Source organism: Leifsonia shinshuensis (assembly GCF_022606355.1).
Classification (GTDB): Bacteria; Actinomycetota; Actinomycetes; order Actinomycetales; family Microbacteriaceae; genus Leifsonia; species Leifsonia shinshuensis_B.
Map to the genome: position 1 here is coordinate 1 of NZ_JAHHZQ010000007.1, position 49,599 is coordinate 49,599.

At 66.8% G+C, this 49,599-nt stretch carries 64 protein-coding genes and 1 pseudogene; 36 read left to right on the forward strand and 29 right to left on the reverse strand.

What is annotated here, in order from left to right:
- The 8 genes and pseudogenes from KNO15_RS22420 to KNO15_RS23450 form a co-directional block, all read right to left on the reverse strand.
- A pseudogene (locus KNO15_RS22420) lies at nucleotides 1–279 on the reverse strand (DUF4913 domain-containing protein); the annotation flags it as partial.
- Entirely contained in the window at nucleotides 276–2,072 is a 1,797-nt protein-coding gene (locus KNO15_RS22425) for a type IV secretory system conjugative DNA transfer family protein (RefSeq protein ID WP_241706175.1), read from the reverse strand. The pseudogene KNO15_RS22420 and the gene KNO15_RS22425, both read right to left, overlap by 4 nt.
- Nucleotides 2,069–3,643: an ATP/GTP-binding protein gene (locus tag KNO15_RS22430; RefSeq protein WP_021762744.1), complete on the reverse strand. Its 1,575-nt coding sequence runs from the start codon at nucleotides 3,641–3,643 to the stop codon at nucleotides 2,069–2,071. The genes KNO15_RS22425 and KNO15_RS22430 overlap by 4 nt, the downstream gene beginning before the upstream one ends.
- A complete protein-coding gene (locus KNO15_RS22435) occupies nucleotides 3,643–5,151 on the reverse strand; it encodes an SCO6880 family protein (protein ID WP_374113197.1) in 1,509 nt (502 codons plus the stop codon). The genes KNO15_RS22430 and KNO15_RS22435 overlap by 1 nt, the downstream gene beginning before the upstream one ends.
- Nucleotides 5,141–6,775 (reverse strand): hypothetical protein, encoded by a 1,635-nt coding sequence (locus tag KNO15_RS22440; RefSeq protein ID WP_185279202.1) that lies wholly within the window; start codon nucleotides 6,773–6,775, stop codon nucleotides 5,141–5,143. Before KNO15_RS22440 ends, KNO15_RS22435 begins: the two co-directional genes overlap by 11 nt.
- A 3-nt stretch (nucleotides 6,776–6,778) precedes the next feature.
- Nucleotides 6,779–7,525 carry a hypothetical protein gene (locus tag KNO15_RS22445; protein ID WP_021756267.1) on the reverse strand — a complete coding sequence of 249 codons (747 nt, stop codon included), beginning with the start codon at nucleotides 7,523–7,525 and terminating at the stop codon, nucleotides 6,779–6,781.
- A gap of 7 nt (nucleotides 7,526–7,532) precedes the next feature.
- Entirely contained in the window at nucleotides 7,533–7,841 is a 309-nt protein-coding gene (locus KNO15_RS22450; RefSeq protein ID WP_021756266.1) for a hypothetical protein, read from the reverse strand.
- On the reverse strand, nucleotides 7,838–8,569 hold the full coding sequence (locus KNO15_RS23450) for a DUF6668 family protein (protein WP_307794843.1): 732 nt from the start codon (nucleotides 8,567–8,569) through the stop codon (nucleotides 7,838–7,840). The genes KNO15_RS22450 and KNO15_RS23450 overlap by 4 nt, the downstream gene beginning before the upstream one ends.
- A 42-nt stretch (nucleotides 8,570–8,611) precedes the next feature.
- Here KNO15_RS23450 and KNO15_RS22460 point away from each other — a divergent pair, with 42 nt between their 5' ends.
- From KNO15_RS22460 to KNO15_RS22540, 17 genes are all read left to right on the forward strand, one after another.
- A complete protein-coding gene (locus KNO15_RS22460; RefSeq protein ID WP_021756264.1) occupies nucleotides 8,612–8,887 on the forward strand; it encodes a helix-turn-helix domain-containing protein in 276 nt (91 codons plus the stop codon).
- Nucleotides 8,887–9,441 (forward strand): hypothetical protein, encoded by a 555-nt coding sequence (locus KNO15_RS22465; protein WP_021756263.1) that lies wholly within the window; start codon nucleotides 8,887–8,889, stop codon nucleotides 9,439–9,441. The genes KNO15_RS22460 and KNO15_RS22465 overlap by 1 nt, the downstream gene beginning before the upstream one ends.
- 2 nt (nucleotides 9,442–9,443) lie before the next feature.
- Complete coding sequence (locus KNO15_RS22470) at nucleotides 9,444–10,502, forward strand: M23 family metallopeptidase (protein WP_021756262.1); 1,059 nt, start codon at nucleotides 9,444–9,446, stop codon at nucleotides 10,500–10,502.
- A 20-nt stretch (nucleotides 10,503–10,522) separates the two neighbouring features.
- A complete protein-coding gene (locus KNO15_RS22475) occupies nucleotides 10,523–11,854 on the forward strand; it encodes a MinD/ParA family ATP-binding protein (protein WP_021756261.1) in 1,332 nt (443 codons plus the stop codon).
- A complete protein-coding gene (locus tag KNO15_RS22480; RefSeq protein ID WP_021756260.1) occupies nucleotides 11,851–12,765 on the forward strand; it encodes an FHA domain-containing protein in 915 nt (304 codons plus the stop codon). Before KNO15_RS22475 ends, KNO15_RS22480 begins: the two co-directional genes overlap by 4 nt.
- Nucleotides 12,766–12,824: 59 nt before the next feature.
- The gene (locus tag KNO15_RS22485) at nucleotides 12,825–13,058 is read left to right on the forward strand and encodes a hypothetical protein (protein WP_183428951.1); all 234 of its coding nucleotides are present in this window, start codon (nucleotides 12,825–12,827) and stop codon (nucleotides 13,056–13,058) included.
- Nucleotides 13,059–13,293: 235 nt separating this feature from the next.
- Nucleotides 13,294–15,192, forward strand: coding sequence for a hypothetical protein (locus tag KNO15_RS22490; protein ID WP_021756259.1), 1,899 nt, complete (start codon nucleotides 13,294–13,296; stop codon nucleotides 15,190–15,192).
- A 366-nt stretch (nucleotides 15,193–15,558) separates the two neighbouring features.
- Entirely contained in the window at nucleotides 15,559–16,443 is an 885-nt protein-coding gene (locus KNO15_RS22495; RefSeq protein ID WP_021756258.1) for an ArdC-like ssDNA-binding domain-containing protein, read from the forward strand.
- Nucleotides 16,444–16,472: 29 nt separating this feature from the next.
- Nucleotides 16,473–17,090: a DUF6349 family protein gene (locus tag KNO15_RS22500; protein WP_021756257.1), complete on the forward strand. Its 618-nt coding sequence runs from the start codon at nucleotides 16,473–16,475 to the stop codon at nucleotides 17,088–17,090.
- A gap of 25 nt (nucleotides 17,091–17,115) precedes the next feature.
- Complete coding sequence (locus KNO15_RS22505; RefSeq protein ID WP_021756256.1) at nucleotides 17,116–17,325, forward strand: hypothetical protein; 210 nt, start codon at nucleotides 17,116–17,118, stop codon at nucleotides 17,323–17,325.
- A 319-nt stretch (nucleotides 17,326–17,644) separates the two neighbouring features.
- Entirely contained in the window at nucleotides 17,645–17,926 is a 282-nt protein-coding gene (locus KNO15_RS22510) for a hypothetical protein (RefSeq protein ID WP_021756255.1), read from the forward strand.
- Nucleotides 17,927–18,081: 155 nt separating this feature from the next.
- Nucleotides 18,082–18,318, forward strand: coding sequence for a hypothetical protein (locus KNO15_RS22515; protein ID WP_021756254.1), 237 nt, complete (start codon nucleotides 18,082–18,084; stop codon nucleotides 18,316–18,318).
- A 65-nt stretch (nucleotides 18,319–18,383) separates the two neighbouring features.
- Nucleotides 18,384–18,770 carry a single-stranded DNA-binding protein gene (locus KNO15_RS22520; protein ID WP_021756253.1) on the forward strand — a complete coding sequence of 129 codons (387 nt, stop codon included), beginning with the start codon at nucleotides 18,384–18,386 and terminating at the stop codon, nucleotides 18,768–18,770.
- Nucleotides 18,771–18,889: 119 nt separating this feature from the next.
- Entirely contained in the window at nucleotides 18,890–19,687 is a 798-nt protein-coding gene (locus KNO15_RS22525; RefSeq protein WP_039920825.1) for a ParA family protein, read from the forward strand.
- Nucleotides 19,684–20,109, forward strand: coding sequence for a ParB family protein (locus KNO15_RS22530; protein WP_021756251.1), 426 nt, complete (start codon nucleotides 19,684–19,686; stop codon nucleotides 20,107–20,109). Before KNO15_RS22525 ends, KNO15_RS22530 begins: the two co-directional genes overlap by 4 nt.
- A gap of 35 nt (nucleotides 20,110–20,144) precedes the next feature.
- Nucleotides 20,145–20,903 (forward strand): hypothetical protein, encoded by a 759-nt coding sequence (locus KNO15_RS22535; protein ID WP_021756250.1) that lies wholly within the window; start codon nucleotides 20,145–20,147, stop codon nucleotides 20,901–20,903.
- Nucleotides 20,900–21,424, forward strand: coding sequence for a hypothetical protein (locus KNO15_RS22540; RefSeq protein ID WP_021756249.1), 525 nt, complete (start codon nucleotides 20,900–20,902; stop codon nucleotides 21,422–21,424). Before KNO15_RS22535 ends, KNO15_RS22540 begins: the two co-directional genes overlap by 4 nt.
- A 10-nt stretch (nucleotides 21,425–21,434) precedes the next feature.
- Here KNO15_RS22540 and KNO15_RS22545 read toward each other — a convergent pair whose 3' ends face one another.
- On the reverse strand, nucleotides 21,435–21,761 hold the full coding sequence (locus tag KNO15_RS22545) for a hypothetical protein (protein ID WP_147295977.1): 327 nt from the start codon (nucleotides 21,759–21,761) through the stop codon (nucleotides 21,435–21,437).
- A 44-nt stretch (nucleotides 21,762–21,805) separates the two neighbouring features.
- Between KNO15_RS22545 and KNO15_RS22550 the strand changes: the two genes are divergently transcribed.
- Nucleotides 21,806–22,144 (forward strand): hypothetical protein, encoded by a 339-nt coding sequence (locus tag KNO15_RS22550; RefSeq protein ID WP_208042382.1) that lies wholly within the window; start codon nucleotides 21,806–21,808, stop codon nucleotides 22,142–22,144.
- A 3-nt stretch (nucleotides 22,145–22,147) separates the two neighbouring features.
- On the opposite strand, the gene KNO15_RS22555 is transcribed toward KNO15_RS22550, so the two are convergent.
- Genes KNO15_RS22555 through KNO15_RS22565 form a run of 3 tightly spaced genes read right to left on the reverse strand, consistent with a single transcriptional unit; the run spans nucleotide 22,148 to nucleotide 23,203 of the window.
- A complete protein-coding gene (locus tag KNO15_RS22555) occupies nucleotides 22,148–22,420 on the reverse strand; it encodes a hypothetical protein (RefSeq protein WP_039920823.1) in 273 nt (90 codons plus the stop codon).
- A gap of 55 nt (nucleotides 22,421–22,475) precedes the next feature.
- Nucleotides 22,476–22,772 carry a hypothetical protein gene (locus KNO15_RS22560; protein ID WP_039920821.1) on the reverse strand — a complete coding sequence of 99 codons (297 nt, stop codon included), beginning with the start codon at nucleotides 22,770–22,772 and terminating at the stop codon, nucleotides 22,476–22,478.
- A gap of 35 nt (nucleotides 22,773–22,807) precedes the next feature.
- Nucleotides 22,808–23,203 carry a hypothetical protein gene (locus tag KNO15_RS22565; protein ID WP_021756244.1) on the reverse strand — a complete coding sequence of 132 codons (396 nt, stop codon included), beginning with the start codon at nucleotides 23,201–23,203 and terminating at the stop codon, nucleotides 22,808–22,810.
- A 244-nt stretch (nucleotides 23,204–23,447) separates the two neighbouring features.
- Here KNO15_RS22565 and KNO15_RS23020 point away from each other — a divergent pair, with 244 nt between their 5' ends.
- The 5 genes from KNO15_RS23020 (at nucleotide 23,448) to KNO15_RS22590 (ending at nucleotide 28,141) form a co-directional block, all read left to right on the forward strand.
- Nucleotides 23,448–23,804 carry a peptidase inhibitor family I36 protein gene (locus KNO15_RS23020; protein ID WP_021756243.1) on the forward strand — a complete coding sequence of 119 codons (357 nt, stop codon included), beginning with the start codon at nucleotides 23,448–23,450 and terminating at the stop codon, nucleotides 23,802–23,804.
- Nucleotides 23,804–24,640, forward strand: coding sequence for a hypothetical protein (locus tag KNO15_RS22575; protein WP_147295978.1), 837 nt, complete (start codon nucleotides 23,804–23,806; stop codon nucleotides 24,638–24,640). Before KNO15_RS23020 ends, KNO15_RS22575 begins: the two co-directional genes overlap by 1 nt.
- Nucleotides 24,641–24,818: 178 nt before the next feature.
- Complete coding sequence (locus KNO15_RS22580) at nucleotides 24,819–25,727, forward strand: hypothetical protein (RefSeq protein ID WP_147295979.1); 909 nt, start codon at nucleotides 24,819–24,821, stop codon at nucleotides 25,725–25,727.
- The gene (locus KNO15_RS22585) at nucleotides 25,724–27,655 is read left to right on the forward strand and encodes an ABC transporter ATP-binding protein/permease (RefSeq protein ID WP_115698370.1); all 1,932 of its coding nucleotides are present in this window, start codon (nucleotides 25,724–25,726) and stop codon (nucleotides 27,653–27,655) included. Before KNO15_RS22580 ends, KNO15_RS22585 begins: the two co-directional genes overlap by 4 nt.
- A 48-nt stretch (nucleotides 27,656–27,703) precedes the next feature.
- Nucleotides 27,704–28,141 (forward strand): SHOCT domain-containing protein, encoded by a 438-nt coding sequence (locus KNO15_RS22590; RefSeq protein WP_081703946.1) that lies wholly within the window; start codon nucleotides 27,704–27,706, stop codon nucleotides 28,139–28,141.
- Between the two features lie 310 nt (nucleotides 28,142–28,451).
- On the opposite strand, the gene KNO15_RS22595 is transcribed toward KNO15_RS22590, so the two are convergent.
- The 9 genes from KNO15_RS22595 to KNO15_RS22635 form a co-directional block, all read right to left on the reverse strand.
- Nucleotides 28,452–29,114, reverse strand: a complete 663-nt coding sequence (locus tag KNO15_RS22595; RefSeq protein ID WP_021762832.1) for a cation transporter — start codon at nucleotides 29,112–29,114, stop codon at nucleotides 28,452–28,454.
- The gene (locus KNO15_RS22600; RefSeq protein WP_021762831.1) at nucleotides 29,111–29,455 is read right to left on the reverse strand and encodes an ArsR/SmtB family transcription factor; all 345 of its coding nucleotides are present in this window, start codon (nucleotides 29,453–29,455) and stop codon (nucleotides 29,111–29,113) included. Before KNO15_RS22600 ends, KNO15_RS22595 begins: the two co-directional genes overlap by 4 nt.
- Before the next feature lie 65 nt (nucleotides 29,456–29,520).
- The gene (gene ccsB / locus KNO15_RS22605; RefSeq protein WP_115698371.1) at nucleotides 29,521–30,516 is read right to left on the reverse strand and encodes a c-type cytochrome biogenesis protein CcsB; all 996 of its coding nucleotides are present in this window, start codon (nucleotides 30,514–30,516) and stop codon (nucleotides 29,521–29,523) included.
- On the reverse strand, nucleotides 30,513–31,088 hold the full coding sequence (locus tag KNO15_RS22610; protein WP_021762774.1) for a signal peptidase II: 576 nt from the start codon (nucleotides 31,086–31,088) through the stop codon (nucleotides 30,513–30,515). The genes ccsB and KNO15_RS22610 overlap by 4 nt, the downstream gene beginning before the upstream one ends.
- Nucleotides 31,082–31,507: a hypothetical protein gene (locus tag KNO15_RS22615; protein WP_021762773.1), complete on the reverse strand. Its 426-nt coding sequence runs from the start codon at nucleotides 31,505–31,507 to the stop codon at nucleotides 31,082–31,084. The genes KNO15_RS22610 and KNO15_RS22615 overlap by 7 nt, the downstream gene beginning before the upstream one ends.
- A 13-nt stretch (nucleotides 31,508–31,520) precedes the next feature.
- Nucleotides 31,521–31,763 carry a hypothetical protein gene (locus KNO15_RS22620; protein ID WP_155829005.1) on the reverse strand — a complete coding sequence of 81 codons (243 nt, stop codon included), beginning with the start codon at nucleotides 31,761–31,763 and terminating at the stop codon, nucleotides 31,521–31,523.
- Nucleotides 31,760–32,455, reverse strand: coding sequence for a DsbA family protein (locus KNO15_RS22625; RefSeq protein ID WP_021762771.1), 696 nt, complete (start codon nucleotides 32,453–32,455; stop codon nucleotides 31,760–31,762). Before KNO15_RS22625 ends, KNO15_RS22620 begins: the two co-directional genes overlap by 4 nt.
- Nucleotides 32,452–33,033: a M23 family metallopeptidase gene (locus KNO15_RS23230; protein WP_051336951.1), complete on the reverse strand. Its 582-nt coding sequence runs from the start codon at nucleotides 33,031–33,033 to the stop codon at nucleotides 32,452–32,454. The genes KNO15_RS22625 and KNO15_RS23230 overlap by 4 nt, the downstream gene beginning before the upstream one ends.
- A gap of 336 nt (nucleotides 33,034–33,369) precedes the next feature.
- On the reverse strand, nucleotides 33,370–33,783 hold the full coding sequence (locus tag KNO15_RS22635) for a hypothetical protein (RefSeq protein ID WP_021762769.1): 414 nt from the start codon (nucleotides 33,781–33,783) through the stop codon (nucleotides 33,370–33,372).
- A gap of 157 nt (nucleotides 33,784–33,940) precedes the next feature.
- Here KNO15_RS22635 and KNO15_RS22640 point away from each other — a divergent pair, with 157 nt between their 5' ends.
- On the forward strand, nucleotides 33,941–34,252 hold the full coding sequence (locus KNO15_RS22640) for a TFIIB-type zinc ribbon-containing protein (protein ID WP_081703940.1): 312 nt from the start codon (nucleotides 33,941–33,943) through the stop codon (nucleotides 34,250–34,252).
- Here the strand turns inward: KNO15_RS22640 and KNO15_RS22645 are convergent.
- Entirely contained in the window at nucleotides 34,249–34,563 is a 315-nt protein-coding gene (locus KNO15_RS22645) for an ArsR/SmtB family transcription factor (protein ID WP_021762766.1), read from the reverse strand. The two genes, KNO15_RS22640 and KNO15_RS22645, sit on opposite strands and share 4 nt — an antisense overlap.
- A gap of 121 nt (nucleotides 34,564–34,684) precedes the next feature.
- Between KNO15_RS22645 and KNO15_RS22650 the strand changes: the two genes are divergently transcribed.
- Complete coding sequence (locus KNO15_RS22650) at nucleotides 34,685–35,620, forward strand: cation diffusion facilitator family transporter (protein ID WP_021762765.1); 936 nt, start codon at nucleotides 34,685–34,687, stop codon at nucleotides 35,618–35,620.
- A gap of 14 nt (nucleotides 35,621–35,634) precedes the next feature.
- On the forward strand, nucleotides 35,635–36,270 hold the full coding sequence (locus KNO15_RS22655) for a copper resistance CopC family protein (protein WP_021762764.1): 636 nt from the start codon (nucleotides 35,635–35,637) through the stop codon (nucleotides 36,268–36,270).
- A gap of 5 nt (nucleotides 36,271–36,275) precedes the next feature.
- Here KNO15_RS22655 and KNO15_RS22660 read toward each other — a convergent pair whose 3' ends face one another.
- The 3 genes from KNO15_RS22660 to KNO15_RS22675 form a co-directional block, all read right to left on the reverse strand.
- Nucleotides 36,276–37,214, reverse strand: coding sequence for a cytochrome c oxidase assembly protein (locus tag KNO15_RS22660; RefSeq protein WP_115698372.1), 939 nt, complete (start codon nucleotides 37,212–37,214; stop codon nucleotides 36,276–36,278).
- A 1-nt stretch (nucleotide 37,215) separates the two neighbouring features.
- On the reverse strand, nucleotides 37,216–39,126 hold the full coding sequence (locus tag KNO15_RS22665) for a cytochrome c oxidase assembly protein (RefSeq protein WP_081703939.1): 1,911 nt from the start codon (nucleotides 39,124–39,126) through the stop codon (nucleotides 37,216–37,218).
- Nucleotides 39,127–39,400: 274 nt separating this feature from the next.
- Nucleotides 39,401–39,748 (reverse strand): hypothetical protein, encoded by a 348-nt coding sequence (locus KNO15_RS22675; protein ID WP_185279203.1) that lies wholly within the window; start codon nucleotides 39,746–39,748, stop codon nucleotides 39,401–39,403.
- A gap of 133 nt (nucleotides 39,749–39,881) precedes the next feature.
- On the opposite strand from KNO15_RS22675, the gene KNO15_RS22680 reads away from it, so the two are divergent.
- Nucleotides 39,882–40,430, forward strand: coding sequence for a hypothetical protein (locus KNO15_RS22680; RefSeq protein WP_039922000.1), 549 nt, complete (start codon nucleotides 39,882–39,884; stop codon nucleotides 40,428–40,430).
- 74 nt (nucleotides 40,431–40,504) lie between these two features.
- On the opposite strand, the gene KNO15_RS22685 is transcribed toward KNO15_RS22680, so the two are convergent.
- Nucleotides 40,505–41,077 (reverse strand): cation transporter, encoded by a 573-nt coding sequence (locus tag KNO15_RS22685; protein WP_307794845.1) that lies wholly within the window; start codon nucleotides 41,075–41,077, stop codon nucleotides 40,505–40,507.
- 232 nt (nucleotides 41,078–41,309) lie between these two features.
- Between KNO15_RS22685 and KNO15_RS22690 the strand changes: the two genes are divergently transcribed.
- The 5 genes from KNO15_RS22690 to KNO15_RS22710 all read left to right on the forward strand — a co-directional run bounded on the left by KNO15_RS22690 (nucleotide 41,310) and on the right by KNO15_RS22710 (nucleotide 44,056).
- Nucleotides 41,310–41,879: a recombinase family protein gene (locus tag KNO15_RS22690; RefSeq protein WP_021762757.1), complete on the forward strand. Its 570-nt coding sequence runs from the start codon at nucleotides 41,310–41,312 to the stop codon at nucleotides 41,877–41,879.
- A gap of 206 nt (nucleotides 41,880–42,085) precedes the next feature.
- Complete coding sequence (locus KNO15_RS22695; RefSeq protein WP_039921998.1) at nucleotides 42,086–42,280, forward strand: hypothetical protein; 195 nt, start codon at nucleotides 42,086–42,088, stop codon at nucleotides 42,278–42,280.
- Nucleotides 42,281–42,318: 38 nt separating this feature from the next.
- Nucleotides 42,319–43,056, forward strand: a complete 738-nt coding sequence (locus KNO15_RS22700; RefSeq protein WP_241706176.1) for a Fic/DOC family protein — start codon at nucleotides 42,319–42,321, stop codon at nucleotides 43,054–43,056.
- Nucleotides 43,053–43,634, forward strand: coding sequence for a recombinase family protein (locus KNO15_RS22705; RefSeq protein WP_021762754.1), 582 nt, complete (start codon nucleotides 43,053–43,055; stop codon nucleotides 43,632–43,634). Before KNO15_RS22700 ends, KNO15_RS22705 begins: the two co-directional genes overlap by 4 nt.
- Before the next feature lie 14 nt (nucleotides 43,635–43,648).
- The gene (locus KNO15_RS22710) at nucleotides 43,649–44,056 is read left to right on the forward strand and encodes a hypothetical protein (RefSeq protein WP_021762753.1); all 408 of its coding nucleotides are present in this window, start codon (nucleotides 43,649–43,651) and stop codon (nucleotides 44,054–44,056) included.
- Nucleotides 44,057–44,082: 26 nt separating this feature from the next.
- On the opposite strand, the gene KNO15_RS22715 is transcribed toward KNO15_RS22710, so the two are convergent.
- Both KNO15_RS22715 and KNO15_RS22720 read right to left on the reverse strand, forming a co-directional pair.
- Nucleotides 44,083–44,286 carry a helix-turn-helix transcriptional regulator gene (locus tag KNO15_RS22715; protein ID WP_115698368.1) on the reverse strand — a complete coding sequence of 68 codons (204 nt, stop codon included), beginning with the start codon at nucleotides 44,284–44,286 and terminating at the stop codon, nucleotides 44,083–44,085.
- 330 nt (nucleotides 44,287–44,616) lie between these two features.
- Complete coding sequence (locus KNO15_RS22720; RefSeq protein WP_021762751.1) at nucleotides 44,617–44,988, reverse strand: hypothetical protein; 372 nt, start codon at nucleotides 44,986–44,988, stop codon at nucleotides 44,617–44,619.
- Nucleotides 44,989–45,249: 261 nt separating this feature from the next.
- Between KNO15_RS22720 and KNO15_RS22725 the strand changes: the two genes are divergently transcribed.
- Genes KNO15_RS22725 through KNO15_RS22740 form a run of 4 tightly spaced genes read left to right on the forward strand, consistent with a single transcriptional unit; the run spans nucleotide 45,250 to nucleotide 49,066 of the window.
- Nucleotides 45,250–45,669: a MobC family plasmid mobilization relaxosome protein gene (locus tag KNO15_RS22725; protein WP_021762750.1), complete on the forward strand. Its 420-nt coding sequence runs from the start codon at nucleotides 45,250–45,252 to the stop codon at nucleotides 45,667–45,669.
- Nucleotides 45,669–47,390: a relaxase/mobilization nuclease domain-containing protein gene (locus KNO15_RS22730; RefSeq protein WP_021762749.1), complete on the forward strand. Its 1,722-nt coding sequence runs from the start codon at nucleotides 45,669–45,671 to the stop codon at nucleotides 47,388–47,390. Before KNO15_RS22725 ends, KNO15_RS22730 begins: the two co-directional genes overlap by 1 nt.
- Complete coding sequence (locus KNO15_RS22735; protein WP_021762748.1) at nucleotides 47,387–48,202, forward strand: hypothetical protein; 816 nt, start codon at nucleotides 47,387–47,389, stop codon at nucleotides 48,200–48,202. The genes KNO15_RS22730 and KNO15_RS22735 overlap by 4 nt, the downstream gene beginning before the upstream one ends.
- 15 nt (nucleotides 48,203–48,217) lie before the next feature.
- Nucleotides 48,218–49,066: a hypothetical protein gene (locus KNO15_RS22740; protein ID WP_021762747.1), complete on the forward strand. Its 849-nt coding sequence runs from the start codon at nucleotides 48,218–48,220 to the stop codon at nucleotides 49,064–49,066.
- Between the two features lie 119 nt (nucleotides 49,067–49,185).
- On the opposite strand, the gene KNO15_RS22745 is transcribed toward KNO15_RS22740, so the two are convergent.
- Nucleotides 49,186–49,599 (reverse strand): DUF4913 domain-containing protein (locus KNO15_RS22745; protein WP_241706177.1); only part of this gene is annotated, 414 nt, incomplete at its 5' end.

The window sequence follows — 49,599 nt, forward strand, 5'->3', positions numbered from 1 at the left end:
GGAATTTTCGAGCTGTGCGGCGATCGCCGCGGCGGCCGCCGTCTCAGCCCGAGCACGAAGCGCGTCCAGCACATCGTCGGTCAGGGCGTCCTTGACGGCATCGGCGGCGACGGCCGACACTTCCTTGCGCACCAACGACTTGACCGCGGCATCAACCAGCTCGTCGGCCAGGCCGCCCACGTCGATCCCGAACGCCCGGCCACCGGCCGGAGCTGCCGCAGTCGTCGACGAACTGCCGGCGTCCTGCGGCTCGTAGTCGTCCTCGCCCCAGTCGCTCACGATCGCGCCTCACTCCCGATGGTCGCCTCAACGGCGGCGACCTCGTGCTGCGCCTCGCTGATCGTGTGCTGCGCCTGCGGGTCGTGCGCGGCGATCGACGCCCGCACATCGGCCGCGTGCGGGCCGGTCATCCACGGCTGAGTGCGGATCAGCGTCGGCCGAGAACCCGAGGAAAGCACCACGGCGCGCCCCTTGGGCAACGCGGCCAGGTCCGCGACGTCCAGGATGCGCTCACGGTGGAGCTGCTGCGACACCGTGCGCTGCCCGCGCCCGCTCGACGTCGACGAGGAGAGCCGGTCGTAGTCACCGATCACCCGCGAGAGGTCTTCGAGGAAGCCGGCCTCCGAGACGCCACCGCCGTATACCTTCACGTTGGAGGCCGACCACAGCTTGCGCATCCCGGACTCGCCCCACACTTCCACACCCTGCGACCAGCTCTGCAAGATCGTCATCAGGACGATGCCGCGCGAACCGTAGTGCGAATAGAGGTTCGGCAGGTCGCGCCAGCGGCAGACGTTCGCCGCCTCGTCCAGGACGCCCAGAAGCGGCGTGCTGAGGCGCCCGCCAGCCGACCGAGCGGCCAGCTCCTCCGCCGCTTCCACCACGGCGACCGTGAGCGCGGTCACCAGCGGGCCGGCGGTGCCCTGGCCCTCCTTGGAGAGGCTGTAGAGCGTGCCGCCCTCGCGCACGAACGCCTCCGGGCTGAACTGCGGCCGCCGATCGCTTGCGTTCCCGCCCAACGGGGTCACCCAGCGGGCGACCTGACGGTTCGTCAGGCACGATGCCATCTGCTGGGCGGTGCCGTAGACGCCGCCGCGCTGCTTCTCCGGCGCGTCGATGACGCCGGCCACCTGGTCGGCGGTCAGCGGGAAGCCGTGCTGTCGAAGGATCTCCACCGCCGTGTCATCGGCGGGCCGGGTCAACCACGTGTACACGTCCGTGATCGGGCGGCCGTCCAGCGCTGCGGCGAGGAGAAGGCCGGCCAGGAGGTCTTTGCCGGCCGGATCGAAGTAGGAATCTGTCTTGGCGTCCGCGTCGCGGGAGCCGGAGGCGAAGTGCTGGGCCATCTTGGCGGCGCGTACCTCGTCGGTGACGTAGCTCAGCGGGTTCCACCACCAGGTGGGCTCCTCCAAAGCGATGCCCTGCGGGTCGAACACCCACACCTGCCCGGCCTTCTCCCGCACGTCGCGGGTGGCGTCTACGACGTCGCGCTTGTTCGAGGTGACGAGCACCCCGCCGGGAGCGGCCAGGATCGCCGGCACGGCGCGGCTGGTCGTCTTACCGGTGCGCGGCCCCCAGATGTCAATGTGCATGTCCTCCCAGGAGCCGTAGAGCGGCTGCCCTGACGCGACAGTGCGCCCGATGGGAACACCGGGCGCGTCGGGCACGCCGAGGCGCTGAGCCTTCTCCAGAGCGCTCTTGCGGCTGAGGTCCGCGACGTCGCGGCCGCGGCCCAGGTACGCGGCCGATCGGTCGACGCGGGTCCGCCCCTTCCGGTAGCGGGCGATCGCCACAATGATCAGCACGGCGAGGACGAGCACGATCGCCGCGACCACGGCGATGATCCACGTGCCCGACGCCGGCCACGGCACCTTGCCCATGAGGACCTCGAACGTCAGCGTGAAGGGGTCACTACTGAGAGTGATCCCCGTGTGGTCGAGCTGGTGGCCGAGCCGAACCGCGAGGTTCACCCCGACCACACCGACCATGACGATCACGATGCCGGCGGCGAGCAGAATCGACTCCGCCGACAGGCCGCCCGGGTCGCGGCGGCGGTTGTTCGGCGTGCTCACGACACCGCCTCCTCCGGCTCGACGGCGTGCAGGCGCCGGCCGACACGGGATTGCGCGTGCCACCGCTTGTTCGTGTCGTTGGTCGAGCGCTCCGTCTCGGTCAGCTTGACCGTGATCGGGATGCCGGGGCGGCCACCCACCTTGATCAAGAACTTGCCGCGGCCGGGAGGCTCCGTTTCCTTGCCGGTCGTGGCGTCCCACGACGGCGGCGCAGACCAGCCGGTGAGGAGACTCTGCTCCGCCAGCGAGAACGGCACGGCGGTGGTCAGCAGCGGCATCTCCGAGTGCGGAAGGCCGCCGACCACGACCATGCCGGCACGCTCGACGAACCCGCGCGCCTTCATCCGGTCCTCCTCCGTGGGGAGAGCGTCGAGGTCGCGCATCGTGTGGGTGATCATCGCCTGCCCGACACCGAACTGGCGGTTCAGACGGGTGAGCGAGTCGACCCGATCCACCATGCCGCTACCGGAGCGGAGCGCCTGCCACAGCTCGTCCATGATCACGAAGTAGTGGCGCTGCGGCTCTAGGCCGGCCTCAGCTAGAGCGTTCGCCACGTTCACCGTGGCGAACCCGTTCGACCAGCAGGCAAGCAGGGTCGCGGCGCGCAGGTCGACGTCGGTCTCTTTTAGCCCGGAAATGTCGTAGACCACCGGACGGTCACGGCGCATCGGATTCGTGGTCGGCCGAGAGAACGTCTCCCCGAGGCGGCCGCCGCGGGCGAGGCTGATCAGCGATGCTTCCAGCCCGCGGGTCGTGCGCTGGTACTCGGCAAAGTCGCCACGGTCGACGGCGACCTCGCGCAGCTCGGCCGGGCCTTCCTGGACAATCGCTAGCAGGTCGGCGAGCACCGGCACCTGGTCGACGAAGCGACGATCCAGGATGCGGAGCGCCTGGTCGACGATCGACTCCTCGACGTCGGACGGCGGCTGCTTGCGCAGGATCGTCAGCAGGGCAGAGACGATCGTGAGGCGTCGGCCGTGGGCATCCGCCTCAACCTCCTCCGCCTCCTTCTCATACCCGGCCTCACGCAGCCGCAGCGCGGCTTCTGTCGACTCGCCAGGGTCTAGAACGTTCAGGTGCCCGCGGCCGCGGCCCAGGCGGATCACCTGTCCGCCGAGGGCCTCGATCAGGTCAACATAGTCCGGCTTCAAGTCTCCGAGGATGAACGGGATGGAGCCGAAGCCGGCCAAGCCGGCGGCCATCCGTCGAACCGTCGTCGACTTCCCCAGGCCCGGCAAGCCGAGCACGAACACGCTCGGGTTGCTGATCAGCTTCGCGCGCTGGAACCACGAAATCGGGTCCGCGCAGACCGTCGCACCCGTGTAGAGGTGCCGCCCCAGCGGCACGCCCACGAGCGGTGCGCCCGTACCCACCGAGAACGGCCACAGCCCGCACACCTGAACGGTGGTGCCGCGGTACTCGACGGGTGCCTGCACGTATCCGGCAGTACCGCGGCCGCGACCGATCCAGCCGCGCCCACTGGGGCGCAGCGGGCGCGGCTCGGTCGTCGTCTGCGCCTTCTGAGCGGGGCTCTTGGTGCTCTTGCGCTTCTTGTTCGTCGCCATCGTCATCACACCCGCTCCCGGAGCGTGGAGGGAACCTGAACGTGCTTGGTCGGGATCAGCCCCAACGGCAGCGCCATCGCGAAAGCCGAGTCCTGCGACCCGTACACACGGCGCACGCGCAGGCGCGCGCCGGCCGACAGGTTGTCGATCGCGGCGGCCGCCTCCGGCTCCCTGGCCGGGTCGAGCACCGTCGCGGTGACCAAGATGGCGAAGTTCACCAGTCCGGCGCCGGATGCCTCCTCCTGCGCGGTCGCGGCCGCGGCGCGCACCGCGAGGGTGTCACGCGCCTGCGGCTTTCGCGTCGCGCTGGCACGGAACTGCGCGGCCGTCAGGTCGGACTCCACGAGTCCGGCCGCACGGGCCGGATCGATCGGCTTGTAGAGGATCGTCACCCGCTTGCGAGCGATATCCCGATGCGGGGCCAGCAGCCGGGCGAGAACACCCGACTGCACCGTTCCCCGCGGAGCCTGAGTCATCGCCCAGGTGACCGACGTCGCAGAATCGTGGCGGTAGTCCGACCACGACGCCTGATGCGCGGTCGGCCCGACGTCCGGCCACGACAGCTCGGGCGTCTCACCTTGGGCGTGCGCTTCGTCGATGAGCTGTGCGGCCGCCGGGTCGTAGGCGATCCGGATCGTCTCGCACAACTCCTGCGCCGCGAGGGGGCGAGCGGCACCCGCCCCGGTGGCCTGCAAGTTGCCGGTCAGGCCAGGCAGGCGTGCCGCGAGCTCGCGCGCCATCTCGTCCGGCTTGCGAGGCTGTGCACCCTTCCGCGGGATCGCGTTGAAGGTCAGGGTCACGAACGCCTTCACCGTCGACGAGCCGGCGGGGTAGGTGTCGATGACTTCCCGCAGCATCGCCTGGGCGAACTCGGGAGCGTCCGGGTCGAGATTCAGCTCGACCTCGCGGCGCAGGCGGGTGCCGGACTCCGGGGCCGTCTCGATTACGACCGAAGCGCCCTCGATACCCGGCTCGTCGGCCAGGTGGGACAGCCAGTGACCCCAGTCGGCAACCCAGGTGTCGACCTGCAACGGATCGACCAGCGACGCGCCGTCAGGCTCGGTCCCGATCACCACGGCGTAGGTCTTGCTGACGGGCGTGTAGACGAGCGCGAACGGACGCCCGTAGGAGTCCGTGTGCTCGCTGAGCCGCGTCGCTGCCGCAACGCCGGGAAGCTGGTAGGTGCCCCACTCGGTGCGGCCCAGAGGGCCGGACCGGTAGAGGTGCGTCCCGCGCGAACGGGCGGAGGCCCATCCGATCCGGTTGGAGGCGCGGGAGAGGACGCTGCGCCCATCGGCGTTCTTGAGCACCAGGAGGAGCAGCAGACCGCCCGCGATCGCCGCGGTGATCAGCGCTGCCAGGATGCCGGCAGACATGAGCGCGATCAGGATCGCGAACAGGGCCACGAACAGCAGGCCCGTACCCACCGTGCCCAGACCCAGCAGGCCCGGCGACGTCGGACGCCGCCAGTTGCCGTAGGTCCGAGGGCCTTCCTGAGTTGAATCAACGGCCACCACTGGGGCCTCCCTCCGTAGATTGTTCGCCAACGCTCTGAACGGCCTGTGCGGCCTTCTTCGCGCCGTCAGCGACCACGCCGGCCGCTGCCCCCACGCCCATTCCGATCGGCCCGGCAGCCGCACCCGCGGCCGCACCACCCGCCGCGCCACCCGCAGCAGCACCGCCTCCAGCGGCCGCGCCACCGGCCGCAGCTCCGCCACCGGCCGCAGCTCCACCACCGGAGCCCGTGGCCGCACCAGTCGACTTCGCTGCACCCGTGGACGCACCACCGCCGCCGCCGGGCTGAGACGTAGGCGCACCGCCGCCGCCGCGGCTGCCCGAGGGCGATCCGGTCGAGCCGGTCGAACTCGTGCTCCCAGTGCCCCCATCGGAGCCGCTGCTACCGCTACCCGTCCCGAGACGTCCCAGCGCCGCAGCTCCGGTCGGAAGCGCGGCCATAGCGGCCACGCCCATCGCGCCACCCGCGCCACCAGCCATCGAGCCGACCAGCGGAGTGACGAACCTCATCAGTGCCGGCATCGCGAACAGCGCGATCACCATCAGCATGAGGCCCGTGAGCACGGCCAGCAGGCCCGTCCCGTCGTCCTTGAACACGTTCGTGCCGACGAGCTGGAACGCGGCCGCGTACACCAATGCCGCCGCCGGCTTGTAGAGGATGAACGCCAGCAGCCAGCCGACGTTCTTGCGGAACCACGCCTTGCCGGTTTCGAGATTCGTGAACGACGCCGACAGCGGCAGGATGCCCGTCAGGATAACGAGCATGCCCCCGCGGGCGACCATGAGCACGATCTGAAACGCCGTCGCGAGGATCGCGATCAGCCCCAAGATGATGATCAGCAGCGAGCCCAGGCCGCCCGCGGCCGGGTTCGTCGTCAGCGCCAGCAGGTTCAGCACGTTCGTGCCGAAGCACGTGGACCCGGTCGCGGCCACATCGCAGTCCAGCGACTTGTTGATGATCCACACCGAGAACGAGTCGGACGCCGCGACGAGGAGGCCGACGACGGTCACGCCGGCACCCGCGACGATGATCAGCGTCACGAGGCTTTTCAGCGTCTCCCGTCCCGGTTCGGCGCGCTGTTCCCACGCCATCCGGGCACCGCCGATGATCACCGACAGCACGGCCAGCGCGCCCATGTACCACCAGAGCCCCGCCTGCAGAAACGCGACCGCGCCTCCGGCGCCGCTTGGCCCCGAGGCGATGATCGTCGAGACGAGCGAACTCGCCCCGCTGATCAGGACCACCGCGCCCAAGATGATGCCGGCGCGGCCGACCGCCGCAATCCCCTGCCCCGATCGCAAGCGAGAAGCCACGATCATCCCGAGGATGATCATGGCGATACCGCAGATGGCCAAGGACACCCACGTCACATAGCTGAGCACCGTCGTGATGCCCTCCGAATTCGGAGCCGACGACCCCGCGGCGATCGACGAGCTGCCACCCGATCCCGTCAGGTTCGGAGTGCCGATGTTCACCCACACCGTTCCCAGCGAGGCCACCGCCTTACCGAAAGCCTCCTGGACCGCCTTCGCCATGTTGTCGATCGCATTACCGACCGCGCTGTTCACCCAGTCCTGCACGACGCAGCCGGTGCCGAGGAATCCGCAGTCTTGTCCAGCCATTGGTCATCCCACCGCCCAGGCCGTGTACCCGGCAAGATTCGGAAGCTGATCAACCTGCGCCGGGTTCTGCGCGGACGAGTCGAGCTTCCAGTCGCCGCCAGACCAAATGAGCTTCGCGACGAACGACCCAGTGACGATCTGGCCGGAAGTCGTGGCCTGGAAGGCGACGTCGACCTGCGCGTGCTCGCCGTCGTACGACAGCACGCGGAATCCCGCGATCGACGCTCGAATGCCGGATGGGTTCGCTGCATTGAGCCCGGAGCTGAGCAGGCTGTCCCTGTTCTGGCCGGGGGCCAGTACGTACGGGAGCCACGTGCTTCGGAGCGACTGATCGAACGACATAATCGCGAAGTTTGCTGAGGCAAACAACGCTCCTTCGGGGGTGTGCTGGAAGCAGTATCGGTATCCGGACGCGGCCGTGGCACCGGGGCCGGCGGTCTGCGACGTCGGGTAGGCGAGCACATCTTGGTACTTCCATGACGTCTCGGGAGCCGCGCTGACGGTACCGGAAAGCTGGACCCCACGGAGGCCGCAAACGCTCGAGTCGCCCGACACGGGGCCGGGCGACGAGATGACGCTGGGAGACGTGCTCGTACTGGACGTGGGAGCCGCGTTAGGGCTCCCCTTGCCCACGTTGACGGCCACGAGGATGATCCCGCACACGACGATCAGCGCGACGACGATTGCGGCGGCGATGAAGCCCGGACGTGTGAACGGGCTCTGGCTCTCGTTCTGGTTCTCGTCGCTCACGACTACCTCACCCTCCTGCGATGGTGCCGATCCACGCGGCACCCGCACCGATCACGATCGCGCCGGCCATCGGCCAGAGAATCTTCGGGAGGGCGTCGTGGCCCTCGCCGCGGCGGAAGCTGACCGCGATCAGGATGCCGCCAACGATGATCGAGCCGCCGACCACCGCGTACCCGATCCACTTCAACCACGCCATGATCGTGGTGATGCCGCCCGTGCCGGGCGGCTGCTGCGGGTTCGGGTTCGGAATGTCGACCGCCGGGACATGCGCCAGGAAGTCGTTCGCCGCGGTCAGGATGGTGTGCAGCGTGCTCATCGCTGTTCCTTTCGGTAGGTGGTGCCCGTTGCACCGGGTGTGACCAGCGCGCTCAGCTCATCGACGAGTCGATGAACCTCCCGCGGAGCATCCGCAAGAGCCGGCGGCTCCCCCAGACGCCACGATTCGACCCACGGCACGTTCCACGTGCGCGGGACACCGCCGCCGACCACCTGGGCCAGGTCGCGCAGCGGGCGCGGCAGCCGGCCGGGGGCATCAGCGACGAGAACGAGGCCGAGCAGTTCCACGTGCGGAACGAGGCCGGCCGCCCATTGCGTTGCGGCCGCCTGGGCGGCACGCAGCCCATAAGCGTGGGAGCGGGCGACGAGAACGACACGCGCCGGCATCCCCGCTGGGGGACGCGGCCAACCGTGATCGGCAGCAAGCCAGTCAGGCACGAGCGCGGCCAAGCTCGACTCACCAGAACCACCGTGCGCTCCGAGCCACCACAGGGGCGCTGTCTGCGGGCGATCGTACGTCGGCAGCTGGTCGACGCGATCCGGGGCCGGAACCCCACGCTGAGGCCCGACCGGGCCTGTGGGCGGCGCAACAGACGGTGCGCTGGTCGTTGGAGATGCCGGCTCAGGGTCAGTGGGTCGGGATATCCATGGATTAATGCCGTCGCTCACCGTTCCCCCCTCGATAATTGTGTTCGACGTCGCTAACGCGACAAGAATACTCGATCGTTCTACTGGGAGCAACAGCATGCTACAGGGATACACACGCATAAACAGCGTGCAACAGAGCCACTTTTCGTTTACACTGTCTGCATGCGCTTGCGGCTTCCGGTGTTCCCCGTGACGTCAGGGCTTGATGCGCTGTTCAAGGGGCGCAAGGAGACACTGACCGTCCCAGAGGTTGCAGAGATGCTGGGCCTCACGAAGCCCGGCGTCTACAAGTGGCTCAAAGACGGAGTGATCCCCGGCTACAAGCTCGGAGCTACATGGTTCATCCTGCGGGATGAACTAAAGGAAGCTCTAGAGCAGGGGGCGAACTCACGGCGGACACAGCCGCCAGCGCGGGGTGAGGAGCACGAGGAGGGGTAATGGGGGGAAAGCGCACGCTCGGTCTAGCCGGCGTCGTCTTGGTCACGGTTGCGCTGGCCGGATGCGCCGGTAACAGCGAACAGCGACCGACCGAGAGCCCTTCCCCCACACCCTCCGGTGTCTCCATCCCGGACCTGAACACGTTCACACCGGCTCCCCCCGGCACCCAGCTCGACGACGAGTCCGGCGGCGGAACCGTCAACCCGAACCCGGCACCCGCCTGGGACGCCACGCAGCGCAGTAGCGCCGTTGCCGCGGCCGAGAAGGCGCTCACGGCGTTCGCGCGCCCGGACCTCAGTTCCACTGAGTGGTGGGCGGCCCTGTCGCCGCTCCTGACGCCGCAGGCGCAGCAGGACTACCAGTCCGTCGACCCCGCCAACATCCCGGCGCACAAGCTCACCGGCAACGGGACCATCGTCGACGACAGCAGCACCTACGCCGTCTCGGTGGACGTTCCCACCGACGCCGGCACCTACACGATCATCCTCACGCGACGCGACGGCGCGTCGCCCTGGCTCGCCAGCCGATTCACCCCTCCGGCAGGGACACACTGACGATGGATCGCAAGTCTGGGGGGCTCGTAGCGATCATCACCGTGCCCGTGCTGATCCTCGCCACGGTGTTCGGGATGCTGCTACTCACGTCGTCGGCGTCCGCGAGCTGCAACCCCACCGGGAACAGTGCTGCCGCGGTCACCATCGACCCCAAGACGGTGCCCGCCACCACGATCAGCGGCTACGGGCACGACCAGCTCGTGAACGCCGCGTACGTGATCCAGGCCGGCAAGGATCTCAACCTCAGCTCCCGCGACCAGACCATCGGCGTCATGACGGCGATGGGCGAATCCGGTCTGCGTGTGCTCAACTACGGCGACGCTGTAGGGCCGGACAGCCGCGGCCTGTTCCAGCAGCGCGCGAACGGGGCATGGGGGTCGCTCAGCGACCGCATGGACCCCTACATCAGCGCAACGAACTTCTTCAAGAAGCTGGCCACGATCACCGACCGCGACTCCCTCGCGCCCACGATCGCCGCGCACAAGGTCCAGGTCAACGCGGACCCGTACTACTACGCCAAGTACTGGGACGCCGCCGTGGCCGTCGTCGAAGGGCTCACCGGAGCCAAGCTCGGCCTGAGCACCGGCACCGGCAACCAGGTCTGCTCCGGGGTCGGCACCGGCACCGGTACCGTCAGCGCTCAGGGCTGGGCGCTTCCGGCCGCCGGCCCCATCAGCGATCCCTTCGGGATGCGCGTGAACCCGATCAGCGGCGTGTACAAGCTCCACGCCGGCGTCGATATCGCCGGTGGCTGTGACTCCCCCATCTACGCCGCCCAGACCGGCACCGTCATCGCCACCGGCTTCGGCGTCGGCTACGGCTCCAACGGCACGATCGTGATCGACCACGGCGGCGGCGTGCAGACGGTCTACCTGCACATGTACGCCTCCGGCATCCTCGTCCAGGACGGCCAGAAGGTCACCGCAGGGCAGCAGATCGCCCGTATCGGCTCCTCTGGTGACTCCACCGGCTGTCACCTCCACTTTCAAGTGATGATCAACGGCTCCCCCACCGATCCCGTGGCCTTCATGAAGACCGTGGGAATCACCATCGGCGGATGAGCGGAAGGAGAAACACCCACATGAGCACGACAACGGAAGCAGCCGCCTGGCCCCGCGCCACCGCGACCCTCAACGAGGACGGCACCGCCCAGGTATCCATCGGTGGCACCGTCACGGAGGTTGCCGCAGGCGACGTCGACGAGGCGCGCGCTCAGGTCGTCGCGATCGTCGCGGCCCGCGCCGAACAGCTAGGCCGGCCGCTGCACGTCCTCACCCGTGACCCCGCCGGGGAATGGCCGCTGATCATCCACCCGGACCAGACCGTGACCGAGGACGACAGCCGCGAAGCACGACCGCAGGCCCCTGAGCCCGCTGCGGAACCTGCCCCCCAGCAGGCGGAGGCCGACGAGACCGGCGCGGCGTCGGCCGGCCCCGGCTCATGGGTCACCGCCACGGCCGCCGCGGCGCCGAGGGCAGACCTTCCGACACGTCGAGCCATGCGCCAGTCGTTCCTGGTGCGGGAACAGATCGAGGAGCCGGCCACCACCGGGTGGCGCGGCCTGGCAACGCGCGCCGGCATCCGCATGAGCCCCAGCGAGGAGGAGCGCGCAGAGCGCGCCGACGTGCTCGCCGTCTCCCAGCACTGGCCCGGCCCGCGCACGATCGCGATCGTCAACGGCAAGGGCGGCGCTGGCAAGACCCCCAGCACGGTCCTCCTCTCAGGCGTGTTCGCCCGCTACGGCGGCGCAGGCGTGCTCGCCTGGGACAACAACCAGACCCGCGGCACGCTCGGCTGGCGGACCGAGCAGGGGCCGCACGAGTCGACGTTGCTCGAGTTGTTGCCCCAGGTCGATCGGCTCCTGAGCACCAGCGCCCAGTCCGCCGACCTCGCCCACTACGTGCACCACCAGACCCGCGACCGTTTCGACGTTCTCCGGTCCAAGCCGATGGCGCTCGCCCAAGAGCAGCGCATCGAGCCCGAGGACGTCGACGCCATCCACGCCGTCGCCAGCAAGTACTACCGGCTGATCTTCATCGACTCCGGCAACGACGAGTCCGATCCGATGTGGCGGCGGATGATCGATCACGCCGACCAGCTCGTGGTGGCCACCACCACCCGCGACGACCACGCCGAGGCCGGCGCGCTTCTCCTGGAAGCGCTGGCCGACCGCGACGAGCGATCCGCTCGGCTGGCCGACAACGCCGTGGTGATCGTCACGCAGGCCGACCCCAAGGCCACCCCGGCCGACATGCAGCGCGTCGCCGCCGGCTACCGCGACATCACTCGCGAAGCCGTCACGATCCCCTTCGACCAGGCAATGGTCGACGGCGTGCTGCACTACGGCGCTCTGCGACCCTCGACGCAACGGGCGTGGCTGGCCGCCGCGGCCGCCGTCGCCCGCGGGCTATGAGCGCCACACAGGCCCTCCGCGCATCAGAAGCCGTCGCGGACTGGCCCAAAGTCGTCGCCAGCATCCACGGCCCCAGCGACCAGCTCACAGATGCTCCACCGACGTACATCGGCAGCATCACGATCAACGGCACTGAGCGGCCCTGCGAAGCCACCAGCGTCGAGGAGCTGCGAACCGGCATGATCGCCCGATGCGTAGCGATCGCCATCCGCTTGCACCGGCCGGTGCGCCTCACCGTCAAGGACAGCAGCCAGACATGGACGCTCGGGGTTCGGCCCGAGGGCATCGTGCAGCTCCTCGATGCCGCCGGCACGATCCCGCCGGCAGACGGGCTCACCGTCCACGAGGGACGCTGCCGCATCTGCCGGCGACTCCAACCCGTCACCGAGGCCGTGTGCGTCCAGTGCAAGACGCCCGAGCCTCACCGCGTGGAAGCCGACCCCATCGACGTCAAGGCCGTCGTCCCCGACGCCGCGACCACCGTCGAGGAGCTGCCCTTCGTGCGCGCCGTGGTGGTCCCCGTCGAGGAGCTGGACCACACGGTCATGGCCAAGCCCACTCCCCCGGCCAACACGCGGCCGCGCCTGCGCCTGCGCTTCACCACCCAGGAGTCGGTCGACACCAGCGAGAGCGTCGTGCTCGGCCGCCATCCCATCGCCGTAGGCGATCGCAAGCCGATCGCCGTCGAGAGCCCCGAGCGGATGCTCTCACGCACCCACGCCCTCATCGACGTCGACGACGAGGGCCGCATCGTCGTCACCGACTACCACAGCGGCAACGGCATCGAGACGCAGACCGACCCACCCCGCCGGTTCGAGCCAGGCGTGCCCTACACGATCGAACCCGGCACCAGCCTGCGCATGGGCGACGTCGTATGCACGATCGAGGTCACGCCATCGGAGGCGAAGTGATGCAACACGCCCGCGTGGCCTACCAGAATCAGTTTCTTAACGCCCCTAGGCTCACGAACATGACAGCGCAGCGATACCGTGGCGGCCGCCACAGCAAAGGCGACCGTCAGGCCCTCATCTCGCGTGTAGCTAACCCTCTCGGAGAGGCCGTCCGCGAAGAAGCGGAGGCCCGAGGAATGAGCGTCAACGATTACATCGCGTCCTTGCTCGCGCGCGAAGTCGGCATGCCCGAATACGCGCCCGCGCTCCCCCCACGTCACGAATACGAGGAGCTGCCCATCACAGCGGCTTAACGAGCAAGCCCCCGCCTCTTGCGAGACGGGGGCCGAAGCTAAGTGCCTGATCTGGACTGTTTGGCGACGGAAACAGATCAAGCGATGTGAGGAACCGGTTTGGCGACCGGGGCCTGTTTGTGTCAACCACTACGTGAAAGACGGTGCCATCATAACCCTCGCGACGGATTATGCATATTCCGGCGCTCCTGGCGCGTCGTGGATACTCACCGCGGCCATCAGCCCTCGGCCGAGCGTGCGCGTCGCTGTCGTCGACGCCTACGGCGACGTTCAGAACCGCTACCCCTCGCACCGCCGCGTCGACGGCAAGGAGCCCACGCGCCCGTGGGCGATGTACCTGGCCGACGCCAGCGGACGCTTCCGCTTCCTTGGCTTCGACCTCGACGCCAAGACGCCCGGTGCCGCGGCCGCGGCAGCTCGTGACGCTGACGTGATCGCCGGCCTCCTCACGGACGCCGGCATTCAGCACGTAGTCTGCGAGTCCGGCCCCTCACACGGCCGCCACGTCTGGGCCGCTCTCTCCGAGAGCGTCGACGCAGGCACGATCGCCACCCTCGCGCACTTCCTGCGCAACGTGTGCCCAACACTCGACATCGTTCCCCTGACGAACCCGCAGACCGGTTGCCTGCGCCCGCCAGGTGCCCCGCACCGCCACGGCGGCCGCTCGACGGTGCTGCGCGGCGACCTCGGGATGCTCACCACCCCCACGACCACGGCCGCGCAGGTGCGTGGCCTGGTCGAGGCCCTGGCCAAGCTCAGTAACGGCGCTGAGCCCGCAGGGCGTATCGACCCCAAGCGCCCGATCCCCGTCGACGAGCACGGCCGCCTGTACCTCCCCGGCCCGCGCCGCGAGCTCACCGCACGCAGCGCCGCCGCACTGCGCGAGGACGCTGCCTCTGGCGACGCCTCCGCAGTACTCTGGCGCATCCTCGTCGGCGCCGCGGCCGCCAGATGGCGTCACGCCGACGTCGCTGCGCTCGTCGACGACGCACCGGGCCTAGAGCACGTCCGGTCCTACCGCGATCGCCTACAGCGCCGCCCTCGCGGCCGCGGCGGAGCCGCACACGTCCTCCGCCGGCAATGGGACAAGGCCGTACGGTTCGTGGCCACCACAGACCGGCAGGTCGGAGACGACCCCACCTTCGACGCCCGCGCCGACGCGATCGCCGCCCACGTCCGCCACGTCCAGGCGCGAGCGGACGCATCTGCCGGCCGCTGGGCCCACCGAGGAGGCCCAGCCGACCGCCGCGTGCTCGACGTCCTGTGCATGCTCGCCCTGAAAGCCCTCAGCGCCTCTCTAGAGGCCGATACCCGCCGCCTCGCCCTGTTTGCCGGGATCGGCCGGGAGACGGCCAGGACGGCGCTCCTACGGCTCGCCGCGGACGGGTGGGTCGCCCAGACCCGCGCTGCCGATGGTCCACATGGTGCGCACTGGACCATCGACCCTCAATCGGTTATCCCCAGCTCTGCATCTACAAGTCGGTCACAAGCGGACCCGCGCCCCGCAGGGGCAGGGTCCGCAGAACGATCCACCCTCCTGGCTACCCTGACCCAGAGAACCCGGGACGCTGCCCACGACCTCTTCACGCTGGGACCGGGGCTCGGCTTCCACGCGGGGAACATGTACGCCCGCACCACAACGGATCCTCAACCCGTCGACGCGCTCGCTCGTTCCGCAGGATGCACCGTCAACCAGGTGCGGCCGGCCCTCGATCGGCTCACCCGTGCCGGCGTCCTCGTCCTCACCCGCCACGGATGGCGACGGCGATCGGTGGATTACCGTCGAGCCGCCGCCGTGCAGCTCGACGTCGACGGCCGACTGCAGGCGCGCGCAGCCCGCTACACGGTCGAGCGCGAGCTGTGGGCGTGGTGGCAGGCCGAGGAGACGTGGATGCGCGCCCCACGCCGCACCCACCCGAGCCGCCGACCCGGACCCGGCCAGCTCGCACTCCTCCCCGACTTGGGAACAAACGCCTATGGCGCACACCCGCGGGACGCTAACGGTCGAGCCGACTTCCGGATGGCACGTGCACTGCTGAGCGGCGCGGCTACGGCATCGACGGCGAGCAAAGGCCGCCGAGCGATCGCGCCCGATCCTGTCGACACGATGCTGGGAGACGAGCGGATCGCCTGAGCGAGTCGGCCGCCGGCCGACACGAGGGCCGGCGCCCTCGCACTCCCCGCGACCCTGCGGGCCGTGAACGACGGCCGCACGCGGCCGGCTGCTTCTCGCGCCTGCGGCGCTCGTTTTCTCGCCGTGAAGCCTGCGGCATTCTACGGGCCTCGTCGTCCGCGCAAGCGGCTGCGCCGCCGGCTCCTCCGAGACTTTTCGGCCGCGTCGCTGCGCTCCTCACATCGGCCGAAAACTCTCTCCCCCACCGCCCTGCGGGTTGCACTCCCTCCTCTGCCCTGAATGGCACTTCGTGCCTTCACGGCAAGAAAACGTGGAGGGGGTCTGAGTGGCCCTAATAGTACTAATACCGTCACCGGAGGTAGCGAGATGGCCCGCAAGATCACCAGCACCAAGAGCGCCGAGGAGCGTCGTGCCGAGGCCGAGGAGCTGCAAGCGACGATCGCGACACAGGTCGAGGCGCTGCGCGAATCCGAGGCATGGGCGGCCTTCCTGAACTTCGCCCAGTCGTTCCACCGCTACAGCCTGGGAAACCTGCTGCTGATCTTCGCCCAGCGGCCCGAGGCGACCCACGTCGCCGGATACAGGACCTGGCAGAAGCTCAACCGCCAAGTGCGCAAGGGCGAGCGCGGTATCCGCATCTTTGGCGGCCGCGAGATTCGCGAGACGGTCGAGAACGAACGAACCGGCGAGGAAGAAGAACAGCGCCGCGTGCGGTTCTTCCCCGTCTCCGTGTTCGACATGGGACAGACCGACCTCATCGACGAGGAAGCCGGCGACCCGGCCGACATCGCGCGACCGCTCACCGGAGACGACGCCCGCGGCATCTTCGAGGCCACCGCCGACTACCTCACCGGCACCGGCTGGACCGTCGAGTGCGAGCCCATCGCGGGAGCTGCCAACGGCTACACCGACCCCGAGGCCCGACGCATCGTCATCGACGCGAACCTGTTTCCCGCCCAGGCAGCCAAGACGGCCCTGCACGAGGCCGCGCACGCGATCCTGCACGCTGAGGAGGATCAGGCCGAGTACATCGAGCACCGCGGCGTGAAGGAAACCGAAGCCGAGAGCGTCGCCTACGTCGTCGCCGGCATTCTCGGACTGGACACCAGCGCCTACAGCGTCGGCTACGTCGCCGGGTGGAGCAACTGCGACTCCGACACCATCAAGGCCACCGCGGCCAACGTCCTGCGCGCCGCGCACACCCTCGCGGACGCGCTCACCGAGCCCGCGGCCGAGCTCGCCACCGCCTGACCCTAATAGTACTGTTGGAGGTAACTGCAATGACCGGTGAGCCCACCCTGTTCGACCTGGCCGAATTCGAGCGCGAGGCGGTCGCCGCCACCCCCTGGGATGGCGCGCCCCTCAGCTACACGGCGGACTACTACGAACCCGCCGCCCTGGTCGCCGCGTTCGAGCGCTATTGCGCCGAGCACGGGCACTTCGGCTGCATCCCCCGCAGCCACATGTGGCACCGCGCCTACTACTTGGACGGCCCGACCGTCACCGAGGGTCACGAGCTGCACATGTTCACCGCGGACGCCTGGTGCCGTGAGGTTGACCACGACCACAGCGCCGCCCCGCTGCCCGGCGGCGGCCGGTATCAGGCCAACTGCCCGCGCTGCGCCTGGCACGTCATCACCGACAACGAGAGCGCCGCCGTCGAGGCGTGGCACGACCACGCCCTCCCCGGATGGCGCGAGCTGCCGATCCTCCCCCGCAAGCTCGCCCGGTTCGAGAACAAGCAGCGGATCGCGGCCGTCGCCGCATGGGTCACCGCCACCTATCCGGCCGCCTGGCAGCGGCCCGGCGTCCCGATCCTCACCGAGCGCGGCGAGCACGGACGCCGCCACGTCCCCGGCCGCTCTCCGCTCGGCGGCTACGACCTCGCCGCCGACTAACCCCAACACCACTATTGGAGGACTCATGACCACCGAGACGCACACCACACCCGCATGCATGTTTTGTCACCGGTCGAGCGTCGTCGAGCTCACGGCCGCGGAAGCCGCCGCGCTGCGCGCGGGCGCGCTGATTCAGGACGCCGCCCCCGCGAGGCCGGCCGCGGAACGCGAGCTGATCCGAACCGGCATTCATCCGCAATGCTGGACCGACAATTTCGGCCCCGGCTTCGACTGAACACCGTCCAGAGCGGTCGGCGCCGGACGGAGCCGGCGCCGACAACGGACGGCCGGACGGAGCCGGCCGACTGTACGGCCTTCGGCCCCTGTCTTTTGCCGGGAAGCCTGCGGCATTCTACGGTCGGCGGCCTCCGCGCAAGCTCCCTGCGGGAGCCAGCTCCGCCGAGATTTTCCGCACGCGGTCGCAAGCTCCCTTATTTCGCGCGGAAATTCTCTCCCCCGCCGCCCTGCGGGTTGCACTCCAACCGCTCTCCCTGAACGGCACTACGTGCCTTCCCGGCAAAACAACATGAGGGAGAGGGAGAGGGAGAGAAGCGATGAGCACACTCATTACCAACACCAGCGACGTCACTCGATTCGCGGCGGTGTTCTCCGCCGGAGACATGGCAGGCGACCTGGGGCCGACCCTGAGCTGCGGCGAGGTCGAGGCCCTGGCGGGGATGCTTCGAGCGATCGGGGAGCCAGCCAGCGCGGACATGTGGATCGAGGCGCACGCCGCGGGCGACGACGAAGGCGATGCCCACTACCGCTCCCCTGCGGCCGAGTACGTGGTGCCCATCGACCCGATGGAAGCCCTGCAATGTGACAGCTGCCAGTGACTTGACCCCCAACGCCGGTAATAGTACTATTAGAGGTGAACGAAGGGCCATAAGTAGCCCAGTCGACATCCACCGGCACGAACCAGCAGGAACATAAAACAGCCCCAACGACCCTAACAGTACTATTACCGTTAGATCACTCCATAGGAGAAGCCATGTCCAAGATCATCGTCACTCGACTCGCAGACCTGCGGATCGGGGACCGCATCCTCAGCCACGGCGGCCGCATCTACCGCACGCCGCTGCGCGTCACCGACGAGCTGGGGCCGATCGAGTTCGGCTCGCCCGTGCGCGGCGTCCGCGTCGAGAACCCCAACCCGGTCAGCGGCATCGAGTGGGTGCTGTACCCGCCCCAGATGGACGGCCGAGAGATGGAGGTCGAGCGCTACTAGGTCATTGCAACTCTATAAACCCCAACAGTACTGTTAGAGGCACCATCATTCTGGGAGGAATCGAAATGAGCTACATCACTCGCACTGGAAACCTGGCCGAGACGCCCACGCTCCGGGAGGGGGAGCACGGCCCGTACACCTACGCCCGCGTCATCGTCAGCGACCGCATCCGTCAGTCGGATGGCTCCTACAGCGACGGTCCGGCCACGGCCTACGACGTCGCCGTGAGCGGCAACCAGGCGCAGAACCTCGTGGACGCGGCCGAGGCAGGCGGAAACATCCGCGTTACCTTCTCCGGCGGCTACCGCATCACCGAGTACAAGGGCGAGCAGGGAACCCGGCTTCAGCACGAGGTCCGCGCCGACGAAATCGGTGTGAGCCTGCGCGGACAGAGCGTCACCGTCCAGCGCGCGACGGCCGCCGCCGACACCAACGACGACACCCCGTTCTGAGTCGAAGCAGGGCCGGGGAGCTGCCCGACAGCTCCCCGGCCCTGTCACGCCACGCGCACACAACGCAGCAGCATGACGTGACGGTAACAGTACTATTAGACCCATTGGAGGTAACCAACGTGACCGCTCGAATCTTCGCCCTCTGCAACCAGAAGGGCGGCGTCGGCAAGTCCACGACCACGTTTCACCTGGCGCGCGCCGCGGTGCGTGCAGGCCGGCGCGTGCTCGCCGTCGACAACGACCCACAAGGCAACCTGACGACGATCGCCGCGGCCGAGGATGTAGGGGAGGACCAGGCCGGCCTTGCCGACGCGCTCAGCTCGCGCGCACCTGAGACCATCCGCGACGTCATCGTTCCCGGCGTCTGGCCCGGCCTCGACGTCGTGCCCACCAGTGGCGTCACGCTCGGCTACGTGCGCGACGAACTCGTGATCGCCGGAGCCGGCCGAGAAGGCCGCCTGCGCGAGGCCCTGGCCAGCGTCGTCGACGACTACGACCTGATCCTGATCGACTGCGCACCCAGCCTCGACCAGCTCACCATCAACGGCCTGACGGCCGCCGATGCCGTTGTGGTTGTCACCGAATCCAAGCTGTTCAGCGCCAACGGGCTCGGCCAGCTCCTCGACACGATCGAGAACGTCAGGGCCTACTACAACCCCGGACTGAGCGTCGCGGGCGTCATCGTCAACAAGCACGAGGAAAAGACCGTCAGCGGCCGCACATGGCTGGACGAGCTGGGACAAGCCATCACGGCCCGAGGGCTGCGGATGCTCTCACCCGTCGTCCCCAAGCGCGTCGTCATCTCCGACGCGGCCGAGGCCGCACGCGGCCTCGACGAGTGGGGCGGCTCCGAAGCGACAGAACTCGGAGCCATCTACGCCGACCACCTGACTGCGATCGAAGGAGCCGCATCATGAACCGACCAGCACCACGCAAATCCAGCCTCGCCGGATCGAGCCCCATCACGCCGCCACCCGCGGCCGCGCCGACTGCCGTCGACGCCACCCGGTGGACGCAAGAACAGCACGAGGACGCCGACCAGGTAGAGCAGACCCGCCAGCTCCAGGCTGCCGAGCGCGCCGCGACGAAGCCCGCGCCACGCGAGCCGAAGTCACGGGCGAAGGTGTCGTTCTACCAAGACCCCGCCGACACCGACCGCGTGCGCGGCGCGATCCTCTACACGATGACCACTGAGGGCAGCCGCAACCTCTCGCAGTTCATCCACAAGGCCGTCATGGCCGAGGTCGAGCGCCTGGAAGCCAAGTACAACAACGGGCAGCCGTTCCCGCCCGTGGGAGCCCGTGAGCTGCCCCAGGGGGCCGCTGCGGCCAACCTGTAGACCGTCCTCGAGTATCGATCCGGAAGGACCACACGATGACCACCACACTGCAGGCGGTCGAGCCTGCCGAGCCCAACCCGGTAGCCGACGCGATCGCCGCACTCACCGCGGCGGCGCGTCAGACGCGCGTGCGCGGCGCCGGCACCGAGCAGGCCACCGTCGAGCCCGTCGATTTCGGAGAAATCGCCACCTACGTCCTCACGGCCGTTGCCGCCAACCTGGGCGGCGTTGAGGAGCTGTTGGCCGGCCGGCCCGGATCATGGGAAGCCGACTACGTGCGCCAGATCGTCCACAGCACCGCCGGCGACGACGACGCCGAGCTGCTGCGCTACCGCACCGAGCCGGTGCGGCTGCCGTTCGACGCGGAGGATGTGTTCTACGACTTCGGTCTGGGCGACCTGTACGACGACGAACGCGACGCGGCCGCAGAAGCCACGTTCACCGAGGGGATGACCGAGGAGCGGGCCGCGGCCGCGCAGCAGCTCGTCGAGGACGTCGAAGCGCTGTTCGCGCGCGACCTGGCCGCGTACGCCGAGGCGTACCTCACGGCAGCCCGCCAATACCTCACCGAACAAGGGATCACGTGCGGCGTCGAGCTGGTCACCACTCCGGTGGGTGAGATCCCAACCTGGGACGCACTCAGCGACCAGGTGCACGAGTACGCCCGCGCGAATGCGCCGCTGCCGATGACGGGGGAGGCCCCCGACTACAGCGACGGCACGCCGGCCGACGCCCTGCGCCGTGCCGGCCTCACGTACACCGGTCGCGCACGGACGAACGGCGGCACCGCATGACGAACTCCCGACTGGCAGAGGCCGCCCTTTCCAAGTACCGCTCTGAGCTGGCCGAGATTGAGGCCAAGCGCGCACAGGAAGCGGCCGAGCAAGAAGAACTCCGCTCCGAATGGTTGGCGCAGGAGACGAGCAAGCTCGCCCCGACGTACACCCGGCTCTTCCTGGCCAAGATGGGCTTGCCGGCGGACTCCGGATTCGCGGCCGATCTGCTCTGGTACATGCCTCCCACCGCGACTTCCGCGGGCACGTTCGAACGGCGCGGCGACGGCACAGTGGTCATGACAGGAGGAATTTCTGGTGAAGACGTCCTCCACGCCGACATCGATGCCATCACGATCCGCGCCGCGGTCAACAACCGTTCAGAGGATGAGAACCCTCTCGAAGTCACGCTCGTCGACGACTCCGGCCTTGGCAACCCGGAGGCCATCCCCTCCCTGTTCGCGCTCGGCCGGCTGATCACCGAAGCCCGGGAGCGGCTGGAACAACAGGCTACGGAGCGGTCGGCTGGCGACCGAGCCTGACAAGGGACTCCTATCGCCGCGGGGGAATCGGCGGCCGGTCCCAACCATCCTCGATCGCGCCCCGCCACACCCATGCCGTACGCACGATGCCGTTGACCGACGTCCAACGGACCTGAACGGCGCGATCCGTCCAGGCGATCGCCTCGCACTCTGGGCGGATCACCGTCTCCGGGAAACGCACCCACGCCCGCACCGGCCGCGGCTCCGCCGGCCGGTGAATCGGGTGGTGCTCGACGTCGAGCTCCGCATCGGTCAGACTCACCGGCTGGGCTCGGATCAGAATCTCCTCCACGCCGCGGCCGATCCCCATTTCGGGATATCGGCGGTTCGTGCTCATGCCCCCATTAGACCAGAGATTCGAAAGTATGTTCGAATGGATTCGTGCGAACGATTCGGGTGGGGGAGAGCGACTGGCTGGTGCTCGACGACGCGATCCAACCGCGCTTCTTAATCCACCACGGGCCGGCCGTGAACAAGATCACCCGCGAAACGCTGATGATGTACCGCGTCGACCATTGGGTCCTGAAACGTGCTGACCGGTGGCCATTGGGCTACTACGAAAGCCTCGCTGAGGCACAGGCCGCCGCCGAAGGCGAGCTAGGCACGCCGAAGTTCCTCGTCCCCATCACCGACCCGCACGGGCAGATCGTGACCCCGGAGGAACAGCGCGAGCGATGGAAGGCTGGCCTCGACCCACGCAGCGGGACGCCGAGGCCGTGAAGCTCAGCCGGCCTGGCGACCGTCTGGATCGAAGGTCGTACCCCCGTCGTTGAGTAGCCGACTCACGTCCGCGTTGAGCGCCATTACCTGTTCCGGATCGTCCACGATCGCATCCACCATGAGTTCGAGATAGGCGTACGCCTCCGGCGGAGCCGTCGACGTCCCATTTCGCGCGAAGGCGCGCACCAGCTCGCGTATCTCGTTGAGCTGCCACTGCTGCCTGGCGATCAGCAACGCATCCCGAAGGTGAGGGTTCGCTTCTGGTTCATCGCTCATGCCATCGACACTCTCATACCCAGAGCTGACGAGCCCTCCCGCATTACCGGGCGGCCTACTTCCGGGACGCGACCGGTTCCATGCGGCCGACATGGTAGCCGGCCACCCAGGCGGGTGCGTCCTGGTCGCTCAGCTCTGCCGGAGCGACCACCGGTGCACCCTGCCGGGCAGCTCGTCGCCCAGCGTGGAACGGTCGAAACGCATGCAGCCCTCCATCTGGGCGCCGACGCTCAGCGCGATCGCTCAGGACCATCCACACAACGACACCGATGCCGGCGACGATCACCACGCCGACGATGAACAGCACGGCGTTGTCCACGATGTTGGCCGCCCACTGCGGCAGGGTGGGCATGGGCCACGGGTCCGGGACCGCTGTGTACCCCCGCATCAGCGGTGACCCCACGCGGCGCGGATGCCGTCGCGCACATCGTCTGCGGCTCCCAGGGGCGCTAACGTCGCGTGCGACACCAAGGTGTCACCGTCCCGTTCAAAACGCTTGGCGATGCGTCCCACCTCGCTCTTGCTGAGCCCGGTGCTCGCGGCGACGTCGCGGACGCTGTGGCCGTCGACGAGGAGGGCGAACACCGCTTGCTCCTCCACCTGGTCGAGCACGTGGGATGCGATGGACGCCTGCCGGCGCGCGCGGTCGATTGCGCCTTTACCGTGCTCGCCACGGCCTACTGCGAACGCGGACTGAAAAGGCCCGCGGGCGATCCGCTCCTCAGTGGTGAGCGAGTCATGCCATCTGAGCCAATCGAGGTATCCGCCGTCTTGCTGTCCCATGCTTGGGACACTACACCATCGTCCCGACATTGGGACAGGGGGCAGGTTCAGAAACGATCGTTAGCGCAAGCGACCCGGCGGGCCATAGCGGTGCCCGACGACCAGGCTGGTGCCGCCCGAGATGGCACCAGCTTTGATGTTCTCGGATGCTCGTGGAGCTCTCGCGCTTGGTACTTGCGTCCCCTAGACAGGGCGTTCTAGACTCCGGCTCAGCTTCACGTTCACTGAGGATTGGGGAGATATCGTGAAAAAGCGTTCAATCATTGGGGTTGCAGGTGCTGCAGCTCTTGTCGCTGCTTCTGTCATTGGATTCAGCGCACCGGCACAGGCATCCATCACTCAGTGCGGCAGTAACCGCGCGTGCGCCTGGACTGACTCCAGCTATGCCGGAGCCTTCGGATCGTGGACCAGCAGCCAGTCGTCGCTTGCGGGGTTCCACGACGTCATCTCCTCCGTCGCCAACAACCGAACTGCCTATATCGGCTGGTTCAGCGACCCCGGTTACTCGGGTTCATTGTTCCAGCAGCCCGGAGGAGCCGCGGGCTTCTTCAATTGGCCTGACTGGCGTAACGACTCGTTCGACTCCCTCTACTTCTACTGATGGCGGGTGGGCGGCTGACAGCGACGACTTCAGCAGCAGCGCTCATCTTCGTCGTTGCATTGACCGGGTGTTCGTCCGGGCCGTCGCAAGCGCACGCCAACGTGCGCGCGCAGCTCAATCCGGCGACGGCACAGATTCTGTTGCCGCTTGAGTCATATGCGATGAGTTGGGGTGAGGTTCAGACGGTCAACCATGCGAACTCGATTGCGATCGAAAAGTGCATGGCCAACAAGGGGCTGACTTTCCCCCGCGCGTCTCAGGATTGGTCGGCGCTCGCGCCTCTACCGGATCGTCGGTATGGGTTATGGGCGCCGGCCGACGCTGAGGCCAATGGGTACGAGCTACCCGAGTCGAGTCAGTCGAAAGATGTTCAAGCCCAGGAGGATGCGCTCGGTCCCGATTGGTGGCAGGACTATCGGGCGTGCTTCAAATCAACCAAGCAGCTACCCGTGATGGGGGTAAACACGTCGCCGGATCAGTCGGTGGTAGATCGCGGGATGAATGAATCGTTCGAGGCTCTTCTTGCCAGCGACGAGTTTAAGTCGGTCCGGGAGAAGTGGCTCAGCTGCATACAGGACGGGGGCCTGGCGGCCAACAAGGATGCCCGGGTTCTGGTGCCTCAATTCCCTTCCGCTGGAGAAGAGCAGCTCGAGGTCGCTGCAATCGACGTACGGTGCAAAGAATCACTCAATTCCGTCCAGACGCTGGCGGACTGGGAAGCGACCAAGCAGGCAGGGTACATCGATGATCACGAGGGCGAATTGACGGCCTACCGCGACAAGGTCAAGAAGGTGGTCGCCCAAGCACAGAAATTGGTCACGACCGTTGGCGGGTGAGCCGCGGCGGCTGCGTCGTTTGGATCATCCCTTCCGCGCACTCGCATTTGTCTTAATCACGGTCCTTATCGCGGGTGCGGCATTCCTTCTGGGTATATGGGTGCGTTCGCCGGACTCGGCTGTGCTTGACGCTCGCGGGACGAATGTGCCCGTATACGCCCCGGTTGAATCCAGGACCGTGACCGCCGACATCCGCATCCAAGGCGAGGTCTCGGGGACACAGGAACAGCCGGTGACGGTTGGCCCACCGGCGGGCGCAGAGCGCATCGTTGTCACTTCTGTTTCGGCTAACCCCGGCCCACTTACCAACGGACAGCTTCTTGGTACTGTCTCGAACAGACCCGTGTTTCTGTACAGCGTGGATATACCGCTCTTCCGGAACCTGGTCGCTGGAGATACTGGCAGTGACGTCGCCAGCTTGCAAAAGGCGCTTGGAGTCCCGCAAACGGGGAAGGTCGATAGCGCCACCCTCAGTGCAGTGCGCTCCGCCTACTCAGCCGCAAATGTCGAGCCACCTGGTGGTCGATACTCCACGACGATCACCACCGCAGAGTTCTACACCGTTCCAACCTCGCTCGGCGCCCTCTCCTTGGTCTCTGTCGCTCCGGCCGGCACTTCCGTGGACAACGATCACCCCTTCGCTGTGCTGGGAATGGGATCCCCCTACGTCAGTGTGCGAGCCAGTGTCAGCGAGGCCGAACAAATCAAACTGAACGACAAGGTGACAATCACCGGCTCTGGCGGGAAAAAGGGCACCGGCGCCGTGGCCAAGATCAGTGACTTCCAGTCGAGCCCCACCAGCGGCGGACGGCCACCCGGCCGCGACATCCAAATCAACCTTGATGCCGGCGGAAACCTGACGGCAGGCGACGCCGTCGCAGTCCTCTTCGGCACCGAGTCAAAACCCGACATGGCAGTGCCTACAATCGCCATCCGGTCGGACTCTGGCGGTGACTACGTGATCAAGCGCAGCAAATCGGATACTCCTGCGCGCACTCCAATCGTCGTGGTACGAAATGCGGACGGGTGGACGGCCATCAAAGCTGAGGGCCTCGCAGTCGGGGACGAGATATTGGTGTCCCAATGACCGTTTCACCGCCACGGCTCACGCTCAACCATATCCAGCGCCGTTACGGAGAGTCGCAGCAGTGGTTCGCTGTCCGAGAGGCGTCCTTGGTCGTCGAACCGGGCGAATTCCTCGCGATCGTGGGGCGATCCGGATCGGGAAAGTCGACACTCCTCAACATCATCGGATTGCTCGACTCACGCTGGGAGGGGAGCTACCACCTCGGCGACATTGACGTTCGCGGTCTGAGCGCAACACAGATCGATCACCTGCGCAGCACAACCTACGGATTTATCTTCCAGTCCTCCTACGCCAACCCATACGAAAGCACCGAACGAAACGCGACGCTGGCCCTCGCAATTCAAGGAGCACCGCTCCGCGAGCAATCCGAAAAGGTCTCGCGAGCGTTAGAAGCCGTGGGCCTTGATCAAAAGGCCGCTGCACTGGCACGGTCACTCTCCGGTGGGGAACGTCAAAGACTTGCCATCGCGCGGGCCCTTACAACGAATCCTTCGATCATCGTCGCGGACGAGCCCACCGGAAACCTGGACAGCGAGACCGGCGATCAAGTGATGGAGGCCCTGCTCGAGCTCAATCGACAGGGAGCAACGGTCATCCTCGTCACCCATGATCCGAGGATTGCCGCCTACGCCGACCGAACGGTCCGGATGGCTGACGGTGTTCTAGAGATCACGGGGGCAGAAAATTCTGTTGGCTCGAAACTTGACGGACAGGAACGGCCGTCGCTGGCAGTGACTCCCTCAAAGGAGCGTCGTGGCACACGGTCACGACGGGCATCGGATCGCCTCACTCGGGCGATCAACAACGTGACGTCTCGACCGCTGCGTTCTGTCGCTCTGATTGCGGCCTTCGCTCTCGCATTCGCGGGACTCATCGGCGCGGCCGGCATCGGCGCGACTGCCTCGCAGCAGATCGCCGGACGGCTAACGGCCGCAGCTCGGGACGAGGTTCGGGTGAACGTACCGGCGGGTACATCAGACGAGGAGGCCGCCGCCTGGCTAGACCGACTCGGGGAGCTCCCACATGTCCGAGAGGTCGGGCAGGTGGCACCCCTCGACGCCAACACCGCACGGACAAGCCGGTTCGCATTCACTTCGGCCAGCGGTAACTCGCCCTTTCAAGGGAGCACCGTGGCCGTTGATAGTGGACTCTTCGGGGTGCTGGATATCGGAACGTCCCCCCAGAGCCTGAGCAGGCTCTTCTCATCGACCAAGGAACACGTGGCGCTCGTTGGTGCGGACGCGGGCGCACAGCTCGGCCTGTCCGACAGGGGCGGAATTGGAGCTGAGGTCTGGGTCAACGGCGAACCGTATACAGTCGTGGGCACTATCACTGCTGCGCCTCGGGAACCGAACCTCTTGACGAGTGTTGTCGTACCGTTACCGCCTTTTTCGGCCGGTTCTCGACAAATCGTGGTCCGAACTGATCCTGGCTTTGCCGGACCCTTAGCCAGCGCGATACCGCTCGCTCTCTCCCCGGCATCCCCCGCAGATATCTCAGTCGAGACCGCTGCCGAGCTACGGAACTTGCGGGTAGGAGTGCAGACCGACCTCAACGGGTTACTCGCCTCGTTGGCGATCGCGCTTCTGGCCCTCGCCATACTTAGCGGCGCCTCAGCGATGTTCATCTCAGTTCAAGCACGCACGCAAGAACTTGCGCTAGCCCGGGCCGTGGGACTGGGACAACGCGGCGTAGCGGCAATCTTTCTCTGGGAAGGCGTCGTTATCGGCCTCGCTGGCGCACTTGCCGGAATCGCAGGCGGATTAGCAATTTCCGTCGCAGTCGCCGCCGCGCGCGGATGGACCGCGATCGCGCCTTGGGAGACGATCGCGATCGCGCCGGTAGCCGGCGCCGTCTGTGGGGCTCTCGCGGCCTTCCTTCCCGCCGTACGCGCCGCGCGAATTGACCCCGCCGACGCCATTCGATAATCGCCCAGAGGCGTGCCACCTCGCCACCCACAGGACTACCCTCGACGCATGAGCGCGAAAGTTCTCACATCCGAGCTGAGTGAAGCCCACACCGAGCGCGGATCACACGGTGCACTGCTGTGGATGGTTGGGGCGGCTGCCGCGATCTCCGGAACGATCATTTTTCTGATTCAGGCCGATCGCGCAGGCATTGCAGAGGTCCGTGCTTCTCAATTTGACCCGGCCGCTGCTTCAGCCGCTGCAGACGCGAGGCTGTGGATGTGCGGAGGGATCCTTCTGGCTGTAGTGGGAATCTGCCTCGTTGGCGGGTATCTCGCTTCTCGAATGCGGACGTCGTGGCGGCGTCACCAATGGGCCGCCCGCCAAACCGTGCGCCACATGCCGCCGCGATTTGCTCGACAGCTCCGCCAGCTGGCCGCTCTTCACGACGAAGGAGTTCTTACTGATGCGGAGTACGAGCAGGGCAAGCGAAAGCTCCTAGAGTAGGGCAGCCTTGGCGCAGAGCCTGAATCCGACCGCGCTGACACCGAAAGCGATCGTTTCTGGGACGCTGAGGCGATCGCTCTCGTCTGTGACTTTGGTCGCTGTGTGGCGGTGTTCTGTTATCGCTGCGTGGCGGCATCGCTGGTACGTAAGCGGATCCTTCAGCGGGCGGGTACGACATCTCCGACCGTGCGGGGCAGATGCGGTCGAGGCGTGCGTGGATGGAGGGCCTGTTGGCGTGCATTCATGAGGCGTGCCATTTGCGTGGGCGTATCGCGCGGCTGAGCCAGGAGGGCGAAGCGTTGCGCATCACCTACTGATCGTGGTCGCTCCCGTCCTCTAGCACCATTCCAACAGATGTCGCGCAGGCATCGCCTTTCCAAGCCTCCAGCCCTTCACGCAGTGCGAAAACCGCGATGACGAGGCCCGCGATCGGGTCTGCCCACCACCAGCCGAAGGCGCTGTTCAGAACAAGCCCGATCAGCACCGCTGCTGACAGGTAGGTACAGATCAATGTCTGTTTGGAGTCGGCAACCGCTGTCGCAGAACCGATTTCCTTCCCAGCGCGACGCTCGGCGAGGGAAAGGAAGGGCATGATCACGACACTGACCGCGGTGAGGATGATCCCAAACGGTGAGTGTTTTACATTGACAGCTCCGACCAGGGCCAGCAGCGAGCTCACGGTTACGTAGGCCGCGAGCGTGAAGAACGCGACCGCGATGACGCGCAGCGTGCCCTTCTCCCATCGCTCCGGATCTTTCCGAGTGAATTGCCAGGCGACCGCGACAGCGGAGAGCACCTCGATGGTTGAGTCCAAGCCGAAGCCGACGAGTGCGGCTGAGGATGCGGCGCTTCCGGCGGTGATCGCGACGACGGCCTCGATGAGGTTGTACCCGATTGTGATCGATACGATCCATCGGATTCGTCGACGCAGAACGCCGCGGCGGGCGTCTGTGAGTGCGGTCGCCGTCGTCATGTGCAGTTGCACTCCTCGCCCTCGCAGCACCCGGGTTCAACGTAGAGGACCACCCGAAGCAGCTCATCCAGTGCAGGGGCGATGTGCCCATCGGCAAGTCGGTACCAGGTGCGTCGGCCATCCGGGATGGCCTCGACCAGGCCGCAGCCGCGCAGACAGGCCAGCTGATTCGACATCACCTGACGGCTCACGTCCAGGGCGTCCGCGAGGTCAGATGGATAGGCGGGTGCTTCCCGCAGGGCCAGCAGGATACCCACTCGTGTGGGGTCGGACAGCGCGTGGCCGAAGCGGGCGAGAGCGGCGGTGTGTGTGATGGTCGCCGCCGGCATGACGATGCTCATTCCACCAATGTACAGCGAATGCTGAATTAATGCATCGCTGTACTGTTGCCCTCCGGGGCTTGGACTTACAGTCCCGAGTAGGTGTGCAGGCCCTTGAAGAAGACATTGACGATACCGAAGTTGAACAGCACGGCGGCGAAGCCGATGATCGCGAGCCACGCGGAGCGAGAGCCACGCCAGCCGCGCGTGGCGCGGGCGTGGATGTAGCCGGCGTAGATCACCCAGATGATGAACGTCCAGACCTCCTTCGTGTCCCAACCCCAGTAGCGACCCCAGGCTGCGGAGGCCCAGATGGCTCCAGCGATGAGCGTGAACGTCCAGGCGATGAAGCCGACGATGTTGATCCGATAGGCGAGGTTCTCTAGCGCGACCGAGTCTGGCAGGGTAGCCAGGAACCGGAATTGCTGCGGAAGAAACTCCTTGACCTGGCCTTCACGCCGGTACTGCAGCAGTTGGAGTCCGGATAGCGCGAATCCCAGGGCGAAGAACGCGGTCCCCAGGACGGCGACGATGATGTGGATGACCAACCAGTAGGACTGGAGCGCCGGCTGCAGGGGAACGACAGGAACGTAGTACCGCAACAGTGCCACGCCTTGCAGCACAAGCACCAGGCCGACGATGAACGTGCCAAGGTACTTGATGTCCCACTTGAGGTTGGCGAGCAGGAAGACACCAACGATGACCAACGTGCCGGTCATCGAGAACTCCCACATGTTTGCCCAGGGAACTCGGGCCGCAGCGACGCCGCGCAGCACCGTCGCGATGAGATGGAAGGCGAAGCCCGCGATCGTCAGACCGAATGCCCATCGTGTGACGCCGCGGGCGGCGCGGGACGGCGCTCCTTTCGATTTGGTCGACTGCTCGCTGGATTCCTCGCCGATGACAACGGTCGTCGGTGGCTGTGTTGCCGCGATCCGTCGTGCGACCGCGCTGGGGACGGTCGTTGTCGCTTCGGCTCCGCGTCTGGCCAGGTCGATGGAGAAGACCACGAAAGCCGCCGTGTAGAAGCCCATCGCGACGTAGAGTGCCACCGTCGAGAGTGCGGAGAGGGTCCCGGTCATGCGCCGGTCACCGTGTCGTGAACGGTCGCCGCCGCGACGCCCTGCGCGCGGCGGTTTTGGACAGTTGCGGCAACTACCGCGGCCGCGATGCCGCCCACAGTGAAGACGTCGGCGAGGTTAAAGATGGCGAACCAGCTGACGGAGAGGTAGTCGACCACGGCACCGCTGAGGACGCCGTGCTCTCCTCGGAGCGCGCGGTCGACCATGTTGCCCCAGCCGCCACCGGCGGCGATCGCGAGCAGTATTGTCACCGTCGGGTTCTCCCGACGAATCACTCGTCGGATGATCCAGGCCGTGAGGACGGTCAGGACGATGAGGATTCCGGCCGCCAACAGGGGGCCGACTCGGGCGCCGAGCCCGAACGCCGCTCCAGCGTTCAGGACCAGATTGAGATCCAGGCTGGGGATCACCGTCGGCACGGGCTGGCCATACGGGAGTGAAAGGATGGCGATGCCCTTGACTGCCTGGTCTACAGCAATCGCGAGAAGGCCTGCGGACAGCGCACGCAACGCCACGCGTCGACGGTCGACGTCTCCAGTGGTCGCCGTCTCTACGGCTTGTTCGGTCAACATAGGGTGGTCAGCGCCTTCATCTGTTCGGAGAGCTTCTTGGTGAGCACGTCCGAGCTGGTGCCCGTCGACGACCCGGTGGATTCCGCTTTCAAGACGGGGATGAGTTTGTCGATGGTGTCGACCACGTTCTGCACGGCAGTCTGCTGCTTCCCCGCGGGCAGTTGATCGGCGATCGGCGCCAGGATCGTCCGGGCGGCCTTCAGCTGGTCGAGGGCCGCCGCGGGGTCGAGCACCGCGGACTTCAAGGCGGCATCGATGTCGGATGCCACCTTGTCGGTGATCGGGGTGACCAAGGGGCAGGCGGCGTTCTGCGCTTGCTTGGATACGGTGTCCCCGATCGAGCAGCCGGAGAGCAACAGGGGTGCCGCCAATGCGACCGCTGTAGCGGCGATGAGGACGGGCCGGTTAGTAGTGGACATGATTCTTCTCGATTCAGCGGGTTGGTCGATGACGCTTGATGATCCGAATGAGGGTGTCGATGTCGTCGCTGAGTGCCTCGAGCTCCACGTCAGAGTCTGCGGGCCTGCGGCGGAGGAGGACCTGGAGCTGGACGGAGGCCGCGGTCGCTGCTTCGATCAGCTCCCGGTACACGGCTGCCGGGATGGTCTCGTGTGCTTCTGGTGTCCTCCACAGCCGTTGCATCTGGCGGCGGATCCGGCGGTCGCCCAACATCATCGCCGCCACGCCTTCTCCAGCTCGGCGGCGAATTGCTCTGTGGAGGTCAGCGTGAGCTTCTCGCCGTTCAGGAAGAACGTTGGTGTACCCGCCACACCCAGCTGGACACCGTCGGTTTGATCCTTCATCACCCGGATCCGGAGTGTCGGGTCGGCGATGTCTTTGTCGTACTGGCGCATGTCCAGGCCGAGCGACTCGGCCACAGATCGCAGAACAGTCGACTGGTCATCCTGTCGTTCGGCCCACTGCGTCTGAGTTTGGAAGAGCTTCGAGTACATCTCGGTGAACTTGCCTTGACGGCCGGCTGCTTCGGCAGCCATCGCCGCGTTCATCGCGTTCTTGTGACTCGGGATGGGGAAGTAGCGAGCGATGAATGTGACACGGTCCTTGTACTGCTCACGCAGCTGCTCGACCACGGGGTAGGCGGCGCCGCAGGCTTCGCACTCGAAGTCGAGGAATTCCACCACCGTCACCTTGTCCGTCGGCGCCTTCTGCAGGATTCGGCTGTCGGCTCGCACTACGGCGGGCGCTGCGTCCTGTTTCGATGCCGATTGCGCCCGGCCGACGAGCACGATGACGATCACGACGATGAAGGCGAGCGCGATGACGATGGTGTTGGCCCAGAATCGCGCGGAAAGCCGGCGGGTCGGCTGTGGCTTCCGGCGTGGCTGTTTCGGCATGGTGGTACTCATCTCGCTCGTGCTCGGAGCCAGGAGTACGGGTCGATCGGTGTCTCGCCGTTCGCCCAGATCTCCAGGTGGAGGTGATTGCCGGTGCTGGCGCCCGTCGTGCCGACCCGTCCGATGATCTGGCCAGCCGCGATGCGGTCGCCGGCCCGGACCTGCAACGACCCGAACTGCATGTGCGCGTAGAGGCTTGCGAATCGCTCACCATTGACCCGGTGGTCGATGATCACATTCACGCCGAACCCGACATCGGACTCTTCGGCGGAACGGACCACGCCGTCAGCGATCGCGGCGATCTTGGTGCCGCCGCCGGGGGTCATGTCCAGGCCCTTGTGGTTGCTGGAGCACCCGGAGCAGGGCGCGGAGCGCGACCCATAGCCGTCGCTGATCGGGACATCGCCGGCGAACGGCCACTGGATCGGGCCAAGCGTGTTGCCCACGAGAGTGCCCGCGGGGTCCGTTCGCGCCGCAGCCTTGAGTTCGGCTTCTGAGGTCGCGCTGGGTGCGTCACGATTCACCGGAACGGCTGCGCCGCCGGTCTGCCCGATAGCCTGCGGCACACCCGCGACGATGGTGTCGGCCACCGTTTCGAGGGCGCCGTCAGGTTGTACAGCTTCGGCTGGAACCGAGGTCGCCACGCTCAAAGTCACGGCGAAGACGGCCCCCGCCAGAGGAAGTAGCAGGGAACGGCGGGCAGGCCGACCCTTGGAGCGCGGCCGGCTGCGGCGTCGCCGTCTTGGGACGCTCCGTTCAGCGGAGAGAGCCTCACGACGTGATCGAGGTTCAGCGGGGGCGGGGGTGAAGGTTGCGCGGCGAACCGGCCGCGCGCGGCGGGTGATGAGCATTTAGGGTTTCCGGACTCGGCCCTATGCGGGCACGGACAAGAACGACGAGGGCACCGTGGGTGCGCGAAAGTGTCGTCAGGTCCGGCTTATGGCCAGAGATTCCAGAGAAGGCGCGAGTGGTCGCTCGAGCTGCAATGACGCGCCCAGGCGTCGCACGACGCGCAGAAGAGTCAGGCGGACGTCTCGTCGCAGCAAACCCACGAACAGGGCTAGAGCTAAGGCGGCCGCAGCAAGTCCGAGGACGCACCCCAGGACCAGCACCTGGTCGTGTGGGACGCCGTTCTCTGATGAAGCGAGCGCGGCGGCGGCGGCTTTTGCTGCTGCCGGAGCGGCGTTGCCCTCAATGGCGGATGCCGCGGGCCCGGCGGTTTCGTTGACCGGGTGTGCCGTTTCGAACATGTGCGCCAGCAGCAGAGCGAACACGACGGTGAGCGCTGCGACGGCGAGGACGACCCAGCGTCGGATTCCTCTTGCACTCAGCGCGTTCACCTCACCTCCACGGTCACAGTTCGATAACAGCCAGCTTTTGGTGGGAAGCGTAGCAAACGGCTCCTGACTGCCGCATCCGAGTCGCGTCCGCGATCAGCCGACTCTCAGACGAGGCCCCTACGCTCCGGCAACCATACCGACCAGAAGGGTAAGAACCATGAAATGTCCCGTTGACGGCGAGACACTCCTGCTCTCCGATCGCTCCGGAATCGAGATCGACTACTGTCCCGCCTGCCGAGGCGTTTGGCTGGATCGGGGCGAGCTCGACAAGATCATCGAACGCTCACTGACCCAGAGCCCATCGACTGGATACGCCGCCCCGGCTGACCCGCAAGGATGGTCGGACCCGAATCGATCCGGACATCACAACAAGAGCGGCCACGGAAACGCCGGCCACGGTAACTCCGGCCACAACGGCTACGGCAACAAGCGCCGCGGTGGCTGGCTGGGGGATCTCTTCGGCGACTAGTCGCCGCCCGGCTGGGCGTGGCCGAGGTGCAGCAGTGCCTGGTCGAAGAACTCGACGACGTGGTCATCGAACAGCCGGTAGGTGATGGAGCGTCCGTCGCGGTCGCCGATGACGAGCTTTGCCTGGCGGAGGATGCGCAGGTGGTTCGATAGCGTCGCCTGTCCGATCTCCAGCTCCTCCGCCAAGACGGTCACGCTCGATGGACTCTGCCGAAGTCTGGCGAGCACGCGCAAGCGCGTCGGCGATGCCAGGCCATGGAAGACCTCCGCCAGCTCGCCGGCGCTCTCGATGTTCAACGTCAATTCGTCCACGACTCGCTCCTCGATTCTTCATCGTACCGAGAACGGTTCTGATTACGGTTCTCAACTACATTAACTAATTTACATATTCGCATGTATTGACGTAAAGTGGGTGATGGCGAAAGGAGGTCGCATGGATGGCCACGACCATGGCAGCACGATGGAACTCTTCGGCGAGGCCGCCAAACGCCATCGCGTTCGCCTCTCGATCGCGTTCGGCATCACTTTCGTCATCCTGATTGCCGAGGTCGTCGGCACGGTCCTCACCGGCTCCCTGGCGTTGCTCGTCGACGCCGGCCACATGCTTACCGATACTGCCGGGCTGGCGATGGCGTTGGTGGCGTCGTACCTGAGCACCAAACCGGCTACGAACAAGCGCACTTGGGGCTACCGGCGGGCTGAGGTGCTCGCCGCGACCGCGCAGGCCGCCGTCCTCCTCGGGGTCGGCGTGTTCGTCTTGATCGAGGGCATTCGGCGGCTGTTCGAGCCGCCGGAGATTCCCTCCACCGAGCTGCTGGTCTTCGGCATCATCGGCTTGGTCGGCAACATCGCCTCGCTGACCGTGCTGGCCTCCAGCCGAAGCGAGAACTTCAACCTCCGCGCCGCCTTCCTCGAGGTGATGAACGACGCGCTCGGTTCGGTTGCGGTCATCGTCGCTGCGATCCTGATCGGACTGACCGGATGGGGTGCCGCTGACGCGCTGGCCGGAATGTTCATCGGAGTACTGATCCTCCCGCGTGCGTTCAAGTTGCTGCGGGAGACGACCAGCGTGCTGCTGGAATCCACACCGCCCGGCCTCGACCTCGACTCCGTGCGCAATCACGTCCTGGAGCTGCCGGAGGTAGTCGACATCCACGACCTGCACGCCACGCAGATCGCCACCGGGCTGCCGGTCCTCACCGCACACGTCATCGTGGAACCCGATACCTTCGAGAACGGGCGTCTGCCCGAGCTCCTGGACAAGCTGCAGGACTGCGTTGCAAGTCACTTCGAGGTCAGTATCGAACACTCCACCTTCCAGTTCGAGCCCCCGCAGCACAGCCGCCACGAGCATTCCGCACACGAGTAACACAGGGACCATTGATGACTGCCCCCAGCGCCGCCGCCGAGCCCAGCCGTTTCCTGTGGAGGGTCCTTGCCCTCCTGGGAGTCGTCGCGCTCGCTCTGGTCGCCAACTGCCTGACCGCGCCCCCTGCCGAAGCACACGATGCTCTCACTGAATCCAATCCGGCCCAAGGCCAAACCGTCACCGAAAAGCTGGACCAGATCGTGCTGACCTTCAACGAGGCACCGCTGAGCGGCCTCCAGGGCGGCATCGTCATCCAGGCCGTCGGTCCGGGCGGCCACGAGGTCACCACCGGCGAACTCCGCATCCAGGACCGGACCCTGTCCCGTGCCGTTCTGATGACCGATCAAGGCGATTACACAGTGTCCTGGCGCACGGTCTCCGCCGACGGGCATCCGATCGACGGCAGCTACACCTTCAGCTACGCCGGGCCCATCCCGGCCGCTGCCACCGCGACCGTGACGCCGACGTCATCGGCAACGCCGACCCCCTCCGTTGTCGCCTCACCAACCAGCCCCCCGACGGCCGCGAACTCGTCCTCCGGGACGCCGATCGCGCTGGTGGTCGTGATCATCATCGTCGTGCTGATCCTCGCCGGCGGCGGACTCTGGCTCGCCACCGAACTCAACCGGCGACGCGCCAGCAAGGAATAGCTTGCTCAGCGGCGATTCAGCCGCAACAGCCAAGCGTTGTACGCATCGAGCTCCGCGTCGCCTTCCACATCTTTCCGGCGGTCGGCGGCCTCCGCTCGGCGGGTGTCGTCGGACGCCCACGCGAACAACAGGATCAGCACGATAATCAGCGACGGCAGCTCACCATAGGACCACGCCAACGCGCCAGCGATGCGCTGATCAGCAACAGCGTCAACGCTCCACGCCGCCGGCGGCCGGGCGAAGAAGCCCACCAGCGGTACGGTCGCCATCATCGCGATCACCCCGAAGAACGCATGAAGGGGCATCTCGATGAACATGTCCAACAGGCGACCGAGATGCGATTGGCGATGTGGCAATGGGTCAGGAGAGATCAGCGGCAGAGTGAAGAGGACGCCCGCGGCCAAGAACACCACCTCGAGTGAGAGGTGCCCGGCCACGGATCCCAGCAATGTCGACGCGATGCCGCTGAAATAGAGCCCGTAGAACACCATCAGGAACAGCGGGACCATGAACCCCGGATGCAACAGCAGACGGGCAAGCCGGGACCTCAGACCGGTGAGAGCCAATCGCCGAACGAGGCGCCAACGCCCCCTCGCCGGCGCCGCCTTCAGTAGGAGCGTGCCCGGCGCCCCCAAAATCAGCAGCGGCGGGATCGTCATCATCAGGGTGAGCTGCTGAAACATGAACACCGAAAACATCCGATAGCCGTAGCCCTCCAGCCCCGTACCGGTCAATGCGACGAGAACTCCGCAGCCGGTCACGAAGAGAGTGGTGCGCCACCACGGCCATGCAATACGCCGGCACGCTAGCAACCAAACGCCCCACCCATAGGCGAGGGCGAGAAGGACGCCTACCACTGGGAGAAGCGGCACCGGTTGCGGAGCCCAGGTTAGGAAGGCCTCCAAGCCCGGTGGCTCCTCCGGCAAGTACACAGGCCCATCCATCTCAGGCTCGCTCCGGTCTTGGAGACTCCGGCCGAGCCTCGACCACCCGCTGACCCAAAACCAGCAGCAGCACGAACACAGCAATGGCGGCGATCGCCCAGAGCAGCACGGCCGCGATGAGCTGATCGAGCGCGGGAGTCACGCCCAACGCGGGCAAGGTCACCCCGTACCACGCAGGGAGGATACCTCCGGGGACGAAAGCGACCACGACCGCGAGCAAGCCCACTGCCAGGACCACCGCCATGGCGATCCCCACCGCCTGCGCCAACAGGCGCTGTCCTTCGCCGAGCGTGCGCAACAGTGACGCAGCGAACAGCGTCGTCACCCCGAACACCAGGACTGTCGTGAGGGTCCGGCCCACCGGGTCCTGCACCGCCCAACCCAGCCACGGCGATAGAAACACGGTGCCGAGCAGCACAACCAGAGCACAAGCCGACAGCCACGGCGTCCGGAGCGGCACTGCCATCGCTCGACTTCCTAGTACCCAGCTCGTCCATTCGCGCGTACCGAGGCTGCCGTCCCCCCGAAGTCTCACGACCGTCTGAAGCAAGCGAATCGGCTGCGCTGCGACAACCAGAATTGCCGAAAGCACACCACCGAGCAGAAGCAGAGTCGTGTACGCCGCAAACGAGAACGTTGCATAAGCCCCGGGAAGCGAACAGAACGCGAACACGATGACCACGGCACACCCGATCGCGGCGACCATCCGCGATCGGGGCCAGCTGCCGCTTCGACGTGCCGCGATCGCGCCGTAGAGGTAGGACCCAAAGCCGAGGACTACAACGAGCACCGCTGCGGCGTCGAACACCCACGCGTCCATGAGCCGGGCGATGCCCGGTGCCAACGGTAACCGGTCACCAGTGAGCTGCTCAGCCTTCGTCGCCAACAGGATCTGACCACCCGGAGTCTCTGTCCGAGAGAGCGTTGCTCCTGTCCCCATCGCGACGCCCATAACCACAAGCTCCCAGAGAGCGAGGGAGCCAAAGGCGAGCCGGCGCCGCAGCGCAGGCGCATCCATGGAACCGAACCGTCGAATCACGTAGGTTCGTTGCGCCCATCCGAACGCCACCAGAAGGAGGAGGGCGACCACCTTCACGGACAGGAGCCGACCGTAGTCCGTGGTCAGGAGCTGTGCTGGATCGCTCAGACGAACGAGTGCGCCTGCCAACCCGGAAATGGTCACCGCGCACAACCCCGCCAGTGCGATCGCTGAATAGCGACGCACCAACGCAACAAATGTGCGCCCATCAACGGTCGCGACATAGACCACCGCGGCCAGACCACCAACCCACACCGCCGCTCCCGCGACGTGCAGCCACAGCGCAACCGTCGCCGTGACGTGATTTCCAGCCCCGGCGGCGTGCCCCTGGAGCGCGAGTGGAACCAGCGCAGCGAAAGCCAAGATGGCAGCCGCGGCCACGCCTGCCTGCCCACGGGCCGCGAACGCCACAACACTGATCGTCGCAGTCATCAGGATTGTGGCGAACCACCCTTGGCCGACCGCGATCTGTGTGAAGAACTGAGCAAGGCTAGGACCGAGCATGTTCGCCTCAACCGGCCCCGTCAAGCTGATCGAGGTCATGACCGCAGCAATGCAGCTGGCGACCAGCCAGCAGGCGGAACACCAGGGCGCCGCGTCCAGGAGCCGGTTCCACGACCGTAATCCGACCGGTACGCAGAAAGCTGCAACGACGAGCACACCGATCGTGGCCGCAGCCGCCAGATCGACGACCACTTTCACAGCCGGCAACCCATACGTCACCGCCGGCCCCGGATTGAAGATCGACCCATCCGGCTGGACGGTGAGCAATGCCAGCACCAGCGCAGCAGACAACGCTGTAATGGCGAGAGCGGCAAGCGCAGCGATCGCACCTCGCGTTGGGGCGGATCGCGTCGACGTTGCCCCGGTCACGACGGATCCTGCTCACCGGCCTGCGCGGAACCGGCTGCCGACACGCGTTGCGCGCGCTGCCGCTTCTCCTCGCGCGCGTACGCTTCACGTTCACGCCGATCAGCGCGAAATATTGATCGCAGCACGAACCAGAAAACGAGTCCCACCAACACCGTTGGTGTCAGAGACCACAGAGCATTGGTCCAAAAGTCGTCCATCTTCACCTTCACAAACCGTCGAACACACGGCTCGCCGAGCAGGGCGTGCGCGTGCAAAATCCCGGAACGGACGGTGATCAGATTCGAAGTATGCCCAGCAGTCCCAACAGTGAAGGCGGCGCGGGCGACTCTCGTTGCGGAATGGCCACAGCAGCCGGCGTCGGCCGCTCGGTCCTGAATCGGACTTCGACCACGACCAACGAATCATGAATCGGGGTCGCAGCGCCCGCCGTGGCGCACAACGCCGCGCAGAATTCGGAATCGCTGTGATTGGAATCCGTGTCGCCGACACTCACTGGCTGTGACCAAGACGTGCCCACGGCTGCGTGTGCTGCATCGGAAGAGTGGCCGAAGCCGACGCCGGCGATCACCGCGGCGACAAGGACGAGTAGGAAGATGTGCACCACGCGCAGCGTTCTACTCACCTCTACCTCCATTTGCTCGGCTCAGCGTACCCAGTTCAACTGTGAGAGGCCCCTCTCAGAGCCCATCGGTCGCACTTCGTCGGCGCAGCGGCTCCTCTTGCCACCGCGGACCGGCAAACGGATGATGTGAACCATGACCGGTCGGGGCTCACTGAGCCCACCCTCGCACGCGCCGACCGACGACGCACGCCGTACGTTATTGGGGCACATCGGTACCCCCGCTGCGATCTACGGCACGATCGTCTATGCGAGCGTCGTCGCTGCGACTTCGATCGGTCTCAAGGAATCAAGCTCGGCATGGCAAGTGCTCATCTTCGCCGTCGTCAGCGTCGTCGTGTTCTGGGTCGCTCACGTCTATTCGACTGCGCTCGGTTCCCACGGGCATGCCGACCATCTCCGAGACCGGATAAGAGATTCGATCAGACAAGCGCTGAAGGAATCCAGCGGCATGTTGGAGGCAGCCGTCGTCCCATCCATTCCCCTGCTGCTCGCGGCCTTCGGTGTGATGACGACCGACACCGGCATATCGATCGCACTCTGGGTCGCCGTCGTCATGCTTGCTCTGCTGGGCTACCTCGTCCTCTGGCTTCGCGCTCGACCATGGTGGGCCTGCATAACCGCAGCGCTGATCAGCGCTCTACTCGGCATTCTGGTGATCCTGCTCAAGACGGCACTCTATTGACCAGGAGCCGTGAGTGGTCCCGTCGTGGCCTTGCGTATCCGCCGGAAGTCCGCCTCTCAAGGCGCACGGTTTGATCAGCGATCGGCGGCGATGGGGGTGACGACGAACTCGTCGAGGTTGCGCAGCTCGCCGCGGACGTGTTCGGTCGCGTGCTCTGCCACGTGCGTGGCGTCGCGGAGGTTTTCGGCGTTCGTCGTGATGACTGCCGAGCCGAGGAGCCGGTGGCCGACCCAGCGCAGCTTGACGCTCCGGATACCGGTCACGCCCTTCGTGTGCGTCAAGCTGCGCTCGACGCGGTCGATCAGACCCGGGTCGACAGCATCCATCAGGCGCGCCCCGACGGACTTCGCGGTCCCCCCCAGCAGGATCAGGATCGAGATCGCAATGAGGAGGCCGATGATCGGGTCGGCGATCGGAAACCCGAGAAGGACGCCGATTGCGCCGAGCACAACCGACAGCGAGGTGATGCCATCCAGTCGCGCGTGCACACCGTCGGCGACGAGCGCCGCGGAGCCGATCTTCCGGCCAACGCGGTTCGGTAGATTGCGACAAGCTCGTTGCCGGCGAAGCCGACCAGACCGGCGGCGATCAGCCACCACGCGTTCTCCACCGGGCGCGGATGGACGAACCGGTCGATCGCCTCCCACCCGGCGACCACGGCCGACAGTGCGACGACGAAGATGATCAGCTGTCGCCAAACGACGCGGACGAGTTGCAATCGCGTGTCCGATAGGCGGTCGACCAGCGCACAGTCCTCGACTGCTGGGGCCTGCGTGTGTGAACCGCGTCATCACGCGGGAGTGCGGGCGAAGGTCAATGCCCGTTAGACCCGCCCGATGAAATGCCCGCTGATGGGACGCTAACTGCAACACTGTTCTCATGCTGATCGGATACGGCCGCGTCTCCACCGCCGAACAAGACCTCACCGCGCAACGCGACGCGCTCAGGGCGCTCGGCGTCGATGTCGAGAACATCCACGTCGACCACGGGCTGACCGGCACCAACCGAGAGCGGCCCGGGCTGCGCGCGGCACTGGCAGCGGTGCGCTCCGGTGACACCCTCGTGGTCACCAAACTCGACCGGCTCGCCCGCTCCCTACCGGACGCACGCGACATCGCAGCAGAACTCACCCGCAAAGGCGTCACGCTCAGCCTCGGCGGCAGCATCTACGACCCCACCGACCCGGTAGGCCGGCTCCTGTTCAACGTCCTCGGCATGGTCGCCGAATTCGAAGCCGACCTCATCCGCATGCGAACCCGCGAAGGAATGGCCGTTGCCCGCGCCAACGGCAGACTGAAAGGTAAGAAGCCGAAACTCTCGTCAGCCCAGCGCAAGCACTTACTCGCCCTCCACGCCGCCGGCACTCACACCCAGAGCGAGCTCGCCGAACTGCTGCGCGTCTCCCGCGCGACGATCTACCGAGAACTCCAACGCGACCGCGCCAAATAGCGCTGCCAGAAAGCCGCCATTTAGCGCCGCGACTCACAACCAAGCCGCCACCAAGAACCGCCAGAAAACCGCCACACAGCGACCAAAGTCACAGCCGAGAAATCCCGTCCCGAAACTCAGTCCCGAAACCAATTTGACCCGAAATGCCGCCTATAACGTTTTCGGGATAAGTGATAGAATGGACGGAACAGGCGAGAGGAGCCAGCATGGCCCGCAGCACCGCGACGATTCAACCGACTGTCGACGTTGATGGCGAGCTGTCGATGATTGAGAAGGCTCAGCAGCTTGCCGGTCACTTCCCGGATCACGAAGCGCTTGATCGCGCTCGTCGCATCCTCGACGGTCGTGTGACCGCTGCTGAGGCGTACGTCGAGCTGGACGCGAAGTACGCCCAAGGGTGAGTGAGGACGACAAGTACACCTACCCCGACAGCGGGGGAGTGCTCGTCAACTCGAAGGGGATACGCAACGCCGCCCGGCTCGATGCCGCGATGAACGACTATGCCTCTGTCGCAATGGCGGAGCTGCGCACCGAGCCGACGCCGGATCGGTTGGACTACGACTACCTGCGCCGCATCCATACGCGGCTGTTCGAGCGCATCGTGCCTGGCATCGCCGGTAAGCTCCGCGACGTCGACGTGCAAGCGACCGGGGTCGGGATCGCGTACTGCCGTCCCGAGTACATCGAGCCCAACCTCACTCGCCTGTTCGACCAGCTCGACCGCGAGGACTACCTGACGGGGCTGGACGCCGACACGTTCGCTGCGCGGCTCGCAGACCGTTGGGGGGACCTTTCGGCCATCCATCCCTACCGTGACGGGAACACGCGCAGCCAAAGCCTCTACGTCACCGTGCTCGCTGAGCGAGCCGGGCACCCGATCGACTGGCGGCGCGTCAACGTGGACGAGCTGCGCACCGCTCGGCTGCGCGCCGTCGTCGGCAACACCAAGCCGCTGGCCGATTATCTCGGTGCCAGGCTCATGAGCTCCGAAGCTCCACGGCAGAGCCCGTCCCTGTCGAGCACGGCGGGCGTCAGCTCGGCGCTACACGCGAGTTTTCCGCAACCCGCTACTGAAGCCACGCGGAGAACGCCGCCGGCAGGCGGCATCCAGGAGCGCGGGAGTGCCCCCCACACGTCCGGAGCTCGGTATGGCATGGATCGAGGGATGGGGCGATGAGCAACGTTGTCGGATACGCGCGGGTGTCGCGTCATGACCAGAACCCGGCAGCCCAGGAGGCCGAGCTGCGCGCGGCAGGCGCCGGGCGGGTGTTCGTCGACCACGGCGAGTCCAGCCGTGTGAAAGACCGCCCGCAGTGGCTCGCATGCCTGGACTACCTGCGCCCCGGCGACACACTGCTGGTGCGCCGGCTCGATCGCCTCGCGGGCAGCGAGAAGATGGCCATCGAGACGATCACGGACCTGCACGAGCGGGGCGTGAACATCAAGAGCCTCACCGAGCCGGACATCGACACGACAACCCCGATGGGCCGAGCCCTGTTCGGCATCGTTGCCGTGTTCGCGCAGCTCCGCGTCGACACGATCCGGGAGAACACCGTACGGGGCCTGGCTCACGCGCGCGCTGAGGGTCGCGTGGGAGGCCGACCCTCGGTGATGACAGCGGAACGGACCGCCGCGGCCGCGCGGATGCGTGAGCAGGGCGACAGCATCGCACAGATCGCGGCCGTGCTCGGCGTCGGCAAGTCATCCGTCGCGCGCGCGCTTGCGAAGCACGACCAGAGCCAGCCGTCGGCCTGAAGGAGGTATGGACGATGAGTGAACACCAGGCGAGCGCCCCATCACAGCTCATCATGGCGGGCGCGTTCATCAAGCGACCTGGCATGTTCCTGGGATTGCCGATCCGGTTCGACCGGGTAACAGCCTTCATCGCCGGATACACCCTCGCGATCGACCAGGTGCGCGGGGCTCTGTCGCCCAACGACGCCAACCGGTTCCGACCGCTCGGAATCGAGGGACAGTTCCAGGAGCAACTACGCGAACAAGGACGGTTGCGGTGGAACCGATGGGATCTGACGATCGCGGCAGAAGCCACCGGCTGGACGGACGACGACCCGCCTCTGATCGAGGAGTTCACGGAGGAACAGCACCGAGCTGCAATCGCGCATTTAGAGCCGCTTCTAGATCGCATGTTCAGCCTGCCCGAGCAATTCATCCCCTAGCCCAAAATCCCCCAAATCGGAGCTGTTCACTGCTCGTCGTTCAGCCACTCTGCGACCTCTGAGCTGAGGTATCGGACGGTGCGGGGAGTGATGCGGATGTAGGCCGGCCCGATGCCCTGATCCCGTAGGCGGCGCAGGTGCTCGACGTCGACGCCGAGCTGCGCGGCGAGGGCCTTGGGTGTGAGCATCGTGGGCCGCTTCTGGTCGTCGTTCACTGGCACGAGTCGCATCCCATCTCGTCCATCGGGTCGACGGGTACGGCGTACCCTCCGATGTTCTCGATCTGCTCGGTTTCCCTGTTCATCGTTCGGCCTTCCGGTTGTTGTGTGTCCGATTGAAAGTTGGCAGTTCGGCGCTTGCGACGAGCTGGCTGCTTTCAACGGAACACTGGCCGACTTGCACGCAGTGGAGAGGCGGTCAAGGGGAGCCCGTAGGGCTCTCCCGAAGGGACGCGTAGCGCCCTTGACGGCCTCGTAGCGGAGTGCAACCCCCGCAGCGCGGGGGCATGCGAAAGGCCCCACGCCGCAGAGCGGAACGTGGGGCCTTTCGTGAGTGCGTGGTCAACCCTGCGAGGACGTCTCCTGCGCTGGTTCGGTGGCCGCCTCGGAGACGGGTCGGTTCGCTGGCTTGCGCGTTGCGCGTCGCCGGGTGCGAGCCTTCTTGTCGGGCTCGGAGAACCCGATCTTGCGAAGCTCCTCCGCGGTCCATCCGGCGCTCACTGCGGCGGAGTAGGCGCGCACGTCGTCGCGCTCTGCGTTGGCGATCCGCTCCGCGATCCTCGCTTGCAGCTCGCTCAGCTCGCGGTCGGTCTGCTCGCGCACATCGACGAGCGCCTGGCGCGCCTCCGCGACGCTGCGAACGGCGTTGAGCCGGTCGTCCTGTAGACGTCGCGCGCGCTCGATTGCTTCCTCTGGTGTCAGTTGCGTAGCCATGCACTAATGGTACGGAGCTGAGCGCCTCTCGTCGACGCCCATCGACACACTGACAAGCAGCCGCGGCGAAGCCGCGACCACTCCCGTCTGACGATGTTAGCAAATGCGATTGGAGTCCCGGACGGAGGGACGGAGCAAGCTATACGATCCGGTAACCGGATCGGGCTTGATCCTCGACACAAGGTCGAGGATGCGGCACACTGGACGTGTGGTCCCCGCGTTAGGCGGGGTCGCTGCGCTGGGCCGAGAGGAGGTGACGGCATGGCCGTTTCTGACACCGCGGGGGAGCAGGAGCCGCGCCGCCAGGCACGCCGCCGTCGCGTCGAGGGCGGTCGCCGGCACCGTCATGTCGTCCGCGTCACTCCGGAGGAAGAGGGGCAGCTCCTCGCGCTCGCCTTGCAGTACAAGGTGAGCGTGCCCAAGCTGCTTGTGGATTCCGCTCTCGCTGGAGGAGCTGCGGCCGCCGCGTCGAATGCGTCGGTGCGGCATGAGGTCATTGCGCAAATGTTCTCCACGCACCGGCTGCTGGCCACGATTGCGAATAACGTGAACCAGATGGCGAAGGCGACGAACGCGACTGGCGACGTGCAGGCTGAGATGGTGGCGACGCTGCGGAAGGTCCGCGAGGTGGCCGATCGGATCGACGCATTCGTCGACGAGCTGAGCGGTGCAGCGTCGTGATGCCGAACGTCGTCCGCGGCGATCGCATGTCGGGACTGATGACGTACCTCACCGGCCCGGGCCGGTCGAACGAGCACACCGAACCGCACCTGGTCGCGGGCGATCCGGCGCTGATGGCGTGGCACGACGACGCGGAGCTCGGACGCGACGCGGCGCTGTCGATCGCGCGTCACTTGGACAAGCCGCGGGCTGTGTTCGGTGTCGAGGTTCCGGGCGGTCACGTGTGGCACTGCTCGCTGTCGCTGCGCGCCGACGAAGGGCAGCTCGCGGACGAGCAGTGGGGCGCGATCGCCAACGACTTCATCACGGCGATGGAGTTCGACGACAACGAGGGGACGAAGGCGCCGTGCCGGTGGGTTGCCGTCCGTCACGGTGTGTCCTCGAACGGCAACGACCACATCCACATCGCTGTGAACCTGGTTCGCGAGGACGGCACCAAGGCATCGATCCACAACGACTTCCACCGCGCCCAGGTCGCGGCCCGAGCGCTTGAAGTGAAGTACGGATTGGAGCAGCTGGAATCGGTGCGCGCAGAGCGCTCCACACGCGGGTACGACCCGGCCGAGCGGGAGGCTCAGGCACGGTCGCGAGCACGCGCGAAGTACGAACGCACCCGCCCGCAGTTGGGCGATGACGCCCTACGCTGGGAACATCTGACCGGCCCCGATCGGCAGGCTCGGATCAGCGCCGAGCTGCGCACCGATCAGCCCCGCTACCTGCTGGCGTTGAAGGTCCGAGGGTGTGCTGGCGCTAGTCGGAGTGAAGCCGAGTTCGTGCGCCGGATGCGGCGTGAAGGGTTGCTCGTACGCCCTCGCTACGCTGACGGGCGTACTGACGTCGTGACCGGCTACTCGGTGGCCGAACGACCCACGGCCGGGGAACGTCCGATCTGGTACGGCGGCGGCCACCTTGGCCGCGACCTCACGCTGCCGCGGCTGCGCGACGGGTGGGAGGACACCCCGCAAGGCGCTACCGCGGCGGTGGCCGAATGGAACGCGGCCAAGCGTGGCCGGCGAGTTGTGGCACCTGGTCGCGAACGGCTGGAGCCGACGAACGATCAAGCACTGCGACACAGCGAGCGACTGGCGCGTACTGTCGACGAGCTGGCGCGCGTTCCGCTTGACGATCGCGAGACGTGGGCCACGGTGGCACGGCAGACCGCTGGCGCTCTCGCTGCATGGTCGAACGCCGTGGAGGAGACGCCAGGTGATATCGCTGCGGCCGCTGAGGCGTTGTCTCGATCGGCGCAGACGTATCGACGCACCCCGCCTCCGGCGAAGGCGGGAACGATCGCTATTTCCGGGGCTGCGCTGTTCCTGGCAAGCGCGGTACGCGGAGGGCAAGGCACTGTCGGTGAAGCGGCTCTTGTGCGAGAGATGCTGACACTCACCGTTGCCGTCATGAAGGTGGCGGAGGCCGCACGTCAGGACCGCTACGCGCGTACCGCTCTAGCGGATGCGCGCGACCGATTGGAGCGTGTACACGCAGCGTTGCCGACTCCGCCAGCCCGTAGCGTCGGCCAGGCTGCCGTAGTCGAGGAGCAGGGCAGCGTGGCGACAGAGGCTCCCGCGCTCGACGCTGAGACTCGTGCCATGCTCGACCGGCTGAACGCCGGCCGGAGCGGCACGCCAGGCTCGCCCGTCCCGCGGGAGCTGCGACCCGATGACTCACCAGCTCGCCGGCCGGCACCACGTCCGGGACGGGACGGGACAGAGCGATGAGTGCCACGGTCGTTTCTATCGACATCGAGCCAGGCGGAATTGACCAGCCCGTAGGCTTCATCGGCCTGGCCGAGGTTGACGCAGCCGGCGTCGGTGCAGTCCAGCTGCACCGCTTCATGCGACCAGACATTGGTTACTCGTGGGACGACTGGTGCGCCGCTCAGCGCGTCGAGGCGTGGAAGGTATGGATGGCCCGCAAGAGCGATCAGGTGGAGCCGCCGCTGCACGGCGCGTTCACTCCTGACGAGCTCGCGGAGCTCGTCGACATGAGCGAAAGCTTCATGCCGGAGCACACGAGGGCTCGACCGCCGTCGCTGCGCGAGGTCTGGTCGACGTTGGAGCCGCGGCTACGCGAGGGTTACACGGCCGCATACGGCGCGCGATTCGATCGCGCGCAACTACGCCGGCTCCTTGACCTTGCCGCTATCCAACAGCCAAATTTGCGTTGGTTGGATGGCATGGAAGCGATACGACACCTAACCCCACAAGAGTGGGGAGTGCCGGGCACCGATACCGACCTGGAGCTGTCGATCGAGGCATTCACAGCCGGGGGAAACACGCTGGATGCGCAGGTGGTGCGGTACGGGCTCGTAGACCCCACCACGGCGTCCCGCCGGTGGTCGCTCCACGTCGGGCTCGGTGTCGGTAACAAGGCAACCTCCTTCGATGCCGCCGAGGACGCGCGCCTAAACGCTGTGATCTTCTCTCGCGTGATCGCGGAGCACGGGTCGATCGAAGCAGCCATCAAGGCCTTGGGGCTGCATGTGAAGTCGCACAACAAAGTCACGTCGCAACGCGGCGGGCAGGAATAGGAAGGGGGGCCGATCATGGCCGAGGAGAGCGACGGGATCGCGGAGGCGTTCGAGGGACAGCTCCGTGTGCTGGTGACCGCTGCGGGACAGGTGGGCGAGCGCATCGCCCGAGCACGGGAGGACGCGCTGCGGCGAGCCCAGGCCGCGAGCGAGCGTGAGGCGCGCGAGCTGCGGACACGGTTCGAGGCCGAGCAGCGCACGGCACGCACCGAGTACGCCGACGTCTACCGGTCGGACTGGTGGGAGCGATCGACGCCCGAGCAGATCGGCCGCACGTACCAGACCACCCGCGCGTGGGCGCAGGACGACCCGGAGGCCGCCCGCGCCGAGGAGAGGATGCGCGAGGAGCTGCGCACCCGCTACGGCGTCGACCCGGCCGACACGGGCGCCGACGCGGCCGCGGTCCGTACTGCCGTGGAGCGCGCCGAACAGGAGCGTGCGCAGGCCGACGCGGAACGACAGCGCTCTGCGGTCGAGAACGTCGAGGCACAGCAGCTCCTCACCCAGGCGGACCAGCAGGACCGCCTGGCGGAGCAGGAGCGCGCCGCGGCCGAGTACGAGCCCGACCCGGAGGAGCGTACTCGAGCTCAGGCCGACGCGGACGAGCGCACCGTGAGCGCCGGCGCTGCCCGAGAGGACAGCGCGGCCACCTACGACAGCTCCGAACGGCGCGCGTCCACCGCGGCGGAGTTGGAGAGCAAGGGCATCGATCAGGAGGTCATCGCGACCCGGATGCGCGCAGACGTCAGCCAGGCGAAGCCGGCCACCGCCGCTGTGGCCGCTGGCGGTCCGGCCAAGGCACCGAAGGCGCGCAAGGCGCGCGGCCGCGGGGTCCAGGTGCAGCGCAACGAACAGAGCCGCTGAACCGGACACCGGACAGGGAGAAGGGCCGCGCTGAGGGAGCGCGGCCCTTCTTCGTGCCCCGTCGCTGGGGGATCGACGGTGGGTCAATTATTGGGTGACCGGCCGAGGCGGCAACACCCCTAGTCGGCGGTCGCTTCGCGGACGTCGGGGAACAGCCCTTCCGGTGGTCGCTTGTAGGGCAGCGGGTCACCCTTGCTGCATTGGTTCTCCGCGGCCATCGCGTCGGCCGGCGCGAACGGCCCCTGCGGGTCCATCAGCACCGCCATGTGCGTGTCAGCGTGGTCACGCCACCACACACTCATACCGGTCGAGGGATCGCGGCGCAGGAACTCCCAGGAGCGCCAGAGCGCTTCGAGACGGATCACCGCCTCGTCGTACTTCCACCATTCGGCCGCCCACACCCGGTTCTTGCCGTCGATCTTGCGCCGGTACACGCTGCGCAGATACTCACGCAAGAACTCGTCGACGCTGCCGTAGGTCAGGACCGACTCTGCCGCGTCCGGCACATCCGCCGCGGTGCCCTCGTCGAGCCC

Bases quoted from the DNA above. Each gene is read 5' to 3' on its own strand.
- KNO15_RS22620 (WP_155829005.1), bottom strand. From the start codon at position 31,763: ATGATGTTGGGCGACCGCCGGATCCGCCGCCAGATGCAACGGCTGTGG.
- KNO15_RS22650 (WP_021762765.1), top strand. From the start codon at position 34,685: ATGGATGGCCACGACCATGGCAGCACGATGGAACTCTTCGGCGAGGCC.
- KNO15_RS22465 (WP_021756263.1), top strand. From the start codon at position 8,887: ATGGGGGGAAAGCGCACGCTCGGTCTAGCCGGCGTCGTCTTGGTCACG.
- KNO15_RS22710 (WP_021762753.1), top strand. From the start codon at position 43,649: ATGAGTGAACACCAGGCGAGCGCCCCATCACAGCTCATCATGGCGGGC.
- KNO15_RS22715 (WP_115698368.1), bottom strand. From the start codon at position 44,286: ATGCGACTCGTGCCAGTGAACGACGACCAGAAGCGGCCCACGATGCTC.
- KNO15_RS22520 (WP_021756253.1), top strand. From the start codon at position 18,384: ATGAGCTACATCACTCGCACTGGAAACCTGGCCGAGACGCCCACGCTC.
- KNO15_RS22590 (WP_081703946.1), top strand. From the start codon at position 27,704: ATGAGCGCGAAAGTTCTCACATCCGAGCTGAGTGAAGCCCACACCGAG.
- KNO15_RS22615 (WP_021762773.1), bottom strand. From the start codon at position 31,507: ATGTCCACTACTAACCGGCCCGTCCTCATCGCCGCTACAGCGGTCGCA.
- KNO15_RS22565 (WP_021756244.1), bottom strand. From the start codon at position 23,203: ATGGGACAGCAAGACGGCGGATACCTCGATTGGCTCAGATGGCATGAC.
- ccsB (WP_115698371.1), bottom strand. From the start codon at position 30,516: ATGACCGGGACCCTCTCCGCACTCTCGACGGTGGCACTCTACGTCGCG.
- KNO15_RS22460 (WP_021756264.1), top strand. From the start codon at position 8,612: ATGCGCTTGCGGCTTCCGGTGTTCCCCGTGACGTCAGGGCTTGATGCG.
- KNO15_RS22585 (WP_115698370.1), top strand. From the start codon at position 25,724: ATGACCGTTTCACCGCCACGGCTCACGCTCAACCATATCCAGCGCCGT.
- KNO15_RS22695 (WP_039921998.1), top strand. From the start codon at position 42,086: ATGGCCCGCAGCACCGCGACGATTCAACCGACTGTCGACGTTGATGGC.
- KNO15_RS22545 (WP_147295977.1), bottom strand. From the start codon at position 21,761: ATGAGCACGAACCGCCGATATCCCGAAATGGGGATCGGCCGCGGCGTG.
- KNO15_RS22660 (WP_115698372.1), bottom strand. From the start codon at position 37,214: ATGGATGGGCCTGTGTACTTGCCGGAGGAGCCACCGGGCTTGGAGGCC.
- KNO15_RS22740 (WP_021762747.1), top strand. From the start codon at position 48,218: ATGGCCGAGGAGAGCGACGGGATCGCGGAGGCGTTCGAGGGACAGCTC.
- KNO15_RS22540 (WP_021756249.1), top strand. From the start codon at position 20,900: ATGACGAACTCCCGACTGGCAGAGGCCGCCCTTTCCAAGTACCGCTCT.
- KNO15_RS22610 (WP_021762774.1), bottom strand. From the start codon at position 31,088: ATGTTGACCGAACAAGCCGTAGAGACGGCGACCACTGGAGACGTCGAC.
- KNO15_RS22730 (WP_021762749.1), top strand. From the start codon at position 45,669: ATGCCGAACGTCGTCCGCGGCGATCGCATGTCGGGACTGATGACGTAC.
- KNO15_RS22725 (WP_021762750.1), top strand. From the start codon at position 45,250: ATGGCCGTTTCTGACACCGCGGGGGAGCAGGAGCCGCGCCGCCAGGCA.
- KNO15_RS22480 (WP_021756260.1), top strand. From the start codon at position 11,851: ATGAGCGCCACACAGGCCCTCCGCGCATCAGAAGCCGTCGCGGACTGG.
- KNO15_RS22430 (WP_021762744.1), bottom strand. From the start codon at position 3,643: ATGACGATGGCGACGAACAAGAAGCGCAAGAGCACCAAGAGCCCCGCT.
- KNO15_RS22690 (WP_021762757.1), top strand. From the start codon at position 41,310: ATGCTGATCGGATACGGCCGCGTCTCCACCGCCGAACAAGACCTCACC.
- KNO15_RS22720 (WP_021762751.1), bottom strand. From the start codon at position 44,988: ATGGCTACGCAACTGACACCAGAGGAAGCAATCGAGCGCGCGCGACGT.
- KNO15_RS22535 (WP_021756250.1), top strand. From the start codon at position 20,145: ATGACCACCACACTGCAGGCGGTCGAGCCTGCCGAGCCCAACCCGGTA.
- KNO15_RS22500 (WP_021756257.1), top strand. From the start codon at position 16,473: ATGACCGGTGAGCCCACCCTGTTCGACCTGGCCGAATTCGAGCGCGAG.
- KNO15_RS22680 (WP_039922000.1), top strand. From the start codon at position 39,882: ATGACCGGTCGGGGCTCACTGAGCCCACCCTCGCACGCGCCGACCGAC.
- KNO15_RS22530 (WP_021756251.1), top strand. From the start codon at position 19,684: ATGAACCGACCAGCACCACGCAAATCCAGCCTCGCCGGATCGAGCCCC.
- KNO15_RS22600 (WP_021762831.1), bottom strand. From the start codon at position 29,455: ATGAGCATCGTCATGCCGGCGGCGACCATCACACACACCGCCGCTCTC.
- KNO15_RS22555 (WP_039920823.1), bottom strand. From the start codon at position 22,420: ATGAGCGATGAACCAGAAGCGAACCCTCACCTTCGGGATGCGTTGCTG.
- KNO15_RS22705 (WP_021762754.1), top strand. From the start codon at position 43,053: ATGAGCAACGTTGTCGGATACGCGCGGGTGTCGCGTCATGACCAGAAC.
- KNO15_RS22440 (WP_185279202.1), bottom strand. From the start codon at position 6,775: ATGGCTGGACAAGACTGCGGATTCCTCGGCACCGGCTGCGTCGTGCAG.
- KNO15_RS22595 (WP_021762832.1), bottom strand. From the start codon at position 29,114: ATGACGACGGCGACCGCACTCACAGACGCCCGCCGCGGCGTTCTGCGT.
- KNO15_RS22510 (WP_021756255.1), top strand. From the start codon at position 17,645: ATGAGCACACTCATTACCAACACCAGCGACGTCACTCGATTCGCGGCG.
- KNO15_RS22475 (WP_021756261.1), top strand. From the start codon at position 10,523: ATGAGCACGACAACGGAAGCAGCCGCCTGGCCCCGCGCCACCGCGACC.
- KNO15_RS22735 (WP_021762748.1), top strand. From the start codon at position 47,387: ATGAGTGCCACGGTCGTTTCTATCGACATCGAGCCAGGCGGAATTGAC.
- KNO15_RS22470 (WP_021756262.1), top strand. From the start codon at position 9,444: ATGGATCGCAAGTCTGGGGGGCTCGTAGCGATCATCACCGTGCCCGTG.
- KNO15_RS22655 (WP_021762764.1), top strand. From the start codon at position 35,635: ATGACTGCCCCCAGCGCCGCCGCCGAGCCCAGCCGTTTCCTGTGGAGG.
- KNO15_RS22505 (WP_021756256.1), top strand. From the start codon at position 17,116: ATGACCACCGAGACGCACACCACACCCGCATGCATGTTTTGTCACCGG.
- KNO15_RS22625 (WP_021762771.1), bottom strand. From the start codon at position 32,455: ATGAGTACCACCATGCCGAAACAGCCACGCCGGAAGCCACAGCCGACC.
- KNO15_RS22450 (WP_021756266.1), bottom strand. From the start codon at position 7,841: ATGAGCACGCTGCACACCATCCTGACCGCGGCGAACGACTTCCTGGCG.
- KNO15_RS22575 (WP_147295978.1), top strand. From the start codon at position 23,804: ATGGCGGGTGGGCGGCTGACAGCGACGACTTCAGCAGCAGCGCTCATC.
- KNO15_RS22560 (WP_039920821.1), bottom strand. From the start codon at position 22,772: ATGCCCACCCTGCCGCAGTGGGCGGCCAACATCGTGGACAACGCCGTG.
- KNO15_RS23450 (WP_307794843.1), bottom strand. From the start codon at position 8,569: ATGCGTGTGTATCCCTGTAGCATGCTGTTGCTCCCAGTAGAACGATCG.
- KNO15_RS22495 (WP_021756258.1), top strand. From the start codon at position 15,559: ATGGCCCGCAAGATCACCAGCACCAAGAGCGCCGAGGAGCGTCGTGCC.
- KNO15_RS22485 (WP_183428951.1), top strand. From the start codon at position 12,825: ATGACAGCGCAGCGATACCGTGGCGGCCGCCACAGCAAAGGCGACCGT.
- KNO15_RS22640 (WP_081703940.1), top strand. From the start codon at position 33,941: ATGAAATGTCCCGTTGACGGCGAGACACTCCTGCTCTCCGATCGCTCC.
- KNO15_RS22515 (WP_021756254.1), top strand. From the start codon at position 18,082: ATGTCCAAGATCATCGTCACTCGACTCGCAGACCTGCGGATCGGGGAC.